Source organism: Anabaena sp. CCY 0017 (assembly GCF_963920885.1).
GTDB lineage: Bacteria > Cyanobacteriota > Cyanobacteriia > Cyanobacteriales > Nostocaceae > Nodularia.
In genome coordinates, this window is record NZ_CAWUDG010000017.1 from 1 (window position 1) to 57671 (window position 57671).

The following is a 57671-nucleotide window of genomic DNA, read 5'->3' on the forward strand; positions in this document are numbered from 1 at the left end:
GGGGGGATCGAAACGCTGTTAGGCAACTTGATAAGACTTGTGTGTACACGGTAGCGCTTGCGGGGAGGGGGTTGGGGGTGGGGTTCTTGTATCTTACTTAACTGATAACCGCTACAAGTATTCCAAAAGACTTGATATTATCAACCAATTAAGATAGCTATAGAAATACTCATGATTTACCCTGCAAAAACCTCTTGGCAATCAGTTCGCACTACTTTTAAACAAATTTGGGGTTACGATGATTTTCGTCCGCCACAGGGTGAAATCGTCAGCAGTTTATTGGACAAAAAAGACGCATTGATTATTATGCCTACAGGTGGCGGAAAATCAATTTGCTTTCAACTTCCCGCACTGCTACAAACAGGGTTAACTTTAGTAGTTTCGCCTTTAGTAGCACTAATGGAAAACCAAGTGCAGGAATTAGTTGAACGTCAACAAAAAGCAGCACTTTTGCATAGTGAATTGCCCTCATCCCAACGTCGTTCCATACTCCAAGCTTTAGAAAGACAACAACTTAGATTACTGTATTTATCCCCAGAGACTTTATTGAGTGCGCCAGTCTGGGAAAAATTGTGTAATCCCAACTTACAAATTAATGCTTTGATATTAGATGAAGCCCATTGTTTAGTACAGTGGGGAGATACATTCCGCCCAGCTTACCGGAGATTAGGCGCAGTCAGACCTGCATTACTGAAAACAAAACCACCGGGAACAAAAATCAGTATTGCTGCTTTTACAGCTACGGCTGACCCCGCAGCCCAAAAAACTATTGAAACAGTTTTACAATTACAACAACCAGAAATTTTTCGATTGAATCCTTACCGCCCAAATTTACATCCCACTGTTCGCATAGCTTGGACACCACGCAGTCGGAAACAGCAATTATTAAAGTTTATTCAAAATCGACCCAAACAATCAGGTTTAATTTATGTTCGGACTAGAAAAGATAGCGAAAATTTAGCTGCATGGTTAGCAGAGATGGGTTACAATACCGCTAGTTATCATGCAGGATTGGGTGCAAAAGAACGCCGTGCTGTAGAAGCTGAATGGTTAAGTGGTAAGATTCCTTTTGTAGTCTGTACTTGTGCTTTTGGGATGGGGATAAATAAATCAGATGTACGTTGGGTAATCCACTTTCAAGCCCCACACCTAATATCTGAATATGTGCAAGAAATTGGTCGCGCTGGACGAGATGGAAAACCAGCAGAAGCATTAACTTTAATTAGTGAACCTACCGGATTGTTAGATCCAGAGGATAAACAAAGACAAAACTTCTTTGATGAACAAATGCGATCGCAACAACGTACAGCGCAGCAATTGGTGAAAAAACTACCCAAGCAGGGAGAAGTGAATGCAGTCACCCGTAAATTTAGGGATGCTTCTACAGCTTTGGCTTTACTCCATAGCAATGGTCAATTAAATTGGGTTGACCCTTTTCATTACACGATTGAGTCAGGGGTGAAAAACCAGCCGATGACACAATCACAAGCTGCTAAACAAATGCAGCAATATTTGCATACTAAAAAATGTCGTTGGCAATTTTTATTAAATGCCTTTGGTTTTGACAAAGAAGCTGCCAACTGGCGTTGTGGACATTGTGATAATTGTCAGAAGAGTCATTCATGACTGTACGTTCGCTTATTTTTGAAGGGTGAAAAGAATTACAGCACATTTCATTTTGATGAGGTACACAAGGGAGGGCAAGATGCCCACACCACAAGAGTTTCACTATTGCTTTTGTACCTCATATACCTGCAACCTGCTGTAATATTTAATAATTATAAAAATGTGATTTTATGTGATAGATAATTTTGCTCATTCCAACTAGCCAACTGGCTGACAGAGCGGAAAGTATACTTCTGTTAACGTCTCAAAAAGGATGCTTTTATCGAATTATAATTAGAAGTTTAATACACAGTATCAACTCGACAAGTAAATGAGTTAAATAAACATAACAAAATTGTATAAATAACAAGTATAAAAATGTATGGTTCTATATTAAATAGGGCTTACGCATTGACAATAAATACCAAATATGTGTAACACTAAAAAACACATATTGCGTAGGGGTTTAGCAATGCTAAACCCCTACAACACGGGTATATTTACTATCAACATAATCATTTTTCAAAGCCGGAAATTGGCTATTTTGGTAACTGCATACCATGATGAATTTGTACAGTGCGTAAGTCCTATTAAAGTTAAGAGGGTGTTTGAAAAGTCTAATTTATTACTCGCCTTGGCGACTGTAAGTCGCGGCTACACAGACAAAACCCAGCGACCTGGGTTAAAAACTTTAATTTTGTGTTAGCCCACCTTTGCGGACTTTGCTTGTGTAGTAGCGTATCGCTAACGCGAAGCGTAGCCATATTATATTCGCCCAAAACTTTTAAAACATCCTCTAAGATTTTAACCAATCTTTTATTTCATTTATCAACCAATGACGTTCTACGGTTGCTAAAGGAGTAGTAGTAATTCTTTTATTTTTCATTAATTCAATAGTTACACCTATAGGTGCTGAAGCTGCTATTTTATGATCTTGATGAATCTCTTGAATAAACTTAGTTTTACCACTTTTTCGCCAATAAGAAAGTCCCAATAATTTCCATTTTACTTCAAAATTCTCTCGATTAAAATATAACTCTGTATGCCCAAAAAATGATAATAAGACAACTAAAATCCCCAAAATTAGCGATAAGGAAATAATAAATTGAAAATACCACAAATTATAAGTATTGATTGTAATATTTATAATTTGTGGTAAAAAAGCTACAAGAAAGCTAGCTAAATATACAAAACGTAATGTTTTACTTCCACGTCTCGGAATTTTAATTTTAAGATAGCTAGCTGTTTTTTGAAGCTGGATTTTACTACCTGCTGGTTTGTGCTTAGTAATAGCAGGACTTAAAGTATATTTATTCTCAAGAGCAGCAATTGCATCGCTTGCTGTGTTAATTCTATCTGCTATATTGGGTTCAGTCAGTTTACCAATCCAGTTAATCAATCCCAAATCAATACTAACGAGATTGGCAAATTCGATTCGGGAATTGCGATGTGGTAAATCAGCAGGACTAGTTCCTGTTATTAAATGAATTAATGTTGCACCTAGTGCATATAAATCAGATGCTGGTTCTGCACGCCCAGCAAATTGTTCCATTGCTACATAACCATACGTTCCTACTACAGTAAAAGTAGCACCTTCTGCCACTGCTTTATCTTGTACTGCACCAAAATCCACTAAATAAACCCGTTCATCGTTTCCCAAAATTAAATTACTCGGTTTAATATCACGATGTAATACAGATGGTTCTAATGAATGCAAGTAAACTAAAATACTTAATATTTCAATAGCAATTTTTTCGACTTGCGATTCGGAAAATCGCTGTCCTTGGTTGAGTAATTCTTGCAAAGAGATACCAGAAATATAACTTTGTACTAAAATAAACCAAGGAAATTGTGAGCCTGGTAAATTGTCAACAATAAAATAATCTTGATACTTGGGAATGTAGGGATGGTTGAGGGTTTTTAAAACTTGAGCTTCTCTTTCAAATAATTTATGTTCTTGCCATTGAATTTGGAGATTTAAAGTTAATAGTTTTAAAACTACTTGTTTGGACGATACTAATGATAGTGCTAACCAAGTTTGACGACTACTATTTTGCCCTATTTTTTTTTGTAATTGATAGCGGCTATCGATTACTTGTCCAGGTTCAAGCATTTTTTATTACCATTTAATTGTTAACCTTGAATTCCTAACCAATTCCTAATTTCCGAAGCAATATATTGGCTTTCTTCTTTTGTTAAACCTTTCTTTAACCGACCAAATGAATATTCATCAATACCGACAGATAAAATTATTTCACAAACTCTATTTCGACCTATACCCCCAGTTTTAGAAATATTAATTTTCTCAATCTTTAATACATTTCCACGCTTTCTCATGAAAGTCACACCAAATAATTTCCACTTGATTTCAAATTTTTTATTATTGAAACAAATATTATTTTCTACGAACCCAGGTAATGTCAACCAAGCGATGATTGAAGCTCCAAATATAAAAAATAGCCAGCCTAACCAAATAGCTGTACCACCGGACGTGAGAATAAAAAGTATCCATAGAAGTAATGCACTTCCTCCAAAGAATAATTCAATCATATTTTGATTCGTGGGAATATCGATCTCTAATTTATCTAATGATTTACGTATAAATACAGGAGTGTGGGGAAGCTCTTTGTTTGTATTATTTATTGCCAGTTCGTTTGTTTCAAGTGCTTTGAGTGCCTCTGCTGCTCTGCCAAAGCGAAATTCTAGATTAGGTTCGGTCATTTGCTGTAACCACCTCATAAAACCTGGGTTGAGTTTTGTAAGATGAGCAAACTGCATCCTTGAATCAAACTGTGGCAAATCTGCTGGTGGAATACCTGTGGCTAAATTTATCAAAGTCGCTCCCAATGCATAGATATCAGATGCAGGTGTCGCCCGTCCACCAAACTGCTCTAGTGGGGTATATCCATAAGTACCAACGACTGTAAATGTTGCACCTTCTGCTGCTGCACGGTCTTGAACAGCACCAAAGTCAACTAAGTAAACTTGATTTTTATTTTTGGAAGAGTCTAGTAGTAAGTTGCTGGGTTTGATATCGCGGTGCAAAACAGGGGGACTGAGTTTATGAAGATAAATTAGAATTTTTAAAACATCTCGAGCTATTTGCCTGACCTCAATTTCACTAAAAGTTTTTCCAGAAGCAAGCAAATCTTTGATGGATTTTGCATTTATATATTCTTGCACTAAAGTAAAATATGTAATTTCGCGCTCAAGAACAAAATCATCACAGTATTGAGGAATGCAAGGATGATCTAATTGTCGTAAAACTTTCGCTTCGCGCTCAAAAAGGCGCAAATTCTCCCTCTGTAATTGGTCGCTAGCCATCAGCAGTTTAACAACTACTTGCTCTTGATCTATCAAATCCCGTGCTAACCAGGTTTGACGAATCCCACTCTTACCCAGCACTCTTTGAAGTTGATACCGTTCTACTAATATTTCCTGCGCTTGTAACATCGTACTCCATTTGCTAAGGGGTGTATTATCCTATTGTTTTTTATATCTCTGATAGAAGAAAAGGTCACCTAAAGTCTTTTTCGGGTGACCTTTAAAATTTGTCATTACGAAAGAAGTAGAATTCTCCGGCAAGGTTTCAGAGTCCGTAGTTATTTTTCATTTAACCCCGACAGCATTTGAGTTCTCATTGACTTTGTAGTGAGATTAAATGTTCCCACTGGTTTTTTAACGGAGATATCTATTAACAGTTATTAAAACTGTTGCAAAAATCTTAAATCGCTAGCGTACAAGCGGCGGATATCATCGATTTGGTGTAACACCATTGCAAAACGTTCTACACCAAAACCAGCAGCAAACCCAGTGTAAACTTCTGGGTCATAACCTACAGACTTCATGACATTGGGATCAACCATTCCGCAACCCATTACTTCTAACCAGCGCCCATTCCACTGTAAATCTACTTCAGCAGAAGGTTCTGTAAAGGGGAAATAACTAGCACGGAAACGAATGGGTAAATCACCAAATATGGCTTGCAAAAACAGCTTGACAGTACCTTTGAGGTCTGTAAAAGTCAAACCTTCATCGATCGCTAAAAGTTCTATTTGATGGAAAACAGCCGAGTGAGTAGCATCAACATTATCTCGCCGATAAACTCGCCCTGGGGCTACAACCCGGATGGGTGGTTCCTCTTTTTCCATGTAACGAATTTGTACAGATGAGGTATGAGTCCGGAGAAGATTCCCATCTGGGAGATAGAAGGTATCCTGCATATCACGAGCGGGGTGATCAGGTGGGGTATTTAATGCTTCAAAATTATAATAATCTGTTTCCATCTCCGGCCCTTCAGCTACCGTGTAGCCCATGCCCACAAAAATATCCAGCGCCCGGTCAATAATACCATTGAGTGGATGAATCCGACCTTGGGGGCTGTAAATTCCCGGCATAGTCACATCCAAAGTTTCCGCCTCTAGCTGTGCTTGAATTTTGGCAGATTCTAAAGCGGTGCGTTGTTGGTCTAGACTATTTTGTATGGACTCTTTGACTGTATTGGCGATCGCACCAATTTTTGGTCTTTCCTCTGCACTCATTTGCCCCATACTTCGCAGTAACGCCCCCAGTTGCCCTTTTTTACCCAAATAGCTAATTCTGAGTTCTTCTAGACGTTCTAGGGTATCTGCGGCTGCGATCGCTTGTTCTCCTTCTTGCCGCAGTGCTAAAAGTTGAGCCTCTAAATTGGTAGTCATTATTTGTTAGTCATTGGTCATGAGTCATTGCTTATTAGTCTACGACTTTGGACTGGTCAAAACTCAACCTCTATTTACTAGTTTTCAGGTAATTTGGTGTGTGAGAGTGCTTTTTTAGCTCATACTGGAGATATGCAATATTGACAAATTACTCACAAAAAATCACAAATAACTCATGACCAACAAGAAATAACGATTGATCCATGAAATTACTCATTAGTAATGATGACGGAGTTTCAGCCTTGGGTATTCGTACCCTAGCTGACTGTTTGGCAGAAGCAGGTCATGATGTCACTGTAGTTTGCCCTGATCGGGAACGTTCAGCAACTGGACATGGACTCACCATGCACCAACCCATTCGCGCTGAAGTGATCGAATCAGTTTTTCATCCTGCTATCAATGCTTGGGCTTGTGATGGGACTCCCTCAGACTGCGTAAAATTGGCATTGTGGGCTTTGCTCGATTCTCCCCCTGATTTGGTGCTATCTGGCATTAATCAAGGCGCAAATTTGGGAACGGAAATCCTCTATTCCGGTACTGTTTCGGCGGCTATGGAAGGTATAATCGAAGGCATCCCCAGCATAGCCTTCAGTCTGAACAGCCACACATCCAAAGACTTTCTACCTGCGGCTAAGTTTGCCCGAATTCTAGTGGAAAAACTAGCGCTACAACCCCTACCAGAATTAATGTTGCTGAATGTCAACGTTCCGGCTGTTAATTGGGAACAAATTAACGGAGTGACTTTTACCCGTCAAGGAGTACGGCGCTACGTTGATGTTTTTGATAAGCGAGTTGATCCTCGTGGTAGAGTCTACTACTGGTTAACCGGAGAAGTTCTCGAAGAGGTGGAACCACCGTCAGGTTTAAATTTATCTGACAACGTACCGATTGATGTGGATATAGTCCGCAACAACTACATCAGCATTACTCCATTACAATATAATCTTACTTATGCCACAGGACTAGATAGCTTGTCTAAGTGGGAATTCCAGTTTCCGTGAATTTTTGGTGTGACTTAGAGTATGGGATTACACCAATTGCGCGACCATAACCTAAAAGTTGTCACAGCAAAAAAACTGCTTACCCATTGTCTATTCTCTAAACTCACCAAATAATTTTGGGCTTGTAGATGATATCCATGTGTTGAATGTAAACCCTGTTGCTGCAAAGCTTTAAGCTCTCAAAAATGTCTTAAGCGCCAAGGCGGTTGCTATACTATAAGTAAATTGGCGAACATAGTTAAATGCATTACAGCAAAATTTAAGCTATAAAGTAGGAACAGTCTTGATATTAAAGATACATACACAAAAATAAACACTGGGGTGACTGCTTTGTAATATATAGTCAAGGTTTACACAAGCAATATGATCGCGGCGGTTATAACCGCTTGAGTCGTTTCCCTCTCAGGTCTAAAGACACTGAGTTTTACACATACCAGCAAGTTTATGCTGTCTTCATAAACTGAATAAAACCAGTAACATTTGTATTATTGATCGCCCGCTCAATCCAGCAACCAACACTCATGTCCAGGATAGAGAACCAATTTACCGTAAAATTTTGGGGCGTTCGCGGGAGCATCCCTAGTCCAGGTCTACACACTGTTCGTTATGGTGGTAATACCCCTTGCGTCGAGATGCAAGTTGGCGGTAGACGCTTAATTTTTGATTGTGGGACAGGAATACACGTTTTAGGGCAATCTTTATTGTCCAAAATGCCGACAGAAGGTCATATCTTTTTCACCCACTCCCACTGGGATCATATTCAAGGATTTCCGTTTTTTGTCCCTGGGTTTGTCGAAGGAAATAAATTTCATATTTATGGCGCGATCGCTCCTGATGGTTCCACAATAGAACAGCGTCTCAATGACCAGATGCTGCACCCAAATTTTCCTGTACCCTTACAAATCATGCAGGCAAATCTGGAATTCCACGACGTTAAACCAGGACAACCATTACATATCAACGATATTACCGTAGAAACAGCACCGCTTAATCATCCCGGCGAGTCGGTGGGATACAGAGTTAACTGGCGTGGTGGTGCGGCTGTTTACTTAACTGACACTGAACATTATCCTAACAAGCTGGATGAAAATGTCCTGTGGCTATCACGGGATGCGGACATCTTAATTTATGATTCCACTTATACCGATGAGGAATACCATTCACCAAAATCACCGAAAATTGGCTGGGGACATTCTACTTGGCAAGAAGCGGTGAAAGTAGCCAAAGCCGCTAATGTCAAAAATCTGCTGATTTACCACCATGATCCTGCCCACAACGATGATTTTTTGGATCGTGTAGGCAAAGAAGCATCGGAGGCCTTTCCCAGTGCAATCATGGCACGAGAAGGAATGGTGCTTGAGGTTCCCACCTCCATGCCCTTATCAGAATCTTTTCCTGTGAGCAAGTTCTCTGCGTGAAGGTTGCAGTCGAAGCAATTCCAGATTTTAGATTAGATTGGTGATCAAGAGCTATTAGCGCGATCGCGTACCTTACGAGTACACAGCGTCCTAATAGAGGATAAGCTATGGGGTTTCTTAGCCAAACACAGACCCTTGTAAACCCCTTCTCTAGCGGCTAGACACTAGCCAAATGCACTCATTAGAGTCTACTACTTACAAAAGTAGGCTAAAGGGGCAGAGGTGAGGATTAAAGGAATTAAATTTTCTTTTACTTCTGAAGCTCTTGTTTGTGGAGCGATCTGGACTCAGCAACTAGCGTAGATATCACAAAATACCCTATTTGTCAAATATTATAGGGTATTTTTGGCTAATAGCGGCAAAGCTTGTCCTCTAGGCGGCTGAACGTCAGGTAGCTTGTAGCTGATGGCTAAATAAACCTAAAATCCCAGAATCCGGATGCTCAATTTGTCTAAAAATGGACGTTCTATGTGGGTTACTTCCTCAATGGAACAGATGCTCAAGCCAACTGCTGTGGCCCTTGGCAAATTTGATGGAGTACATCTTGGTCATCACAGAGTTATTCAACCAATTTTGTCCCCAATCAAGGATGAGCCAAGACGAGGAAATGGGGAGAACTTATCAAACTACTCTCCCGCCTCACCCGTTCCACCACCAGAACAGACATACTCGACAGTTGTCACCTTTGATCCTCATCCATTGGAATTTTTTACAGGTCAACCCAGGCCTTTATTAACACCACTGGATGAAAAAGTCCAACAATTGCGATCGCTAGGAGTAGAACAACTTGTACTGCTACCCTTTGACAAAGAATTATCTGCATTATCTCCCCAAGAGTTTGTCGAGCAGATTTTAGTCAAACAACTCCAATGTCGGCGAATTAGTGTTGGGCAAGATTTTTGTTTTGGCAAACAGCGACGTGGTACTGCCAAAGACTTGCAATTACTAGCCGCCAAACACCACATCCCCGTTACCATCGTTTCCTTACAAACTTATACAGACAAAGCTCCCACCCAGGAGGCTCCCATTAGCACTTCACTGATCCGTCACTACTTAGAAAGTGGTGACATTAAAAACGCCAACCTCCTACTGGGAAGACCTTACAGCCTGATTGGTACTGTGATCCCAGGGCAACAAATGGGGCGAACCATTGGTTTTCCTACCGCCAACCTGCAATTACCAAAGGAAAAATTTGTCCCCCGCCAAGGTGTTTATGCTGTCCGCGCTGCTATTTTGAATCAGACACCAGATGCAACTACTGCATATCAGAACTTGGGTGTGATGAACATCGGGAACCGTCCCACAGTCAATGGTAGTAACTTATCAGTGGAAGTGCATCTGTTCGATTGGTCAAGTGATTTATATGGCAAACAATTGGCTGTACAGCTAGTAGAATTTTTGCGTCCCGAACAGAAATTTCCTTCTCTAGAAGACCTAAAAACACAAATTAAGCTTGACTGTACTTTAGCTAGAGAACTTTTGAGCGCTGAATGCTGATTTTTCATCACTAAATGGGAATACTCTAGATTAGGGAATGGAGAATCTAGGATGTGTTATTCTCCATTCCCATTCTTTGCCCAATTACCAACCTTTTATTCTGTGGTGCATGAGAGAAAAAATTGACACCCTCACCAAAAATCTTGCTCGTACCATTGTGGGCAAAAACGAAGCCATCCGCTTAGTCTTAGTCGCCCTGTTAGGTGGTGGTCATGCACTGCTAGAAGATGTCCCTGGAGTGGGTAAAACGCTCCTTGCTAAATCCCTAGCCCGTTCACTGGATGGCAGGTTTCAACGGCTACAATGTACCCCCGACTTACTCCCAACTGACATTACTGGTACGAATATTTGGAACCCCAAAAGCGGCGAATTTACCTTTCTCCCAGGGCCAGTCTTTGCCAATATCCTCCTAGCCGACGAAATCAACCGCGCCACACCCCGCACCCAGTCGGCTTTACTGGAAGTAATGGAAGAGCATCAAGTCACAGTTGATGGTGTATCTCGTGTAGTTCCTCAGCCGTTCTTTGTCATCGCTACCCAGAACCCCATTGAATATCAAGGCACTTTTCCCTTACCAGAAGCCCAGATGGATCGGTTCATGTTGTCCTTAAGTTTGGGTTATCCTGGGGCTACAGAAGAACTAGAAATGCTACAAAACCTGCAACAAGGTCAGAGTTTTACTGATTTGCAGCCTTGCCTAACCTTGGCAGAAGTAGCCGAATTGCGTCAAGTCTGTTCACAGGTAAGAGTAGAAACTTCTCTGCAACAATACATTCTTGAATTAGTCCGCGCCACAAGACAAGATGAAGAAATTACCTTGGGTGTAAGTCCCCGTGGTACTGTGGCATTACAAAAAGCTACCCAAGCGCTGGCTTTTCTGTTAGGGCGTGATTATGCTATTCCCGATGATGTAAAATTTCTCGTCCCTCACGTCCTCTGTCATCGCCTCATTCCCAGGGGAGGACGCAATCCTAGAACTGTAGTTGAGCGATTATTAAGGTCAGTTCCGATTCCTTAATGTCCTTGTCCTGCTGAGATTTGGGCGTGTTAGGATCTTCTGCAAAACAAGTAGATAAAACATGAAAGCTATCGAAGTTACTGGCAAGATTGACGCTGAGGGCAATTTAGTTCTAGATCAGCCGATTCAGGGAACAACTTATCCTCATCAGGTGCGGGTAATTGTGTTAGTTCCAGAACAGGTAGAAATAGAAGCAGTTGACCCTGATGATACACCCGTTGAAGAAATTAAAGCCAGTTTGAAGAGAGCTTTACAACAAGCCAAAGCAGGACAACGCTTACCATTATCCCAGATGTGGGAGGGAATCGATGCCGAATGAACAGCCAATGGTATTAATCGATTTAACTCCTGAATATAAACAAAACTTACGTGACCTTTCCAAAAGATTTCGCAATATTCGTTCTGACTTACAAGGGATTATTGAACAATTACAACAAGGTAGTGTTCTGGGAGATAGAATTGGCGGTCTTGGTAAGGAATATGTTGTATATAAGGCGAGAGTTCGCAACAGTAATATCCAAAAAGGTAAAAGTGCTGGATACCGCTTAATTTATCAAGTTGAATCACCTACAAGTATTTTGCTACTAACAATTTATTCCAAGTCTGACCGAGAAGATATTGGTGTCAATGAAATTCGAGATATTGTGACTGAATTTTCTAGTTAAAACTAAATATGCTTGATTAATATATTAGGTCTGTATAATCTATGATTGGTTAAAAGTGCCACATCTAAGTATTTGGGGAATGTGAGGAATGTCAAATCTTGTTAAACGTAAATTCCGAAAACGTCAACTCAAACGCCGTCCCTTGGGCTTAATTGTGGTAATTTTAGCCTGGAGTCTGGCTATGGGCTGGCTGCTTTCCCTGGCCACTAGCGCTCACAGTGCTACTCCCACATCAGAAATTGGTACAGTTGACGTAATACCTGCACAGTATCAGTTAGGGAAACAGCTATATCTAGATAACTGCTCCACCTGTCACATAGCTATCCCCCCAGAAGTTTTACCTTCCCAAACCTGGAGAAATCTTTTACAAGACTCACAGCACTACGGCGCACAACTTACACCTTTAATCGACCCGCCCCGAATACTCGTTTGGAGGTATCTTTCTAATTTTTCTCGTATACAGCGACAAGACGAAGCCACACCCTATCGCGTTAATTCTTCACGTTATTTTAAGGCTTTGCATCCCCAAGTCGATTTACCCCGTCCTGTTGAACTCAGCAGTTGTGTGAGTTGTCATCCCAGCGCGAGGGATTTTAATTTTCGCCGCCTGACTGCGGAATGGGAAGACAAAGGCCAGTAGGGGCGGGTTAACAGATATGATTCAACATCAGCGAGGATATGAATAAACCCGCCCATATTACCCCGTCCCTAGTCCCCAGAGTTATCTGACTCAGTTGAGGGCAAAATGATACTATTAGATTAGTTGCAAATTTAAACTGAAAAATAACACCAATCGGTTTAATAAATGATTGGATCTACTTTTTGCTGTTTTTGAGTTAATTCTGACTTTCTACCCATCTAAAACCTAAATGGCTAGACTGGGTTAAATTCTTATAATCAATACAAAAACTTTATTCACCGTAACCCTCGACTTAGTTCCATAATCTGCCATGCTAAAACTTTTGTTGGGCGATCCCAACGCTCGTAAGCTTAAAAAATACCAACCTTACATTAGTGAAATTAACCTCTTAGAGGAAGACATTGCAGCCCTTTCCGATGAGGAGTTAAAAGGCAAAACCAGAGAATTTCAAGAGCGACTTGCCAAAGGCGAAACGCTAGATGATATTCTGCCGGAAGCCTTTGCTGTGGTCAGAGAAGCCGGACGGCGAGTCTTGGGATTGCGACATTTTGATGTCCAGATGTTGGGCGGTGTCATCCTCCACTCTGGGCAAATTGCGGAAATGAAAACCGGGGAAGGTAAAACTCTGGTTGCTACTTTGCCAAGTTATTTAAATGCTCTGAGTGGTAAAGGCGTACACGTAATTACAGTCAACGATTACTTGGCTCGTCGGGATGCTGAATGGATGGGACAGGTACATCGGTTTCTGGGATTGAGTGTGGGACTAATTCAGTCGAGCATGATTCCCAGTGAACGCCAGAAAAACTATGCGTGCGATATCACTTATGTCACCAACAGTGAGATCGGTTTTGACTACCTGCGGGACAATATGGCCACATCGATGGCTGATGTGGTACAACGCCCGTTTAATTATTGTGTAATTGATGAAGTAGACTCGATTTTAGTTGATGAGGCGCGGACACCGCTAATTATTTCTGGGCAGGTAGAAAGACCTACTGAAAAATACCTACAAGCTGCGGAAATTGCTTCCAGACTGCAAGTAGATGAGCATTACGAGGTCGATGAAAAAGCTCGTAACGTGCTGTTAACTGATGAAGGGTTCGCGGAATCAGAAAATCTTTTGGGAGTTACAGATTTATTTGACCCTGAAGATCCTTGGGCGCATTTCATGTTCAATGCTATTAAAGCTAAGGAACTTTTCCTCAAGGATAAGCACTACATCGTTGGTAACAAGGAAGTAGTAATTGTTGATGAATTTACCGGACGGGTGTTACCTGGAAGGCGTTGGAGTGATGGTTTACACCAAGCAATTGAAGCTAAAGAACACGTAGATATTCAACCGGAAACTCAAACTCTGGCGACAATTACTTATCAAAATTTGTTCTTGCTTTATCCCAAACTCGGTGGGATGACAGGAACGGCAAAAACTGAAGAGCCAGAATTTGAAAAAATCTATAAATTACAAGTTGCGGTAATCCCCACCAATAGAATCAGAAGACGGCAGGACTGGCCGGATATGGTGTTTAAAACTGAACCGGGGAAATGGCGGGCGATCGCCGGAGAATGTGCCGAAATGCACGAACTGGGCAGACCAGTCTTAGTAGGAACAACTAGTGTAGAAAAATCGGAATATCTCAGTCAGTTACTGAAGCAGATGGAAATTCCCCACGAACTGCTCAATGCTAGACCAGAAAACGTGGAACGGGAAGCAGAAATTGTCGCCCAAGCTGGACGCAGAGGGGCTGTAACTATCGCTACAAACATGGCTGGTAGAGGTACAGACATCATCCTGGGTGGTAACTCCGAATACATGGCACGTCTGAAGCTGCGGGAATACTTTATGCCGCGAATTGTCATGCCAGAAGATGAAGATGTATTTGGTGTGCAAAGAGCTGCTGGCTTGCCCACAGGACACGGTGGTGGTCAAGGTTTTGTTCCTGGGAAGAAAGTCAAAACTTGGCGAGCTTCACCGGAGATTTTCCCCACTGAACTGACAAAGGAAACTGAACAGTTATTAAAAGATGCTGTGGAAGTGGCTGTGCGGGAGTATGGCGATCGCAGTTTACCGGAACTGGAAGCTGAAGAGAAGGTAGCTGTAGCCGCCGAAAAAGCTCCCATCGATGACGCTGTAATTCTGAGGTTGCGGGAAGCTTACAACCGTGTGAAGCAGGAGTACGAACAATTCACCGAGACAGAACACAATGAAGTGATTGAATTAGGTGGTTTGCACGTCATTGGTACAGAACGCCACGAATCACGGCGGATTGATAACCAATTGCGGGGACGGGCGGGACGACAAGGAGACCCCGGTTCGACACGATTTTTCCTCAGTTTAGAGGATAACTTACTGCGGATTTTTGGAGGCGATCGCGTCGCTGGATTAATGAATGCTTTCCAAGTAGAGGAAGATATGCCCATTGAATCCGGGATGCTGACTCGCAGTTTGGAAGGCGCACAGAAAAAAGTTGAAACCTATTACTACGACATCCGTAAACAGGTGTTTGAGTACGACGAGGTAATGAATAACCAACGTCGCGCTATTTACGCTGAACGTCGTCGGGTGTTGGAAGGTCAAGACTTAAAAGAACAGGTAATCAAGTACGCTGAAAAAACGATGGATGAAATCGTTGATTTCTACATCAACCCAGACTTACCCTCCGAAGAGTGGGAGTTACAAAAGTTGGTGGAGAAAGTGAAGGAATTTGTCTATCTGCTAGCCGACATGGAAGCAAGTCAGTTAGAGGATATGAGCGTGAGCGAGATTAAGGCTTTTCTCCACGAACAAGTGCGAATTGCTTATGACCTCAAAGAAGCCCAAATTGACCAAATTCAACCGGGACTGATGCGACAGGCTGAAAGGTTCTTTATTTTGCAGCGCATTGATACTCTGTGGCGGGAACACCTGCAACAAATGGATGCTTTACGCGAATCTGTAGGTTTGCGTGGTTATGGGCAGAAAGACCCGTTGATTGAGTATAAGAGCGAGGGTTATGAACTGTTCTTGGATATGATGGTCAACATCCGCCGAGATGTGGTTTACTCGTTGTTTATGTTCCAGCCTCAGCAGTCGGCTCCTGTGGCACAGCCATCATCTGAGATGGTTTAATTAGGAAGATTTTTCACGCACCAGACGCAACAGGCGCAGAGAGGGTTTTCTGCGTCTTTGTTTTATGCTGAATGAGGTTAACTTATTCTGCAAACATTTGGGCTAAGATGTCAAGAACTGTTTTTTGTTCTTCTGCGCTAATTTGGCCAAGCAATTTGACTAATCGAGTTTTATCTACTGTACGAATTTGGTCAAGTACAATTTGTCCATTTTGTCCTTGAAATTGACAAGTTACCCTTGTAGGATATGTTTGTCCTTTTGTGGTCATTGGTGCAACAATGACGGTGGCAATATGGTGGTTGATCTCGTTTGGTGAAATTACTAAACAGGGGCGTGTTTTTTGAATTTCTCTCCCAATGGTAGGATCAAGGTTAACTAGGAAAACATCAAATCGGTTGACTACCATTCCCATTCAAGCTGATCCCATTCTGTTGTATTGGTATCATCTAATAGGACATCATCATGTTTTTGTGCCATTGCTGCAAATGCTTTGTCCCAATTCGCCCTTGCTTGTTCAACTGGGCGAATAATCAGATGATTTCCATGAACTTCAATTTCTACTTCTAAGTTAATACCGCTTTGTTCTAATAGGTTTTTGGGTATACGAAGTCCTTGGGAATTGCCGATTTTTACTATTCGGGTTTTAATAGCTTTACCCATTTTATTTTATAGAGAATAGGCTGGTATCTACATTGTAATTACATAAATAGAAATAGTCAAGTCGAAAGCCTCAAGCAACGGTGCAAACTTCTGAGATTCACGCAGAGGCTTAGAGAAGTACTTTCTTTTAAACCAAAAGAAGTCGAGTTGGAAATAGAACTTTATAACGTTATCCTAGAAGAGTTTTTAACTAAATTCGTCGAACCTGCTGTACAAGGTTTAGAGATCAGAGTTTTAACTTCTTTAGCTGAAAGAACTATTGATAATTCAATGAATCCAGAACTTGCAGAAAAACTTAGACGCTTTTCAAATTGTGCGAATAAGTCAACTGGAGGTCCACATCCTCGCGATGAACAGAGTTTTGTTGAGTTGATCATTCAGGGACATCAGGAAAATTCTTTGTTGGATGAATCAACTTTAGAGAAACTTTTGATAGATGAGGGTTGGTCTAAGAAGTACGCTAATGAGCTTTCTAATAGATATCGCTTTGGGAGACAATTATTAAAATTTTACAGTTCCTAAAATAATGTAAGCCCGATTATTGAACAGGATTTTGGGCAAGTTGATACTAATGATTGGGCATAGCACGGGAATGGTAATATACAAATCGATGATGGATTTATTATAATCTGCGGTTTTTACTGTAGAATTTTAATCGAACTTATATCAGTATGTTGTAAGCGATCGCATCGCAGTTACAGCCCAAATGCTATACCGGGTAATTCCAGCTATATTTAGATCATATTTGTGATATTTTAGACAAGCAGTTGTCTTAATGCCATTAACAGTGTCATAAAGAGAAGGTAAAGGATTCAGCCTGGGTATTATTTATATCAAAAATCCTTGCGTTCCCAGCTTCCAGGATAGGCACATCACACTTATGACTGAAATCACGTTACGCATACAACAGGGAGAAACGGAAAGAACGTTGACAGTGAATCAAGACCTATTCACAATTGGGCGGTTGCCCGAATGTGACTTGTACTTACCTTTTGGCGGAGTTTCCCGGAGACACGCCCGACTGGTAAAAACTGTTAATGGTGTATGGACTATTGAGGATTTAGGCAGCAAAAACGGGACGCAGGTGAATCAAAATCTGATTAGTAATACCCAAGAGTTGCATCATGGTGATATGATTTGGCTGGGAAATGCGAGTTTGGAAGTGCTGTTTACTAATACTGTTACACATTGTACAAATCAGGAAACTATCGCAGAATACGCTTCTAAGCCCAGAACAATTTTTCACAACGTCAAGCAACTGCAACAGCAATGGATAGAAGCTGATAGCCCAGAGGGGGAAACCAGCAATAAAGACCAAACCATTGCCCGCCTCAAAGACTTAGTAGATATAGCCAAAAATCTCTGTGCAGCAGCATCCATAGAAGAGATTTTCTCTCAAGTGCAACAAGTTGTCTTTCGTTATCTCGATAGCATAGACCGCTTGGCATTATTGATTGATGTCAATGGGCGCGGTCAATTGAAATTAATGAATGCTGCTACTAGAGACATTTCCCAACAGAAATATCTAGCAGGTGAAGGTGACTGGATTAGTCGCAGTATCTGTCAAAAAGTATTTGAGGAAAAAATTGCCATTCAAACTGCTGATGCCCAAGAGGATGAACGTTTTTCGGGAGAACACAGCATTTTGGTGAAAGGCATCCGTAGCGCTATGGCAGTACCTTTGTGGGATGAAAATAAAGTTGTCGGTGTTCTTTATGCTGATGCTCATCTTTCTTCTTCCCATTGGGCAAATGAAGGGGAGGAAGAACTCAGCTTTTTTTCAGCTTTAGCAAATCTTGTCGCTTCTAGTGTGCAGCGTTGGCTGTTGGCAGAGAAATTAAAAACTGAAGAGGTAATTCGTCATCGATTAGAGCGTTATCATTCTCCAGCCGTTGTACAGCATTTAATCTCTGTAGGCGGTTTACCTGATGGTCGTTTACCACCCGCAGAAAGTGAAATCAGTGTTGTATTTGCAGATTTAGTTGGGTTTACGGCAATTTCAGAACGGTTAAAACCAACTGCGGTCGCGGAATTATTGAATAATTTATTTGAAGAGATGTTGCAAGAAGTGTTTACCTATGGTGGCACTTTGGATAAATACATTGGTGATTGTATTATGGCATTTTTTGGCGCACCAGAACCCCAACTAGATCATGCTAATCGCGCCACTGCTGCTGCTAAGGGAATGCTAGCTCGTTTAGAACGTCTCAATGCTAGTGGTTTTTGGCAAGAACCTCTACAGCTACGTATTGCTATTAACAGTGGTAAAGCTGTGGTAGGGGATGTTGGCAGTTCTCAAAGGGTAGATTACACAGCATTAGGAGCAGCGATTAATCTTGCAGCTCGGATGGAAGCAGTATGTCCGCCCAGTGAATGCGTCATCACTGAAGCCACTTATTTCATGCTTTCAGAATCCTCAGACTTTAAAGAAATGGGGCATTATCGTTTTAAAGGTATTGATAGATTAGTCAAAATTTATCAGACCAAAACCGTAACTCAAAAGGTTTAATTTTTACAGCACTTTGCCATACACTATAGGAATCATATTTGATTTATGAAAAAAATAAGTATTGTAGTGGCGTGGCAAGCTTAAAATGATGCAAAAAATTGTAGGTTGGGTTGACTTCAGGAAACCCAACATCATTGGCAGCGTTGGGTTGTGCTGTGCTTAACCCAACCTACTTCTAATGCAATTGTTTTAGGCTTGTCAATCCAGTAGGGTGCATTAGGATGAAATCCGTAACGCACCATCACTATTAAAATTTTCGGAAATCAACAATGTCCTAACCTCCTTGGCGGTTGCTATAAATAGAATGCTGATGCTGTCGGAATTACGAATTACGAATTATAAATTACAAACCCTGAGATTTGCGAAACTCGCGCACCACAGTTTTAATATCCTGTAATTCACCTTCAACTAAATTATTTAACTGTCGCATTTCATCACTTGTAATTTTTCCAGTAAGTTGATTTATAGCCTCTCTTAATTGTGGATATTTATCTAAAGTTTCTTTACGGACAATAGGCGTAGCTTCATAAGGGGGAAAATATTTTTGATCATCTTCAAGTACGACCAATCCCAGTCGGGAGATTTGCCCATCTGTAGAATTACCTGCTACCATATCCACTTGTTTTTGAATTAAAGCCCGATATATTAAACCCAAGTCCATAATTTGGGGAGGTTTAGCAAAACTTAGACCGTAGGTTTTCGCTAACCCTGGAAAACCATCTTCCCGTTCCAAAAATTCATAGCCAAACCCACCGCGCCATTGAGGTGTATATTTCGCAGCTTGTGAGAGAGTTTGAATTTTGTAGCGTTGAGCATCTTCACCCCGAATAATTATGGCAAAAGTATTTTCAAACCCTAAACTAGGCATTACTTCTAAATTAAACTGTTCTGCATAAGCCTGTTTTAACTGCTCATGGACTACTCGTGGATCATTAATTGCTTCTTTCTTTAAAATGCCAGTAAAAGCTGTGCCTGTGTACTCAATATAGGCATCAATTTGTCCGGCGAGAATAGCATTATGGCAAACAAAAGAACCACCTAAACGAGGACGGCGAGTTACTTTTAAATCAGTAGTATCTTCAATTTGTTGTGCTAACAGTTCTCCTAATATATCTTGTTCAGTAAAATCTTTAGAAGCAACAACAATATCACCAGCACCGCCAGTGGTAGCATTGAAATTACAACTAGATATTGCTATCACTAAGACAAAGCTTAATAGACACAAACTCAATAACTTTTTCATGATTTCCTACGAATTAAAACTCTCGTATTTATGTAATGATTTACCAGAGTTTTAATTTTAAATTTTTACTTTTAATTTCGTTTCTAGCCAACCAATACCCAAATCAGCGAGTAATGCAATCATCGCCGCCGGCACAGCACCCGCTAAAATTAACTGATTATTGACTACGGCAATTCCCCGAAAAATAAACACGCCCAAACCACCAGCACCAATGGCTGCGGCAATTGTAGCAATCCCGATAGAAATGACTGTTGCTACGCGCACACCTGCCAAAATAACCCCCATTGCTAAGGGTATCTCTACTTGTAACAACAATTGTCGATCTGTCATTCCCATACCTCTCCCAGCCTCCCGAATCGCTGGATCTACCCCAGTTATACCAGTATAAGTATTGCGGATTATGGGCAGAAAGGAATATAAAGTCAGGGCAAAAATTGCTGGTACAACCCCAATCCCACCAATTACGGGGACTGGAATCAGTAAACCAAATAATGCCAAGCTGGGGATCGTTTGCAGAATATTGGCAATACCGAGAATAGGTTGGCGCAGGTGAGTTTTACGGGTGATTAAAATACCTAAAGGAATACCAATGAGTGTAGCAGTGGCGATCGCAATACTCACCATAAATAAGTGTTCTAGGGTATGTCGCAGGATTTCCGGCGCATACTTGATCAAGAAAAAGTCTTTCATAAAGTTTCTTGTAGTGATTGCAGACATTGCAGAAAAGCTAGGCTTTCTGGGTGTTGCGATCGCTTAAATTCTTCCTTTGTCCCTAATACTACCAATTCTCCCCCACACATTAGCCCAATTCGTGAAGCTAAAACAAAGGCTTCTTGAATATCATGGGTGACAAACACCACTGTCTTGTTCAATTCCCGTTGTAAGCGGCGAAACTCTTGTTGCAGTTCTAAACGGGTAATGGGATCGAGTGCGCCGAAAGGTTCATCCATCAATAATACTGGTGGATCGGCTGCTAATGCCCTAGCTACACCCACTCGTTGCTTTTGTCCTCCAGAAAGTTCATGAGGATAACGCGCTGCAAATTGTGCAGGATCTAAACCTACCATCTGCAACAATTCATAAACCCGTGTTTTAATTTGTTTAGATTGCCAACCGAGTAAATTAGGGACTAAACCCACATTACGTTCTACCGTGAAATGGGGAAATAACCCAGTTTCTTGAATGACATAACCAATATTGCGCCGCAATTTAATTTCATCCCATTGATTTGTCGGAATGCCATTAAATAATACTTCACCTTGCGTAGGTGTGAAGAGGCGATTGATTAACTTCATAGTAGTAGTTTTGCCGCTACCACTACGTCCGAGTAATACTAAAGCTTCTCCCTGGCTAATAGAGAAATTAAGATGAGATACTAAAGGGCGATGGTTGCGGCTAAAGGTGACATCCCGAAATTCCACCGCAATTGGTTTTTGTTGTTGCATAGTAATTCATTTTTTGGTGTTCCCTGATAAGAGGAACTAACCGCATAAAGCCTTCGGCATAGCTAGAGCCTCCGGCACGCTAACGCGAACGCTTACCGCGCAGCGTATGCCCCCAGGGCTTTAGTACGCAAAGTACACAAAGGAAGAAGGGAAACTGCGAGAGGCTCAGATCCCCGACTTCTTGAAGAAGTCGGGGATCTTTCTATTGTATTTGAGGCGACATCACCTCAGATTAATTCTGACCATTCGGACGCTGAATAATGGTTTCTACTACTCGCCGTTTAGCTTTCGGATCAATTCCTACCAAGCGCACGTACTCACCCTCGTATTCAGCTAAACAGGATTCTAACGCTGATATTGCATCCCATTCAGCATTGATCTGAGTTGTACCGCAACTTTGCCAAGAACCCATGCGGAAGCGACGTTCATCTACGTGTTCAAAGTTAATTCTGTGACCTTGAGCTAAAATTTGCCGGATTTGTTCTTGTGTCTCTAGGCTTAAATGGGTATTTGACCCTTTTGGGGTCTGAAATCCATTCCCGTTTTTAGGTTGCTGAAAAGTATCACTAGGTGTCACAGGCGCAGGTGGTGCAGGTTGATAATTTTTACTCCCGCGATTCAGTCGATTGTATTCATCAACTAATTGGGAATTGTCCACCCGTTGTTGTTCACCCACCATGAAGTTACCAGCCTCTACCAGGTTAGACAAGCTGAAATCCGGTTTTTTAAACTCTGGGGGCTTCTCAGCGCTGTTGACCACACGCAAAGATACACGCTCAAAACCGACTTTATGGATAAATTCACGTACTTGTTCATCATAAATACGCGATCGCAAAGCACTATAAAAGTCAATAGATTGATGAGAAAAAGTATCAACTAGCTGTTCAACTTCCCGCCGAGAAAGTCCATCTTCTGCAAAAATTCCGCTAACAATTCCCACCTTGTCGTCTCTATCTGGTTCCCAGTAAAATTTCTCCATCCGTCCATCCCGAATTAATGGCGCGTAGAGAGTGGAAAAATCATTCCCTGTGACAATAATCGGGACACGATGTAACGGTGTAGAATCGTAACTTCCAGGTAACTGCACATCTGTAGGATTATCAGCAATATTCATCAGTGTGGCATTTACCAACTGAGTATTTACAGTATATTGAGTACCTTCGTCAAAGCGTCCCGCACCCGCATCTAAATCATTAATCATCAGCACGCACATTTTGCCACGCACTTTAATTAATTCTGCGGTTTCCCGATAACGCAAACGAATCAACCGCGCCGGGTCGCCAGCATCGGGACTCTCCAATTCTCCACCTGAGATGTTAGTCACTTCGATACCCATTTTCTCGAAGACTAACTGACACTGAAATGTCTTTCCTTCGCCTTTGCGTCCATGAATCCCTAGAATCACGGGAACTCGCACCCCAGGTAGATTCAAGAAATTTTTGGTAATGTGAACGCCAAGTTTGTCTAGAAAGCGGGGAGCAATGTAGTAACTCATAAAATTATTGATTAGGACTTATTGAACAATGCTAAGTTTTTTTGGTGCATCTTGTTAATTTATCTTTTGGTATAAATTCAGTGCTACCTACCACAAACGCTGAATTGGATACGCATCAAAAATCTGATCAGCACTGAGTATCGGTATATTTTCCACTATGGACTGGGCAATTAACAATCTGTCAAACGGGTCACGATGATGTAACGGTAGTGATGAGATAACAGCAATATGGTCTATTCTGATTGGTAATAATTCAATTCCATTCATAATTATTTGCTGTTCGATAAACTCGTTAAAGGTAGGCTGGAAGTTGAGTTTACCGATACTATGCTTAATTGCCATTTCCCAAACACTGGCAATACTTACGAGATTATCATTATTTTCAATCTGCGATCGCATACTAGCGCTAATTCTTGGATCACCAGACACAAACCAAATCAAAATATGAGTGTCCAGGATTTGTCTCATTCCATATATTCCTTAAAATCTTCTAGTGGTTCATCAAAGTCATCAGATATTGTCACCAATCCCTTGGCGCTACCAAATGTGGGACGGCGTTTGACTGGAATTACAGGAATTAACTTAACAACTGGTTGATTTTCTTTAATAATGATAATCTCCTCACCAGAAAGCGCTGCTTCAATCAATTCTGGTAAATTTTGAGATGCTTCAGATACAGTAATTTGAGTCATGATTTTGACCTCGATATAGCTTAATTAGATATTTTTGATAATCTTTGTAAAAATTCTTGATGTTCTTGCGAGTTTAAACCTTGCTGTAGCACTGCTAAAACTTGTGTCATTTCCCCTGATAATAATGCGGCTACATCCAACCATAAACCAGGATAAACGCGACTTTTAATAATACCGTTAGCATCGGGTTCTAATGATATATATTCACCGTTTTCTAAAAAAAACCAATCGAATTTATGATCGAAAATTTGCCAAACCAGATATTCTTTTACACCAGTACGGCGATATACCCGTTTTTTATCATATAAATCATTAGCAGCACTACTAGCCGCAACTTCTGCGACTAATTCCGGTGCGCCTTCTACGTAGTCATCATCGCTAATATGTGCTTGTCCACCCAGTTGTTCATCAACTATCAGGACAACATCCGGTTGTGGTTCATTATCTAAATCCAGACGGACTGTAACATTATCACCTAACTCTACCCCAGGAGTAGCAACTTTATAAGTTCCCAACCAAATAATCAAATCTCCGTGAGGCTTTCCATGACTTCTAAAACGCAAAGGTGAGGCCACGTATACAATTCCTTCTATAAGTTCAGCTTTCTTCAGATTCGGCATTGCTGTGTATCGCCGTTCAAATTCGTGACGAGTCAGGCGATCGCCACTTTCTAAAGGTGGAATTTGGAGATTTTTACTCAAGCTTGGTTCTACCGATGCTTTCATAACAAATTCCTCAAAAACTTATATCTACATCTAGTATAGGCAATTCTTATTTAAACCAATTTAACCAAGCATCCCAATTATCTACAATTTGGGCAAATTCTGCGTAACCTGCGCTTCTAGGATGAGCGCCATCATAATTTTTTGCCTCATGTATCCAAATATTTGATTTTTCTAATATGGGAAATACATTTAAATAAGGCACATTTAATTCATCACAAACTAAAGAAAATCCTTGAGATAAATTCACGATTCTTTGATTTCTCCCCTCTTGTTCCTGATCAAAACATGGTGGTGGACTAACCATCAACACAGGATATAACTGTTTAGCCTCATTTAAAATATGATGAATATTTTCCAGTGATTCTGTGATTGAAACACGGGTTTTACCATTTTCTATAGTTGTATCATTAACACCAAAAGAAAATACAACTCTGCCGTCATATTCTTTTGGTAAGCGAGAAGAAACTTCCTTTAACCAACGGTTTCTGAGTTCAGTACTCGTTTCTCGGCGCACGCCTAAATTATAGTAGGTAATATCATGACCTTTTTTATTAGCATTCACACATATTCGACCTGTCCAACCCAGACATTCAGGATCACCCGCACCGTTAACAAAAGATTCACCCAAAAAACAAATTCTAATTTGCTTGGGATGCTCAAAGCTCATCAAAACTCTTCCTCTATTAAGTTGGCGTAATATTTCCACCTACTGGCGTGGCAAGCCTAAAATAGTGCATTAGACGTAGGTTGGGTTAAGCGTAGCGCAACCCAACGTTGCCAATGATGTTGGGTTTCCCAAAACCTCAACCCAACCTACAATTTTTTGCAACATTTTAAGCTTGTCACGCCACTACTTTAATTAATAAATAAGAGAGGCAGAAAACTCTACCTCTCTAACGGGGGAAAAATTAATTCAACTTCCCCCAAATCAATTCAAAAATCCAATTCTTAGTATCTGCTGGTGCTGGGCTTGTGAACAATAAAGCTAAGAACTTGACACTGCTTGATGTTGTCAAAACCAACAACACGGATAAAGCAGTTGCTGTACTGAGAACGGCAAGATTGAACTTCGCTCAATACTTCTTGAGTGGACTTAGCGCCGAACAAAGGCAATTTCCACATTGTCCAGAACATTTCTGTTGGTTCAGAAACTTCGTTGAACTCAATAGCTGGAATGTAACCTTGAGTCAAGATGTACTGAACCTGCTTGGCAATTTGAGCATCAGACAGGGGTGGAAGGTAAGAAAGGGTTTCGTAACGACGCTCTTTTGGTAAAGTTTGCATAGCTTTTGATAATGGGTTGCGATTGATATGACTTATTAGTAAACAGTTATCAGTTAAAAACTATCACTGTTCACTATTGAAATCTGAACTTGTCTGCTGTTCCGAGTTTGGACTGGGGTGAGATGTATCTATTCGTGTCATGCGTTCGAGATGCTGGCGACGTTGTTCCATGTTGGCTTGCTGAAAGCCAGTGCGAACCATTTCGGGAAGAAAATCGGCGACTTCCTCCGCGATGTGTTCTCTGACAGTCATAATCCGTAAAGCCAAATCTGGCTTTTCCAGAAACAGTTGCTGAATATACGCTTCTCCATCCTGGATTTTGCCAGAGGAAAAGTTATGTAGCCAAAGTTCCAACGGTGGATTTGTTTCGCCTAGCTGTGCCAATACTGTTTTCAGCGCCTGATAAGTCAGGTAGCTTTGCAATGTCTTGGCTGTATCCTTGGCAATTTGCTTAAGATTCATGTTTGTCCCCAGCCCATAAAAAGTAAAAAGCTAAAGTAAAAAGTAAAAAGAAAGAATATTATTTTCTTTTACTCTTTAACTTTTTACTAGTTACTTGAGGATCAGACAGTATCCATGGCCTCGAACTCGAACTTGATTTCTTTCCAAAGTTCGCAAGCCACAGCCAATTCAGGACTCCACTTAGCAGCTTCGCGGATCACGTCGTTACCTTCACGAGCCAAGTTGCGGCCTTCGTTACGAGCTTGGATACAAGCTTCCAAAGCTACGCGGTTAGCGGTTGCACCAGGTGCGTTACCCCAGGGGTGACCAAGTGTACCACCACCAAATTGTAGTACGGAGTCATCACCGAAGATTTCTACAAGTGCGGGCATATGCCATACGTGGATACCACCGGAAGCAACTGCCATTACGCCACCCATAGAAGCCCAGTCTTGGGTAAAGTAGATACCGCGAGACAAGTCTCTTTCAACGTAGTTTTCACGCAATAGGTCAACGAAGCCCATTGTGATACCACGTTCGCCTTCCAATTTACCAACCACTGTACCGGTGTGAATGTGATCACCACCAGACATCCGTAGGGTTTTAGCCAATACGCGGAAGTGAATACCGTGGTTCTTTTGACGGTCGATAACGGCGTGCATAGCACGGTGAATGTGCAGTAATACACCGTTAGCGCGACACCAATGAGACAATGTGGTGTTAGCTGTGAAACCTGCGGTCAGGTAGTCATGCATAATGATGGGCATTTTGAGTTCTTTAGCGAACTCAGCCCGTTGCAACATTTGTTCGCAGGTGGGGGCGGTAACGTTCAGGTAGTGACCTTTGATTTCGCCGGTTTCTGCTTGTGCTTTGTGAATAGCATCTGCTACAAACAAGAAGCGATCGCGCCATCTTTGGAATGGTGCAGAGTTGATGTTTTCGTCATCTTTGGTGAAGTCCAAACCACCGCGCAAGCATTCGTATACAGCACGTCCGTAGTTTTTAGCGGACAAACCTAATTTAGGCTTAATGGTACAACCCAACAAAGGACGACCATATTTGTTTAATTTGTCACGTTCTACTTGAATACCGTGAGGAGGTCCTTGGAAAGTCTTCAGGTATGCAACGGGAATCCGCAAGTCTTCCAAACGTAGCGCCCGCAGAGCTTTAAAACCAAATACGTTACCTACAATTGAGGTCAACATATTGGTGACGGAGCCTTCCTCGAACAAGTCTAGAGGATAAGCAACGTAGCAGATGTATTGGTTATCTTCACCAGCAACTGGTTCGATGTCGTAGCAACGACCTTTGTAGCGGTCGAGGTCGGTGAGCAAGTCTGTCCATACAGTTGTCCAAGTACCGGTGGAGGACTCAGCCGCCACAGCAGCACCTGCTTCTTCGGGAGGCACTCCAGGTTGGGGAGTCATCCGGAATGCTGCAAGAATATCTGTATCTTTAGGTGTGTAGTCTGGGGTGTAATAAGTTAGTCTGTAATCTTTAACACCGGCTTGGTACCCTGATTTGCTCTGGGTCTTAGTTTGAGCGTAAGACATAAATTCCCTTCCAAGAAGTCACTCTTTAATTACTTCATCAAATCACGTTCTGTGCAACTTTCTTTCACTCCCGCTTTTTCCCCTCACTAATTGAGGGGAAAATCAGGAAAAATTTTTTGTTAGAGGTTGGCTTTGGCGGGTAGATTTTCTAGCAACGAACATTTAGTAACATTTATTCACAAATGTTCTCCCCAATTTGGGGTGCGTGAACTTACACTTGGTGCTTTTTCCTCATCCCGTGAATAAAAATTTTCTTTTATCTCTTTCTCTTACCCCGCTAAATTTTTCTATTTCCAGCAAAAACTCCGGTTTTGCGGGAAGTATTAAATTATTTCCCCTACATATCGGGGTTTTTAAGGCAGTGGGCTGGTTGATACCCATTCCCGGCGACGCACTCCTAATATGTCCCCTAATAATGGTAAACATACTCAGAGAGAATTTGCTTGACAGAAACTCAGCAGAGTGATAAGCGAAATAAAAAGAAATTGCACACCACGTAATTTGTAGCTTGTCTCACAATATATCAATAATTTGATAAGTTATTCTTTGAAAATTTTTAACTTATATATTTAATTTTGTTATTACATAAATATTTAAACCTTTTATTAAGTTTTATGTAGAAAAGTAAAGTCTGACTGTACGGGAGTAGCGAATGGAGAGTACGAAGCGAGGACTGTGTGAGAAACTAATGACTAAATAACTAATTTATTTACAAAAAATTGCTACTGAAGTTTAAAACACCCTGACTGGGGGAACACTGGAATTAACTGCTAGCTAGTTTAGGTAATGGCTGTGGGTACTGTCTTCAAAGGAAATGTCATGGTCGCATCACTTCGCAAACGTCATAAATTATTGCTTACTTCTGTATTTTTGGGGTTGATAGCTCTGCCTAGCATTGGTCTTATAACGATGACAAATGTGGCCAGGGCAGACAAAATTGATTCTAATGCGCCGCCACAAAAAACTCCTGACGTTGATTCATCTGAGCTAACTCCTGCTTATCCGGCTACTCCACCACCTCCGAGAGTAGACCTTTTACCTGATGAACGAGGAATCCAAGAGCGATCGCTCGAAACAGATTATCGTGTTAGTAACCTACTAGGAGATTTTACAGGTAATCTCTGGGTGGGTTCATGGCGAGGATTATCGCGCATTGACCCCAATACAGGTAGAATTTTATCGCGTGTGAGTTTACCGAATGTAGCAATTGGGGCATTAGCACAAGATAAAGTGGGTCGTTTATGGGTCGGGACTTATGAAGGACTACAGCGAGTAGACCCCCGCACGAGCGAAATTACCGCCCAGAATTTATTTTTGCCTTCCAAACGGGTTTTATCTTTGTTGGTTGACAAACGGGGCTATTTGTGGACTGGAACCGATAATGGGTTGGCATTAGTTAGCCCAGACCAAGGCTTAATTATGACAACATTAAAAAATTTGCCTGGTGTCAGCGCCAACGCTATGACTTTAGATGCTGAAGGTCAGCTATGGATTGGGACTTTAGATGGACTGGTGCGGGTAAATACTGCCAGTGCTTTAATTATGAAGCGGATTAACCAGTTACCTGGGTCGAACGTGCAAACCCTAGCTATTAGTCCATCCGGTTTAATTTGGGCGGGAATGCCAAATAATTTGCTAGTTATTAATCCCAAAACAGGTGTAGTTTTACGGTCTGTAACTCCACTCCGGGGGCGAAATGTCACAGCAGTGCGCTTTGCCCAAGATGGGAGTGTGTGGGTAGGAACTCGCAATGGTTTGTTACGATTAAATCCACAGACAGGGGCTGTATTAGACGAAGTTGCGGGACTTCCTTCTAGTCGAGTTCTTACCCTTGCGCCCGATGTCGGGAATAAATTATGGATTGGGACTAGTGAAGGTCTAGGTTGGTTAATGCCCACGAGGGACAGTGCAAAACCTCATCTGGCTTTTAGTCGGGCGGTTGAATGAGGCAGGGGGAGAAGAGGCAGGGGGGCAGGGGGCAGGGGGGAATGAATTAGAATATCCTCATCCTCATCCTGATGATTTATCCCTACTCCCTGTTCCCTACTTAAAAATATGGCAATTACTACTGGGCAATTAATTCAATTCAAACAACAGGGGCGGTCAATTGTTGCGTTGACTGCCTGGGATTATGCGATCGCTCAAATTCTGGACGCGGCTGGGGTAGACTTAATCCTAGTAGGTGACTCAATGGCGGCTGTTTTAGGATATAAAACTACGCTACCAATTACCCTAGAGGAAATGCTGCACCATGCTAAAGCTGTGCGTCGTGGTGTGAAACAGGCTTTAGTTGTGGTTGATTTGCCATTTTTGACTTACCAAGAAAGCATTTCTCAAGCGATGCACTCGGCTGGATTGGTACTTAAGGAAACAGGCGCTCAAGCTGTTAAGTTAGAAGGTGGTTATCCGGCGATGGTGGAAACTATTGCCCGGTTGGTACAAGCCGGAATCCCGGTGATGGGTCATGTAGGTTTAACACCCCAATCAGTTCATCAACTGGGACTGCGACAACAGGGGAAAACTCAAGAAGCTGGGGAAAGAATTTTTAACGAAGCGATCGCACTCGAACAAGCCGGTGTATTCTCTGTATTGTTAGAGCATATTCCCGCAGATTTGGCAATGCAGATTACACAAAAATTAAATATTCCCACCATTGGTATTGGTGCGGGAGTTCATTGTGATGGACAGGTGTTAGTTACCTCAGATGTCCTTGGTCTATCAGAGAAGCAGCCACCTTTTGCCAAAGTGTACACAAATCTGCGCGAGACAATTACCAAAGCTGTCCAAGATTATGCCTCAGAAGTGCGCGCTCGCCAGTTTCCCTAACTGAATATACTGAATACTAGGAGTAGTCTTATGGTTCTACAAATTCACCCTACTCAAAAAACTCAAAAAGAATTAAATATTACTTGGGAAGCACTTCCCGCCGATTTCATTTTACCTGATGATCCCGTGGAAAATATACAGCAACCTGCTTTAGCATCAGCGCTGACAGCTGCTTTAGGCTCTACACAACGCATCCAACCCCAGATGCTGATTGGCTCTAATTTTGGGCTGGTAGCCACAGTCAAGAAAAAAATTGTTGTTAAAGCACCTGATTGGTTCTATGTGCCTCAAGTGCAGCCTGTAGCTTCAGGTGTAATTCGTCGTAGTTATACCCCCAATTTAGAAGGCGCGGCTGTGGCTGTAGTCATGGAATTTTTGTCAGACACCGAAAATGGCGAATTATCAATCCGTTCCACGCCACCTTACGGTAAACTGTATTTTTACGAACATATTCTCAAAGTTCCCACTTACATCACCTATGATCCTTACGAAGTAATTTTAGAAGTCAGATATTTACAAAATGGACAGTATAGTTTAGTGTCAGCAGATGCCAATGGACGTTACTGGATTCCTGAGTTAGAATTATTTCTCGGAATTTGGCAAGGTGAAAGATTATGCCAAACTATGAATTGGCTACGGTGGTGGGATCAAGAAGGCAATTTGCTGTTGTGGAGTAGCGAACAAGTCGAACAAGAACGCCAACGTGCTGAACAAGAACACCAACGTGCCGAACAAGAACATCAACGTGCGGAAATGTTAGCAGCAAAGTTACGTGAGTTAGGTGTTGACCCTGAAGCGATCGCATAAAATAAAATATGCATATATTTGATATTTTAACGGGAAAAGACCAGCATCCAGCCTTGTTAACACCCGACCAACTAACTCTAACATATCAGCAACTACGGACAAATGTAGTTGATTTAGTTACCCAGTTGCACAGCTTCGGCTTAGGTAAAGGCGATCGCATTGCCATTGCTATGGCTAACGGTTCCTCAATGGCGTGTATATTTCTTGCAGCTAGCCTATGTGGAACTGCTGCCCCCCTGAATCCCAAATACAAACAAGAAGAATTTGCCTTTTACTACGAAGACCTCCAAGCCAAAGCATTAATTACCTTACCGGGGACACCAAAGGCGGCCATAACTGCTATTAATCCCGATATGCTACTCATCCAGGCCATAACTAACCCTGACGGGACATTGAGTTTGGAATTAAATCAGGAAGTCACTCAGCCACAAAGAGAAACTTCTACTCCTGATCTTCCTCAAGCTGATGATGTAGCGATGATTCTGCATACCAGTGGAACAACTAGCCGTCCCAAGCGGGTTCCCATTCGACACCGTAATCTCATCGCCTCAGCCCACAATATCATCGGTGTCTATAGCCTGACTGCTAACGACATTAATTTATGTCTGATGCCACTATTTCACATTCACGGATTAGTGGGGTGTTTACTGTCCACCTTGGCATCAGGAGGGACATTTATTTGTCCCACAGGGTTTAATGCCTTAGAATTTTGGCAACTGGTTGAGCGTTACAAACCAACTTGGTATTCTGCCGCACCGACCATACATCAAATGATCTTAGCGCGAGCCAGTCGCAACGAAGATATTGTTAAATCCCATAGCTTCCGGTTTATTCGTTCTAGTAGCGCACCACTACCGCCAGTGATTATTGAACAAATGGAAGCAGTTCTGAATGTGCCGGTGGTAGAGTCATACAGCATGACAGAAGCTGCACATCAGATGACATCCAACCCCTTACCGCCGAAAATCCGCAAACCGGGAAGCGTCGGCTATGGACACGGTGTCGAAGTGGGAATTATGGATGAAAATGGTAATTTGCTTTCCCAAGGTAGCCTCGGCGAAGTAGTAGTAAAAGGAGCCAACGTCATTGATGGTTACGAGAATAATCCCCAAGCCAACGCCACCGCTTTTGTTAACGGCTGGTTTCGGACAGGTGATCAAGGTAAACTCGACCCAGACGGCTATCTTTACCTGACTGGTAGAATCAAGGAATTAATTAACAGAGGTGGAGAAAAAATTTCGCCCTTGGAAATAGATGATTTATTGCTGCGTCATCCTGCGGTAGCGGAAGCCTTAGCTTTTGCAGTTGCTCACAAAAGTCTGGGTGAAGAAATTCATGCTGCTGTTGTACTCAAGAGTGATACCAGTGAACAGGAATTAAAATCTCATTGTTCCCAATACTTAGCAGCATTCAAAATACCTAAACAAATACACATTCTCGAAGCCTTACCCCGTGGCGCAACCGGCAAACTGCAACGGTTGAATATGTCTAAGTTCCTGAATTTAGTCTAGTCCCTTACAAGAAACAAGATCCCCGACTTCTTGAAGAAGTCGGGGATCTGAACCTTTCAAAAATCCCTTAATATAGGCACAGACGCTATAAATCGGCTCTAGGGAATAGCGAAAAAATTTATGAAAATCTGTATTGTAGGTGCGGGTGCTATCGGCGGGTATTTAGGAGCGAAACTAGCTCTAGCAGGGGAAGAAGTCACCTTTATTGCACGTGGACAGCATCTAGAAGCAATTCAAAACCAGGGACTTGAGGTAATCATGGCGGATGGGTCAACTCATGTAGTACATCCATCTCTAGCCACCAGTGAGATAAATGACGCAGGAACTCAAGATGTAGTCATCCTGGCTGTAAAAGCTCAAAGTTTACCCGCAATCGCCCCAGCTCTATCATCCCTCTACAATCCTGATACCATCGTAGTCACTGCCCAAAATGGGATTCCTTGGTGGTACTTCCAGAAGCATGGAGGTGAATATGAAGGGCAAAAAATCCACGCCGTTGATCCAGAAGGGATCATTGCTGCCAATACTGATATAGATCGGGTAATTGGTTGTGTAGTTTATCCAGCCGTAGAAATACAGTCACCTGGAATAATTCGTCACATTGAAGGCGATCGCTTGAGTCTAGGAGAAATCGACAACACCAAAACCGAACGCATTCAAAAACTAGCCCAAAGCTTCAAAAAAGCAGGTTTCAAAGCTCCAGTCCGGTCGAAAATTCGCACAGAAATCTGGCTGAAATTATTGGGGAACTTGGCGTTTAATCCCATCAGTGCCTTAACTCGTGCTACTTTAGAGCAAATTGCCCAATACACCTTGACTCGTGAACTGGCAAGGCAGATGATGATGGAAGCCCAAAGCATCGGCGAAAAACTTGGGATTGAATTTGGTATCAGTTTAGAACAGCGCATCAATGGGGCGGAAAAAGTCGGCGCTCATAAAACTTCTATGCTCCAAGATATCGAAGCAAATCGGATTACAGAGGTGGAAGCCATCTTGGGAGCAGTGATTGAACTCGGCAAACTCACCCAGATTCCTACACCCTACATGGATACGGTGTATGCTAATGTCAAATTACTAGAACAAACTCTTATTTCTAGTCGTGAAAGAGTTTTATAAAAATATTAGGTTTTTAGCGAATAAAACCCTAGTCATGGTTTATATTACCGAAAGGGTGGCACAAATAACCTACTATCTCTGCAATTGATTACATTCACCATCAAAGGTGAGTGAGGACGAGGTTGATATTAAAATGCTTAACTTTTGCTGAATTGCCACAGATAAAGACTAAACTAAAAAGTCTTGTGCAGCAAAACCTGTAACTTTAAAGTAATGAAGTAATCATGTCCAAGGTTCTCGTCTCCGATCCCATTGACCAAGCTGGAATTGACATTCTCACCCAAGTTGCTACTGTAGATGTCAAAACAGGTCTAAAACCAGCAGAACTGATCGAAATTATTGGTGAATATGACGCGCTGATGATTCGCTCTGGTACGCGCGTTACACAAGAAATTATTGAAGCTGGAACTCAGTTAAAAATCATCGGTCGTGCCGGTGTGGGTGTGGATAATGTCGATGTTCCCGCAGCTACCCGCCGAGGAATTGTGGTTGTCAATTCCCCAGAAGGTAACACAATCGCTGCCGCAGAACACGCCCTGGCAATGATGTTATCCTTATCTCGCCACATTCCTGATGCTAACTCTTCCGTTAAAAGCGGTGAGTGGGATCGCAAAACCTTCGTAGGCGCGGAAGTTTATAAAAAAACTCTCGGCGTTGTCGGCTTAGGTAAAATTGGTTCCCATGTGGCGACTGTAGCCAGAGCGATGGGAATGAAACTGCTAGCTTACGATCCCTTTATCTCTACAGAACGCGCCGAACAACTTGGCTGTCAGTTGGTGGAAATGGATTTACTGATGCAGCAAGCAGATTATATTACGCTGCACATCCCCAAAACCCCAGAAACCACTCACTTAATTAACGCCCAAACTCTGGCGAAAATGAAACCCACAGCCAGAATTATCAACTGCGCTCGTGGTGGTATCATTGACGAAGCTGCTTTAGCCGTAGCGATTAAAGAAGGTCAAATTAAAGGTGCGGCTTTGGATGTGTTCGAGTCAGAACCACTGGGTGAATCTGATTTGCGATCGCTTGGTAAAGAAGTCATCCTTACCCCCCATTTAGGAGCCTCCACAACGGAAGCTCAAGTGAATGTCGCCATTGATGTCGCCGAACAAATTCGCGATGTTCTCCTAGGACTACCAGCACGTTCAGCAGTCAATATCCCCGGATTTGGCCCCGATGTGCTAGAAGAACTCAAGCCTTATATGCAACTAGCCGAAACCCTGGGTAACTTGGTGGGACAGCTAGCTGGTGGACGGGTGGAATCCCTGACTGTTCGACTCCAAGGTGAACTAGCCAGCAACAAAAGTCAGCCTTTGGTTGTCGCCTCCCTCAAAGGACTACTTTACCAAGCTCTGCGGGAACGGGTAAACTATGTCAACGCCAGTATAGAAGCTAAAGAGCGAGGGATTAGGGTAATTGAAACCCGTGATGCTTCAGCTCGCGACTACGCCGGCTCACTGCACCTGGAAGCTACAGGTACTTTAGGGACTCATTCTGTTACAGGCGCTTTATTAGGCGACAAAGAAATACACCTCACTGATGTTGATGGTTTCCCCATTAATGTCCCCCCCACCAAATATATGCTGTTTACCTTGCACCGTGATATGCCAGGAATTATCGGCAAACTCGGTTCCCTACTGGGCAGTTTTAATGTCAATATTGCCAGTATGCAGGTAGGTCGTAAAATTGTCCGTGGTGATGCTGTCATGGCTCTCAGCATAGATGATCCTTTACCCGATGGCATTTTGGCGGAAATCGTCAAAGTCGCGGGAATTAGGGACGCATACACAGTAACTTTATAAGGTACTTCCTTCCTGAGTAAAAGGTGCTGCGTGAAGAAAAATGTTTTGAGTAACTGATAGCTCTTAACTGTTTTAGACTCAGGAAGGAAGCACTCTCTTGTACAGACGCGATAAATCGCGTCTCAGCACTAAAAAATGGCAAACACTTGGTGGGAACTACAGATTTCATGTGATCCAGCGCTAGAAGAGTCAGTCTTGTGGCGACTGGAAGATTTTAGCAGCCGTGGTACAGCCAGTGAAAGTCAAGGTAATACCTGTCTAGTCAAAGCTTACCTACCGAGATTTCAAGCACAGTTACTCGATTTGGCGGCGCTGTCTCTGTGGTTGCGTCAAGATGCTCTTTGTGTCGGCTTGTCTGTTCCTAGCCTGAATTGGGAGTTAATTGATGAGGAAGATTGGGCTACTAGTTGGAAACAGTACTGGAAACCGGAAGAAATAGGCGATCGCTTTCTAATTAATCCAGCATGGCTAGCTCTACCAGAAACAACAGAACGCTTAGTAATTCGTCTTGATCCTGGGGTCGCATTTGGTACTGGTAATCATGCCACAACCCAATTATGTTTGGAATCCCTAGAAATGCGTTTAAGTCAAATACCTGGGGCTTTTGTGGATAAAAGTGATCAACACAAACCGTTGGTAATTGCGGATATCGGCTGTGGTTCTGGTATACTTTCTATTGGAGCATTGCTATTGGGTGCGGAAAAAGTCTATGCAGTAGATACTGACCCTTTAGCGATCCAATCAACCTTCAGCAATCGCGCCCTGAACGACATTAACCCAGAACGCTTGGTATCAGCAGAAGGTAGTGTGGACACAATGATCAAACTGCTGGATCAACCAGTTGATGGGATTGTCTGTAATATTTTGGCTGATGTGATTATTCAGTTGGTTCCAGAAATGAGTGCGATCGCTAAACCCAGTACTTGGGCAATTTTTAGCGGGATTTTACTAGAACAATCTAAAGCTGTTGCTGATGCGTTAGAACAAAACGGTTGGATTGTTGCTACCCTATGGAAAAAGAAAGAATGGTGTTGCTTAAATGTGCGGCGTTCTTAGGCTAATGATTTGAAATGTGATGAATCCAATGGAGTCAGAAATAACACAGACTAATTTGAATGAACTTTCTCAAACAGAGGCACAAGACGTAAATTTAGATTGTTCATTGGCAGGGTATAATTACATATTACCAAACGAACTTATTGCCCAAAATCCCGTATTTCCTAGAGATAGTTCGCGTTTATTAGTGGTCAATTCTCCCACAACAGGCACAGAATCTGCACCGCTACATCATATTTTTCGAGATTTACCAGAGCTATTACGTGCTGGTGATTTATTGATAGTTAATAATACTAAAGTTATTCCAGCCCGGCTATATGGTCGTAAATCTACTGGCGCAGAAATCGAGGTTTTACTATTAGAAGAAAGACAATATAACTGTTGGTTAGCCTTAGTTAAACCAGGAAAACGCTTCAAACTAGGATCACAGATTATTTTTGAACCTAGGGGATTAAAAAATAGAGATCAAAAAGATTCTCACCCACTCTCCACTCAACTCACTGCGACAGTTCTAGAAACAGACGCAGCCACGGGAGGGCGTTTATTGCGTTTTGATGTGCCTGATGGAAAACCTTTGGTAGACGTGTTAGATCAATTCGGTGAGATACCCCTACCGCCTTATATTACGGCATCCACTGCTGCTGATGAACAATATCAAACAGTTTACGCCCAACAGCCAGGAGCGATCGCAGCACCTACGGCTGGATTGCATTTTACCCCAGAGTTGCTAGAAAAGTTACGCGATCGCGGCATTAATCAAGCTTTCATCACCTTACACGTTGGCATAGGCACATTTCGCCCCGTAGAAATAGAAGACGTAACTAGCCACCAGATGCACGAAGAATGGATTTCAGTTCCTCCCGCCACAGTTGAACAAATCCGCGCCACGAAAGCTGCTGGGGGTCGAATTATTGCCGTGGGGACAACAGCAGTCCGCGCCTTAGAAGGGGCAGCAAAATCTGGGGATTTACAACCATTTTGTGGCAAAACAGACTTATTTATCTATCCCGGTTATGAATGGCGGGTAGTAGATGCACTAATTACTAATTTTCATCTACCACGCTCTAGTTTGTTGATGTTGGTAAGTGCATTAATTGGTAGGAAACGTTTATTAAAGATATACCAAGAAGCGATCGCCGAGAAATATCGCTTTTATTCTTTTGGTGATGCCATGCTGATTCTGCGGTGAAGTGAAGAAGACGCGATTAATCGCGTCTCTACAAGTTTTTAATTATTAATTTTTCATGCTTAATTTTGGCGCTCGTGGTGGGTACTCTAAGTTATAGGGTTCAAAAAGAGTACAGAGTTGCTACTTATGTATAAACAGCATAAAATTCGTCAGTGGTTGGGCTGGTTTGACTCGGTGATCTATTGGCGGAAACCACATCTAGGACTTCTCTGTGCTGCATCTACCTTTTTGGTGTTGGCTGCACCGACAATGATGGAATTGCCAGGAAGCAAGCTGCTAGCGCAAAAATCAGTTTCTCAGGATTTGACAACAGCTAGCCTTTACCAGCAAGGAGTCACACGCTATAACCGTAACGATTTACAGGGTGCTGAATCTGCCTTTCGTCTAGCCTTAGAGCGAGATCCTAACCTCGGTATGGCACGGAAGTATCTGGGTAATATTTTGCTGATGCAAAATCGTCTGGATCTAGCAGTGCAAGAATATGGAGAAGCTGTCAGAATTAATCCTAATCTAGGTGAAGCCTACTATAACCTGGGGTTAGCATTGCACCGACAAGGACAAAAAGAAGCAGCAATTACTGCTTATAGACAAGCTTTGGTAATCGATCCTACACAGTCAGCTACTCAATATAATTTGGGTTTGGCTTTGTATGAATTAGGACAAACAGAGGAAGCGATCGCTGCTTATGAAGAAGCGATTAATTTAGATAGCAGTAATGCCAAAGCTTATTTTAACTTAGCGATCGCCCAGCAAGGAGAAGGACAAATAGAGTCGGCGATCGCCACCTATCAGCAAGCCGTAGAGCTTGATCCTCACAATGCCAGAGCTTACAACAACATAGGCAGTCTGAAGGCAATTCAAGGTCAAACCTCAGAAGCTATTTCTGTTTATCGGCAAGGTATTCGCCTTAATCGTCAGAATCCTGATGCTTACTATAACTTGGGAGTTGTTTTATACAATCAGGGTGAACTCCGTAAAGCCAACAGGTTATTGAAACGCGCTCAAACAGCATATCAGGAGCAAGGCAACCGTGAGGAATCCCAGAAAGTCGAGCAATTAATGCAGCAAATTGCCCAAGTGATAGAACAACAACGTCCAGCCACTCAAACAGCTACTACCACCGAAAATGCAAATACTTCAGGTAATATACTAATTCAGAGACTGCCTCCTGGTTACGTACCAGTTTATATTGATGAATGGCCTACCTCCACAACTCCCGAACAGTAGTCCAGTAGTCCAGTAGGGTGTGTTGTCGCCCAGCGCAACGCACCATCCTCATCTAGTAAAGTTATACAATTTCCTCTAACTGAGGAATGTGTTCAGTTTCATAGTTTTCAATTAAGACCCCGATGACTTCCATGAGAGACGCAAGAGGATGACTCTCATCTTCACCAACTTGATCGATTAGACAATCAAGCATTTCAACCAAGCGTTCATATTCCTCTTCCTTGTGAGGAACAAAAACATTTTCAGCAATGGATGACCAAGCCGTGACGGTTTGATTAAGGTTGAAACTTTGCATTATTCTTTCCACTTTCCCTCATCAATTTGACGCAGTTCCGCAAATGAGCCAAACTGATTTACTTTTGAGCCAAAGCTTTATTTGTATCTGGATGGAGTCTGACAAATTCATTCAGCCGTTTCCTAGTAATTATATGTATTGGAAAACTATATATATTTCATGCATCCAAGGCACATCAGTTTATTTTTGTGTATCCTGATTAAATGGCAAATCTTGATTAATCGCTGCCATTTCCTGCTGTTCTAATTGATTAACTTCCCGAATATAAGGGCGAATAATTTGGTCTAAACGACTATTATAAAAGCGGTGCAAACTGTAATTAGGCATAGCCGGAAAACCACGGCGTTTTTTGTGTCGTCCGCCAGCACCGGGATCGAAGCTTTGGATATTGTGAGCGATCGCCCACTCAATTGGTGTATAGTAACAAGCATCAAAATGTAAGCAATCTATTTCTTGAAAACTACCCCAGTAGCGTCCATATAAGCGATCGCCTTTAAATAAACAAAAGGACATCCCCACAGGTTGACTCTGGTTTTCCTCATGATACGCCGGGAAAAACACCACACGATGGCGATAATTGGTGTGTAGCTGCTCAAAAAACTGCTTTGTCAGGTATTTACTACCCCACCAGCCGAACTTATCACAAGTATCAGCATATAAATCGTACATCAAAGGAAATAAAGACTGAGGAATGGCATCACCTGTGACTGCTTGTAGTCGTAAACCCACCTTTTCTACAGCTTTGCGTTCTCGCTTAATATTGCGGCGCTGATTGGCATTAAATAATTTTAAATAATCATCAAAATTTTTAAACTCCACATTTTCCCAAATGTAGCTATGGTGTAACCAAGTTGCAAAACCTTGCCGTTCTAGCACCGCCCGCCATTGGGGATCGACATAGAGAAAATGACAACCAGAAATCTTATTCTTCGTGCAGAAAGAATCGATTTCATGCACCATCAGGGCTGTAATTTCATCCTCATCTTCCCCAGGCGCAATTAAGAACCTATAACCTTCCGCCGGGGTAAATGGAGTCATTCCCAGCAATTTTGGATAATACCGTACTCCCAGGCGATCGGCTAATTCTGCCCATTGGTGATCAAAGACAAATTCGCCATAACTATGACCTTTGAGGTAAAGTGGCGCAACAGCAATCAACGTTCTATCTCGCCACAGTGTGAGATGATTTGGCAACCACCCAGTTTTAGCTGTAGCACTCTGGGAAATTTCTAAATTATTCAGCCAATCCCATTCTAAAAACGGCGTTTTCAGTGGCATTGCTAAAGCATCCCAGGCATCTTGGGGTACTTCTGCGATTTTGTTAATCCAACGACTAGAGTAACGAGGCTTGATTTTTTCCACCATTGTGGGGCTATTTTAGGGAGTAAGGGACGGGGAAAGAGGCAGGGGAGCAGGGAGCAGGGGAGAAAATTGTGATTTCCCAATGACCAATGACTAATAGCGTAATCTAATTTGCTGATCGTTGCAGGCGATAGTGCAGAAAGACTTCTTGCTCAACTTGATCAACTTCTAAAAGTTCTAGTTTGGGAGCTAATTGAGATAAAAATCCTACACCTTCTACTGGTGTTGGCGCAGATGCACCTCCTAAAATTAATGGACAGACTGTTAGCCAGAGTTCATCGATTAAATCTGATTGCAACAGAGAAGCTACTAATTCACCTCCTCCTAATACCGCTAACCGTGTTATATGTAGAGATGTCAGGTGTTGCAAAGCCGCAGACGTGTCAACCTTTCCCGTTGGTGTGTCAAAAATCATAATCTGATCAAACTTGGGAGTACGCTCTTGTGCGGAATATAGTGTCTGTTCTCGTCTTTGCCAAAAATCTGCTCCTCTTGTTGTGGTCAGCAACCAGCGTTCAATCGGCTGTTGAAAAAACTTAATCTCCGGATTGAGATCAGCAGATTGTGAAAGGACTATATGAACCGGTTGGGGGGGCTTACCCCGTTTTATTCGATGTTGCAGCAGAATTGGTTGTGATACGGTAAGCGTTGTTCCGTAAGCACGAAGAGTACCAGCACCTAGTAAAACGGCATCAGAGGCAGCAATTTGTTTTTCCAGGTGTGTTTTATCAGCCCCTGAGCCAAACCGAGCAGGCGATCGCTTAAAATCTGCTATCTTACCATCTGCACTCATTGCCAAAACTACTGTGGTATGAGGACGAAGTTGCATCATAGGGTGGGTTTGATAGTCTGGAAGTTTTGCTTGTTAGCGGATTGAATTTAAAAAAAAATCTTCGCCCGCAAGCTAATTTTTAGCAATTTTATAACGGTATCTATATGCAATACCAGCCACGTTCACATCTTCCCTATATAATAGGTCTTACTATGGCTGATTCCTGGTTATACCTTCAAGATTCGCCGTTTTTGATGGTTGGCAGAAAACTATTATAAATTAACAGCATATCTCCTTGAGCTGTTCTAATTGCACATCGTTACTTTTTGGGTTTACAGATGCGAAGTGAGATACTTAATGGCTAAACTTCGTCAATCCTCCTTTCGACGTATTTTAGTAACAAAAATTTTGCTGCTGTTTGTCCCCGTTTTATTGCTGGGGGAAATTGCAGCTTTGAATAAAGCCAAATCGAGCTTATTGAGAACTGCTAGTCAAAATCTCACAGAGAGCGCTATCTCTAAAGGTGAGAAAATGGCTAATGCGATCGCGACCCTCAAAACTCACTTGTTGACTGTCAGTCAAACAACTATTATTCAGTCTGGGTCGTCCAAGGAAGTAGAACAATATCTCACTCAGTTAGCAAAACAATTGCCTACGCACATTGAGTGCCTGCAATTAACTAATCTACAAAGCAGTAAAATCATTGCTAGTAGCTGTGGTAATCAAGAAATTGCCGAATGGAAATTATCTTTTCCTGACGAAGGAGAAATAATTAATATCACAAAAATATTACCGCCAAAGGTAGGAACTACAGGTAAAAAAAGTCTCCATCATCAACTGCAATTACTGCTATCTATCCCAGTGTACAGCCGCAATGGCGAAGTGCGCTATGCCTTAAGTATTCGATCTGCACTATACAAACAAACTACAAATCCGCCGGGTTCTTTAACTGGTTCCACCCTAGTAATTGCTGAAAACGGGATGATTCTAGCACACCCATCGGCAGAACTAGTTGGCAGAAATATTCGAGAATACCCAGATATTTCCCAACTACAAAACATTGTTAAAAATGGCATCGCTGGAGAAAGTAATTCCATACATTTGCCTTCTCAAGAGGGCAAAGAATTAATAGTTGGTTACACGGCTATTGATAACCCCATTACAAAAGAGCAAGGTCAAAAATGGATAGTCCTAGCTGTCACCACTGTTGATAATGCCCTACTAGGTTTAGAAGAAATCAAACTAATTTTGATAGTTTTAACAGTTGGTTTGATTGGTGCAAGTTTATTAGCATCTTTATATCTAGCCCCTTACCTAGCCAATCCTTTAGAAGAATTGCGAGACTATGCCCTGAATCTTCACAGCCACCATGCGGCGCAACCAGTCCCACGCAACTTCAAAATCCGCGAATTCAACCAACTAGCGCAAGCAATGGATCAAATGGTGGAGAGACTCAAAGCCTGGGCTGAAGAACTAGAAATTGCTTGGAAAGAGTCAAAAAGCGCCAACCAAATCAAGAGTCAGTTTTTGGCTACCACTTCCCATGAATTGAGAAATCCCCTGAATGTAATTATTAACTGTGTGCGCGTAGTTCACGAGGGCTTGTGTGATAGCCGGGAAGAAGAAATAGAGTTTCTTAAACGTGCCGATGAAACAGCTATTCACTTGCTGGGTATTATTAATGAACTACTCGATATCTCCAAAATTGAAGCAGGTAAGCTTTCTGTCGTGACAGCACCAATTGACCTCCGACAAGTACTGCTGGAAGTGATTAATTTACAATCAATAAATGTGCAAAAAAAAGGTTTACAGTTAAAAACTAGTTTAGGTACTGGTTTAATTGCCGTAGAAGCAGATGCAGCGAAGTTAAAGCAGGTACTAATTAATATCATTGGTAATGCTACTAAGTTTACCGACCAGGGAAGCATCACAATTATTACAGAAATTCACCAAGAATCTCAGGTAATTGTCAGGATCACAGATACAGGTTTAGGCATCGAACCTGCCCAGCAGCACAAACTATTTCGCCCCTTCGTCATGTTAGATGGAGGGTCAACACGCAAGGTTGAAGGAACAGGTCTAGGACTAGCGATTTCCCGCAACTTAATTGAACTGATGGGAGGTAGCATTACTTTAGAAAGTGCAGGTATAAATCAAGGCACGACGGTAAAGATTACATTGCCAATTATTGATAGCACTCTATTAACTGCTTCTGAAAATCAAGGGGTAAATACAGTAACGGAATTGAACTCATGTTCTATTCATCAAGATTCTCACGGAATGAGTGAATCTCAAACACCAGCGTTAGGTGCTGAAAGTTGTGAACTACCACTTCTAGAGGATAGTTACAAAGTTTTACAATTGGGAGAGATCAGAAACCGTTGATGTTTAAAACAACTGGTTGTCCACCTTGATTGAGAGATGCTGTCAAACCAGAGAGAATCTGTACTAAGGTAGTGCCTACCCAACCAGATGAGATGTCTGGGGTAGTATTCTGGCTCATACTGACAATAAAGCGATCGCACACTCGCTGCAATGGTTCACCTGTTTTTAATTCCAGCACCTCTGATTTTTGATTCACCGGTAAAAACTGATTTCCCTGACGTTCAAACTCACCATGTAACAGAGTTAAAGGTGATGCAGTGGACATTTCATCAAAAATCAAGCAACCACGGCTACCCACAACTGTCAGCCGTCGCTGTTTATCAGGATTTCCCCAGCACAGGTGAATATATACCTGAAAGCCATCCGGGTATGTCAGCGTTACCCAAACTAAATCTGCTAACCCTGATACAGATTGGTTCAATTCTCCATTCTCTACTCCCTGTAACCACACCGTACCCGTAGCCTGTACTTTCACAGGTATCTGACCCAGCCAGTTGTTAAAAATGGCAATATCATGAATAGCCAAGTCCCACAAAGCGTCCACATCTTGGCGGACTGGCCCTAAGTGAGTCCGTGTAGCATACCCGTAGCGTAAAGTACCGAATGTACCTGCCTTAACAACAGTTTGCCCTTTCTCAACAGCTGGATGAAATAAATAAGTATGGTCAACCATCAGGATTAAATGCTGTTTTTCTGCCAACTGGCAAAGTTCCAGACATTCTACGGGGTCTAGAGTTAAAGGTTTTTCAGCTAAAACATGGTATCCCAGATTGAGGGCATCTTTAATTAAAACATAATGGGTAGTAGCTGGAGTGGCGATCGCAACTGCTGTCAGATCAGCTATTTGCTGTAAATCTGACCACTGAGTAGTCAAGAATATATTGTCATCCAAGTTAAACTGTTGCTTTACTGCTGCCAATCTTTCTGCATGGGGGTCTACTACCGCCACCACACTCACTTGAGGATGTGCTAAAAAATTCCGTAGTAAATGTACTCCCCAACGTCCCACACCAATCACAGCTATTTTCATCTTTTTGCCACAAGAAAAAGCTAAGTGTGGAGTAGATTATCACAAAATCAGTCCTATTAAATCTTAAGTTTCCGGATTTTCCGGTTGAGGAATTGCTAAAAAAGCTACTTTAGCAGCTGCTTGTTCAGCAGCTTTGATTGAGCGTCCTTTACCTTCACCTAGTTTGTTGTCATGTAGCCAAACTTCAGCAGCAAAACGTTCTTGATTTTGGTTAGCTTGATTAACTTCCGTAACTCGATACTCAGGCAAAACTTTAAATTCTGCCTGTGTCCATTCTTGCAGGGCGGCTTTGTAATTAAGTCTAGCGGGATCGAGGCGGATTTCCGTTGCTAGCTTTTTCAAATGAAAATCGAGCCAAGGACGAATTAATTCCAGATTGTTTGTACTGAGGTAAAGCGCACCTAGAACAGCTTCAAAAGCATCTGCCAAGCGTGATTCTTGACCTATTTTATCACTTGTAGCACTACCAGCGACAAGTAAGTATAATTCAAAACCATATTCTCGTGCCAATTGAGCGAGGATGCGATCGCTGACCAAAACTGAACGAATGGCCGCAAAATCCCCCACTGGACAATCAGGATATGTTTCCCAAAGCACTATTGCCGCCGCTAGCCGCACCACTGCATCACCGACAAACTCCAATTGCTCATAATTGGCCGAGTCAGAAACAGTCGGATGAGTCAGAGCCAAATCTAACAGTTCCCACTTAATCGGTAAACCTGGTGGTAAACCTAACTTTCTAATTAAACTTTCGAGCTGTCGCTGACGGCGTGGATAAACAAGTGTCATCAAGGGGGCAGGGTGTAGGGGGCAGGGTGTAGGGTGTAGGGTGTATGGGACTAGGGAAACTTGTTCAGCACTCAGCACTCAGCACTTAAAAAGAGGGGAGAGAGTCGGACATAAGCCGGGTTCTGTTCTCGCCAGTGTTTAAAAACACCATTGAGGGCAGTTATCTATCTGGGACGCTTGTTACCAAACGCCTCTAGCGGCTCTACTTACGGAAACTGGTAAAAGACCAACCGTAGTCTCCATTGCCTTGCTCCCAACCGGGGTTTACCGAGCCACAACCTCTCGGTTGTGCTGGTGCGCTCTTACCGCACCTTTGCACCCTTACCATTATCAATTATCAGTTATCAGGTTTTTACTGTTCACTGTTCACTGAAAATGGCGGTATCTTTCTGTGGCACTATCCTCACGATCGCTCGCACTGGGCGTTATCCAGCAAGTTTGGTCTTTCGGGAGCCCGGACTTTCCTCAAACCAGTCACTTGGACTGATCTGCAACCGCCTGCGCCTACTCCCTCCCTAAGTCCAGTGTAATCTGCGATGGTATGATATGTCCGCTTGGGATTACTTCTTTTTCCAAGGCAGTGCATAAGTCCAGGGTAATTTTCTAATAGTGAAGGGACAATTGATAATGCACATCGGTGGTATATTTACACCGGGAGCTAGACCTACACGGACTTCAGAGATGCGTAGCACCAGCTGTAGTGAAAATTCTAACTCCTTTCTTTCCTGCATAAAGTCGTTATATAATTTTTTTTGCGGTCCTCCACCTTTGCTCAATGCAGTAATATTAATTATGGGTTTTGTAGCCGAGTAAGTTCCAGTATCTTTATTACGCTCAAAAACATCTTCTGCTGTGACTGTTTCCGAAAGTGTTTTTTGAGGAGCAATCAGACTAGGACTTTGGGGAACAGCTAAGTCACGGGTTAAATCTGGTGATTTGCGAATAACTCGGCGCGATTGTTTGCTATGTTCCACAACTAAAGAGCTATTATCCCAGTCAACATATATAGCAATATTCTCAGATTTATTCTCAATACTCAGCGATAAGTCTTTGACATCATCTACAGGATATAAGTCTTTGAATTTAAAAGAAATCCCAATTTTGTCTTGGAGATTTTGTTCTTTGAGTTGTTCATCAACGACTGCTTTTTTAAATTCAAATTTAACTTGATCATCGATAGACTCCACCATACGATTAAAGACGTAGGAAACGCCAATAATATAAAGGGTCAAAACCACTAAATTTTGATCACCATTACTCATAAACCTAAACATTAACTCCTTGTAATAATTTCGTATATTTTATTCATTAGCTATTTCTCATCTGGCTTAATTGTTGAAGAATTATGGAGCCAACCCCGTCGCCAGAAAAAGAATAGTAAACCAAAAGCGATCGCTGCCATTACAGCCAAGCAAATTGGGTAGCCCCAATACCAATTTAATTCCGGCATATTATATGGAGATGTTTCAGTATTGAAATTCATCCCATAGATTCCAGCTACAAAAGTTAAGGGAATAAAAATGGCAGAAACTACCGTGAGCAGCTTCATGATTTCATTCATTTTATTACTCACTGACGACAAATAAACATCCATTAATCCAGATGCCAGTTCCCGGTAATTTTCCACCATGTCCATGACTTGCACGGCATGGTCATAACAATCTCGCAGATAGATTTGCACTTCCGTTCCTATTAGTTCACTGCCATCTCGAATTAAAGAACTAATTGCATTTCTCTGAGGCCAGATAGCACGACGTAGTTGCAGAAGTTCTCGCCTAACTTGATAGATTTGTTGTAGTGTTTTTCGGGTAGGGTTAAGTATTACTTCCTCTTCTAATTCTTCCAGTCGCTCCCCATACAGTTCCAGCACTGGGAAAAAGCCATCAATAATGGCATCTAACAAGGCATAAGCTAAATAATCAGCCCCCTGTTTGCGAATGATCCCTTTACTGCGATCAATTCTTAACCTCACGCCTTCAAAGCAATCATGTTCTGGTTCTTCCTGCACTGTGAGCAGATAATGTTTCCCCAATACAAAACTCACTTGCTCGCTGTAAAACCCACAGTTATTTTCCATTGGAACTACCATTTGGGCAATTATAAGTAATTGGTCTTCATAATCTTCAATTTTGGGACGTTCTCCCATATTGACTACATCTTCTAAAACTAGAGGATGTAATTCAAAAACTTTACCCAATCGTTGTAATATATCTTGATCACCTAATCCTTGTACATCTACCCAAGAGACAGATTCTTGATCTAGATAATTAGTACATTCTTCAGGAACTACTATTTGTGTGCGAATGCAGTTAGTTTGGTTATAGTCAAACAAAAAAATTGTAGGAATTTTAGCATTTTCATCAACGATGATAGTCCCTGGCAGAGTTCCTGGTTGGTGATAGAATTCCTTTTCGTAGAACTTTCTCACTGCTTTGGGTATACGGCGGATTTTTCTTACCATGCAGTTTTAATTAATAGTCATTGGTCATTAGTCATTAGTCATTAATCATTGGTCATTAGTCAAAAAATTGCCCTTTTGGATTTTGGCTCCTTCATGCTAGAAAAGTAGCTGGGTTTATTTAACCTTTTGTCAGAAATTTTACAAGTTTTAATATCAAGATGTCATTGATAGATGACCTAGTTTTGTCAAATATAACATCAGTATGCAAGCGGTTATCATATCACTTCATTGTCTTTGAATCGGCAAGGGTATAAAAAAACAGTTTGCCATCATAAGACAAACTGCTCACAAAATATTTAGATGAAGCAACAGAGATTAGAACATACCCATGCCGCCCATGCCGCCCATGCCGCCCATGCCACCCATGCCACCCATGCCGCCCATGCCGCCCATGTCAGGGGCTGGAGCCGCAGATTTTGGCTCTGGTTTTTCGACTACGATCGCTTCGGTGGTAATCACCATACCAGCAATAGATCCGGCATTTTGTAAAGCTGAACGCACTACTTTCGCAGGATCAATGATGCCAGCAGCAATCAAATCTTCAAATTTTCCAGTAGCGGCGTTGTAACCGATATTGCCAGCACTTTCTTTGACTTGAGAAACAATTACAGAACCTTCGTCACCAGCATTATCTGCTATTTGACGTAAAGGAGCTTCTAATGCTCGTTTAATAATATCTGCACCAATTTTTTCTTCTTCGCTGAGGTGGGCTTTGATTGCGTCTATTTTCGTAATCAAGTTAATCAGGGTTGTACCACCACCGGGAACTATGCCTTCTTCCACAGCAGCTTTAGTGGCGTTGAGCGCGTCCTCAATCCGCAGTTTGCGGTCTTTGAGTTCGGTTTCTGTAGCCGCACCCACTTTAATGACTGCGACACCACCAGCTAGCTTGGCAATGCGTTCTTGGAGTTTTTCTTGATCGTAGTCAGAATCAGTTTCTTCTAATTGTTGACGAATTTGAGCAATTCGGGTTTGTACCTCTGGCTTGGTTTCACCAGCAGCGACAATGGTGGTGCTTTCTTTGTCAATGGTGATTTTGCGGGCTGTTCCCAGCATTTCCAAAGTAGCGGTGTCTAGGCTCAAACCGATTTCTTCAGAAATCATCTGTCCATCGGTCAAAATAGCAATGTCTTGTAACAATGCTTTGCGGCGATCGCCAAATCCTGGTGCTTTAATCGCAGCTACAGCCAGCACACCCCGTGCTTTGTTGACTACCAAAGTTGCTAAAGCGTCTCCTTCTACGTCTTCGGCAATAATCAGCAAAGGTTGACCCAGACGGGCAACTTTTTCCAACACAGGAACTAAATCCTGGATGCTGCTGATTTTTTTGTCGGTAATCAGGATGCGAGGGTTTTCAAACTCTACGATTTGCCGATCATTGTTGGTGATGAAGTAAGGAGAAATATAACCCCGGTCAATCTGCATCCCTTCCACTACTTCTAGTTCTGTAGTTAGAGATTTGGATTCTTCAACAGTGATTACACCGTCTTTGGTGACTCTTTCCATTGCTTCGGCAATCATCGCGCCGACTTCTTCATCGTTACCAGACGAAACAGTGGCAACTTGAGCGATCGCACTGCCTTCGACTGGCTTGGCCATCTGGGCAATTTCTTTGACCAGGGCTTCAATGGTTTTGTCGATTCCCCGCTTCAAGCTAATGGGGTTAGTACCAGCAGCGACGTTCTTCAAACCTTCTCTAATAATCGCCTGTGCTAAGACTGTAGCCGTCGTAGTGCCATCACCAGCGATATCCTTGGTTCTGGATGCCACTTCCTGAATCAGTCTCGCACCAGTGTTTTCTAAAGGGTCTTCTAATTCAACTTCTTGGGCGACAGTGATCCCATCGTTAACGATTTGAGGTGCGCCAAATTTCTTTTCTAAAAGGACGTTGCGACCTCTTGGCCCCAAGGTAATTTTCACGGCATCAGCCAGGGCGTTGACTCCCCGTTCTAGCGATCGCCGTGAATCTTCATCAAAGGAAATAATTTTGGCCATGTTGTTGAATATCTATCTCTAGCGGTTCCATTACACAATTTAGCACTCACAAGAGCAGAGTGCTAATCTCTCAAGCAGTTCAGATTATAAATGCAAATAAAAAAAATTGATTAATATTACAGTTGATACTCATATAGGACACTGGCAGTAATGCTTGAATTGGGGGATGAACTTATACAATTTTCTTGAGTCCCTCGGCATTGCCGACCCTCGCGGCTCCGGCTGGTTGGCAGTAGTATTTACATTTTGTTTGGCTTGGCTGGTAACGTGGCGTTTAATTCCCACAGTCCGCCAATTTGCCCTAAAGGTAGGTTGGGCTGACCAACCAAACGCTCGCCGACTCAACCGTGAACCCTTACCCAATGCCGGGGGTTTAGCTATTTATGCGGGAGTAATTGCCGCAATGGTACTAGCCACCCTCTTACGACCTATTGCCTTGCAAAACGTCTTGGCTCAAGTGCTAACTATTTTACTAGGAGGTTCAATCCTAGTGCTGGTGGGTTTTATTGATGATCAGTTCGGTTTACCGCCCTCTGTGCGCTTGTGGGCGCAAATTGTCACCGCATTGTTGCTGTATGCGAACGGCATCAGTATCGAGGTTGGTTTCAACACGCCCATTGACTCGCTGCTTTCTATATCGGTAACGGTACTTTGGGTAGTGGGGATCACTAACGCCATCAATTTGATGGATGGGATGGATGGATTAGCGGGGGGTGTTAGTTTTATCACCGCTATGAGTTTATTAGGAGTTGCAGCCCAATTTCCCAATCGCGCCGCCGCTATTTTAGTGCTGGCAGCTTTAGGGGGTGGAGCCTTGGGCTTTTTACGTCATAATTTCCACCCTTCAAAGATTATCATGGGTGATGCGGGTGCATACTTTTTTGGTTATGTACTGGCTGCAACTAGTATTTTAGGTAATCTGCAAGAAAGTACCATTTTTGCCCTGGGACCGACTGTGTTATTTCTGCTGTTGCCAGTCATGGATACTACACAAGTATTTATCCGCAGGTTATTGGCAGGAAAAAACCCTCTCAGTACCCCAGGTAAAGACCATCTACACCACCGTTTATTAGCTTTGGGATTCTCTCAGCCCCATGCAGCGTTAACTCTGTGGTCAATTGCTCTAGTTTTTAATTTGCTGGCAATGAGAATAAAAAACATGAGTTGGGGGGTGATAATTTTTACCGCCATTAGTATCATTTTCTTGTTGGGCTTTACTGTCTGGCGCAAAGATAGCCAACCATCTTGAGCTATTTTATGTCTGCTTTAACACTGGCAATAATAGTAATTTCACTTAAGTAAACCACAATGTAGGGGAAAGTTTTTTGCGCCCCTACTCGATTTTGTGGTGAAAATCTGGGCATTATTCAGAATAATAACGTAATGTTTTCATGGAGCTTCAGATCCCCGACTTCTTGAAGAAGTCGGGGATCTTTGTCTTCGTAGCTTATTTAGAAATTATCATCATCCTCTTCTTGGCAAATTTTCTTACTCACCTCAAGAATGGCAATAACTGGTTGTCCCAATGACATCGTTGTTCCCTGTGGAAGCATATTGCTAGCTTCCAAACCCACAGTAGCAGAGAGAAGTAACCCCATAAACACCATTGTCACTGGTTGAAGGTGTTGCTGCCAAGTCTTGACAGCATTTTTGGTTTTGCTTTTTTTGTTAGATGTGGGTTTTTTTTCGTTTGCCATGTTGGACTCCCTAGTAGTGGTTGCTTGTTACTACTATGAAGCCAGAATGTTTTTACACTGCGGATCATCAGTGCCGATGATCGGCAATTTTTAAATGAGTTCTACTTATATATTGTCAACGCAGTTATTGCAAGCTTTTCAGCCTCATGTATATAATACACGAAGGATTTGGCAAGATTTGCGGATCATCGGCATTTTTATTTGGAGTTGGCATTTTGGCTGTGTCAGAGTCTGAGAAAAGGAAGAATGGCAAACGTTGTATATTAACTCAAGATGGTATAGACGAACTAAAAAAACATGACCGTCTGAAATCTAAGGAAAAAATCAACAAAACAATATTAGCTGATATAACAAAATTAAGTGCAGAAACAATTAAAAAAATAACTGACCAATTATATAGAAAAGAAGCAGAAGTAGAAGCAGAAGCTGTAAACCTTGGAAGTCTTGAAAGTTTTTTTGAAAAATTAGATATCAAATTGAAGGAAATTTACTATTGTGAGGCTAAATCTTCACCAAAAAAAACCAAAATCGCAGCAAAATCTTTATCAAAAATGAGCGATTATCAACTTCAATGTCAACGACTTAAAACTACTTTTGAGGAATTAAACTACGAAGCACAAAGAGACTCATTTAAAAATGAAATTAAGCAACCTAAACGAGCAGTTTTCTTTTTAATTCATGGTAAAAAGAATTATGGACAAAAATGGTTAGTTCATTTACTCGTATACAAACATCTACCTTTGCCTACACCAAATGTTTTAAAACATATATGGAAAATTGAACGTAAAGACGCACGTAATATTGATAAGATTTGGCGAACATTAGCGGAATTTTTCCAAGCAAAAGATCCAGTACCAAGTAATCTTGTAGATGCACTGTACCAAAAATTGCAAATCAGCGATGTAATTTTAGTTCTCTATATAGAGTATATTGATGATAGTTGCTTAGAGGATTTTATTAATAATTTTTTGAGAGTTGTGGTTGAGCGAGTAAATGCTGAACCAAACAACAAAAATAGATTGGTGTTCTTTTTAGTTGACCTGCAAAAAGATGAAGCTAGGTTAGAATTGCCAACAGAAACCAACCAGAATAATTATTACAGTCCTATTCCATTAGAAAGGATAGAATATTTCCAATCAGATGATATAAAAAATTGGGCTAGTATTCGATGTAACGAGGAAGTAATATCGAAACTATGGAAGGACAATAACCCCGGTTTTAGCCCCCAGGAAATGGTAGAAATAGGAAGCAGCAATAGTACAAATATTTCATTTTTTGAAGACATTTGTAAACGTTGCGATTTAACCTGGCAGGATATTGAAAAAACACTAGCACTATGAACAAACCACTAGAATATAAATATACAGGCAAAAGGCTGGAAAACCAGTTTTTACCAGATTCCAAGGCAAATATCAGAGGAAAAATACAATATCCTTATTTACCGGATGCAAATTTAGTAAAAGCTGTTAACCTCGCTCTTTATCTCGAACGTCCTTTACTTTTGCAAGGGGAACCGGGTTGTGGTAAAACACTTTTAGCTCGTGCTATTGCTAGAGAATTTAAAGAACATTTTAACATCGAAAAATATCCTTATTTTCCTTGGTATATTAAATCTACTACACAGGCTAAAGAAGGTTTATATATTTATGATGCTATTGGACGTTTACGTGATGCTCAATTAGTAGCCACGGCTTCTAATCAAGAAGAAAAAGCAAAACTATTAGAGCGGTGTGAAGACTCTGAAGCTTATATTACATGGGGTGCTTTGGGTAATGCTTTTCGAGAAGAAACATATCGTCCTATTATCTTAATAGATGAAATCGATAAAGCTGATATCGATTTTCCTAATGATTTGTTGCGTGAACTCGATGAAGGGACATTCACAATTACAGAAACACAAGCGGAAATTACAGCTAAACAACCGCCAATTGTGATTATTACTAGCAATAGTGAAAAAGAATTACCTGATGCTTTTTTGCGGAGGTGCATCTTTTATTATTTAGATTTTCCTGAAAAAGAAAGATTAATTGAGATTGTTCATGCTCATTTTGCTGATTCTGTGGATATGGAATTAGTCACAGCCGCCGCAGTTGAGAAATTTCTGGAATTGCGCGAGACAGGAGCGAGTAGAAGAGATGGTAAAAAAGTTAGTACCAGTGAATTACTCGATTTTATAAAATTGTTGAAGCATTACGCTACACTGGAAATCAAAGCAGGTTCAGCAGTAGAAATTACAAAAAAGGTTTTGGCTATTATTCAAAACTTGGGCGCTCATCTTCCTTTGTTGGGAACATTGCTGAAAACTAAAGATGACCAAGATTATTATAACAAGTAATCAAAGTGATATTGTGTCCACTTAATAATTTATGATAAGTAAGTCGGCGTGAAAAGTTCAATGTATGTCATTGCGAATGGAACGTTCGCGTAGCGTGGCTTTAGCCATAGTGGAATGAAGCAATCTCAAGGGTTTTAAGCTATTTTACATTATGTGATTGCATTAGCGTAGCTTCTCGTAGAGAGTGGAACGCACGAACCGCAATGACTCTGGGATTACTTCACTCCGCTATCGCTATGTTCGTAATGACAAGTATGTAACCAGATATGATATGACTCAGCAAACTCCCCCTTTATTTAATTTATTTATGGTCATGCGAGAGGAAGCTGGTTTACCTCTGACTATTGACCAATATGATTTGCTATTGACGGCTTTGAAAGGAGGATTTGGTGTTGCTAGTCGTGAAGATTTAAAACAAATTTGTCGGTTGTTGTGGGTGAAATCAAAGTCTTTACTCCAAGAAAAACAATTTGAGCAATGTTTTGATGGATATTTTCAAAAATATGATAGGGAAAGCAAAGTTGTAAAAGAAAAACCAGCCCCTACTTCAAAGGATAATGTAAAAAGAGAAGAACCAACGGATACTGTTGAACCAGAAAAAACCGAACCGCCAAACACGCCAGACACAACCGTTAAACCTCCTCCTCAAGTTCCCATTGCTCTAAAAGGAAAGCTGCTTCCTAAAAATCAAAATAATCTTTATAAATTAATTCCAAATGACTTTCCAGTAACGAAACGGCAAATTCAGCAAGGTTGGCGTTATTTTCGTCGTCCTCTGCGGGAGGGTGCGTTAACTGAAATAGATATAGCAGCGACTATTCAAAAAGTTTGCCAAGAGGGGATTTTTCTGGAACCAGTCATGATTCCCCAAAGGATTAATCGAGCAGAAATACTTTTATTGATTGATGTTTCTAATTCGATGATTCCTTTTAATTTGCTGTCTCAGAGGTTGCTTGATAATTTACAAGGTGGGCGTTTGGGTAAAGCTGAAGTTTATTACTTTCTTAACTGTCCGGGAAATCATTTATATTTACATCCCCAGAGTTCGCAAGTAAAGTCTATTGAGGATTTATTACCGAAATTGCATAGTAAGCGGACTGTGGTGTTAATTGTTAGTGATGGGGGGGCGGCTCGTGGAGGCGTAAGTCCTAGTAGAATTGAATTTACGGAGGAGTTTATTCAAAAGTTTGCCCGTTGTGTACGTCATATTGCTTGGCTTAATCCTATACCGGAGGAACGTTGGGAATATACTACTGCTGAGGATATTCTGCAATTTGTGCAGATGTTTGAACTCAATTCTTCTGGTTTTAAGGCTGCTATCCGTTCAGGTAAAGGTTAAAATAATTATCAGGTAATCGTGAACGCAAAAAAGAAAAAGATCCCCGACTTCTTTGAGAAGTCGGGGATCTGAACCTCGCCAGAGTATTCAAAAAGTTTTTATATTTATCAGGATTATGATTGAGTCTGAAAATCTGTACGAATTTAAAGATAAGCGGCTGGAATATTTTGCAAATCGCTTTGGTGAGACGCATTTAGATTTGGCTTGTTATGGGGCTTTTCCTTTAGCGCTGACACCAGAACTTTTATATTGTTTACGCGAAAACTTTGCACCTGATGCTCCTTTTATCGCTGTTGCTGATATTTTACTGTTTCTCTGTGAAACTGTAGGTTATCAACTTTATGAACTAGAAGGTGAGGTACGCAATGAGTTACTTGTTTATTTAAAAAGCCGTCTATCTGACGAAAAATTATATGAAGAAAAATTACATAAATTGTCTGATTTTATGGTGGCTTATATTCGCCAACAATTAAAGTCTAATGATTATGCTGATGAAGATTTGGGCGCAACTCCACATTGGACTGCTTTGGCTTACATTAAACCTGAAGAAGCGGTTGAGGAGATTGCTAAGGAGTTGCAAAAAGCATTAAAGCAACAGCCTGGAAATTTGCTCAAGTTTTCTTCGATTATAGAGGGCTATGCTGATACTACTCCACTAACTGATCCACTGTTAGAGTTAGGTTTTGAACCTTTGTTAACTTTATCTCGTGGTTGGGATGCGAAAGCACGTGGTGATGAGGAAACAGCAGAGGAAGAGTTTGCTAACTTGCGTCACAAATATGGTAATCAGTTGGAGATTCAAGGGGTAAAGTTTGATATTCCTTCAGATGTAAATGGTGATAGATTAGAGGACTTTACCTTTGATGTGGTGACTGTGAATGCTGAAGGTGAGGAAATTAAACGGGAACTGGGTAAAGCTCAATATTTTGTGGAAAAGCTGCGGGATGGTGTGGCTCTGGATATGGTGGCTATCCCTGGGGGTACATTTACTATGGGCGCTCCTGAAGGTGAGGCGGAAAGTAGGGATAATGAACGCCCTCAACATCCGGTGACGGTTCCGGCTTTCTTTATGGGGAAATACCCTGTAACTCAGGCGCAATGGCGAGTTGTGGCTAAATTTAAACAAGTTGAACGCCCACTTGAGGCAGACCCATCGCTCTTTAAAGGAGATGATTTGCCGGTAGAAAATATTTCTTGGGATGAAGCGGTGGAGTTTTGTGCTAGACTAAGTAAAGTCACAGGCAAAACCTATCGTCTTCCTAGTGAAGCTGAGTGGGAGTATGCTTGCCGAGCAGGTACGACAACACCGTTCCACTTTGGTGAGACAATTACACCAGAGTTAGGGAATTTTGACGGCAACTACACTTATGCTTCTGCACCAAAGGGAGAATACCGTGAAAAAACAACACCAGTGGGGAGCTTTAAATTAGCTAACGCTTTTGGTTTGTATGATATGCACGGTAATGTTTATGAATGGTGCGCTGATTTATGGCACGACAACTATAATGGCGCTCCTAATGATGGTGGCGCTTGGTTGAGTAAAAATGATAATGATAATCGACGGTTGCTGCGCGGCGGTTATTGGCTTTACTATCCGAGGTATTGTCGCTCGGCGTTTCGTAATAGGTACGAGCCGGACAGCAGAGACGACGCTATCGGTTTTCGGGTTGTTGTTTCGGCTGCGAGGACTTAATTCTTTACACTTTTGTCCTCTAACACTCTAAACTTTTTCTTTTTCCCTAACCCTCCGCCGAAGGCGGTCGATATTTTTTTTTGAATATAGTCCGACAACTATATTCTATTATCCATAAATAGGTAAGTCTTGTCAAGTGATCTAATTCAGTGAATAATGTGGGTTGTGAGATAGAGATTTTTGAGAGAATGCCAGATTTACCAATTATTCAAAAGACTTACCTCTATAAAATATGGAACCTCACCCCCAACCCCTCTCCTTAGTAAGGAGAGGGGAGTTTTTTGAGG

At 41.8% G+C, this 57671-nt stretch carries 51 protein-coding genes and 1 other RNA gene; 26 read left to right on the forward strand and 26 right to left on the reverse strand.

Going from position 1 to position 57671, the window contains the following annotated elements; genetic code table 11:
- Positions 1–171 precede the first annotated feature (171 nt).
- Entirely contained in the window at positions 172–1626 is a 1455-nt protein-coding gene (locus tag ACM0OW_RS18385; RefSeq protein WP_414551597.1) for a RecQ family ATP-dependent DNA helicase, read from the forward strand.
- A 775-nt stretch (positions 1627–2401) separates the two neighbouring features.
- On the opposite strand, the gene ACM0OW_RS18390 is transcribed toward ACM0OW_RS18385, so the two are convergent.
- The 3 genes from ACM0OW_RS18390 to pheS form a co-directional block, all read right to left on the reverse strand.
- The gene (locus ACM0OW_RS18390) at positions 2402–3718 is read right to left on the reverse strand and encodes a serine/threonine protein kinase (RefSeq protein WP_414551598.1); all 1317 of its coding nucleotides are present in this window, start codon (positions 3716–3718) and stop codon (positions 2402–2404) included.
- 20 nt (positions 3719–3738) lie between these two features.
- Complete coding sequence (locus ACM0OW_RS18395; RefSeq protein ID WP_414551599.1) at positions 3739–5058, reverse strand: serine/threonine protein kinase; 1320 nt, start codon at positions 5056–5058, stop codon at positions 3739–3741.
- Positions 5059–5309: 251 nt separating this feature from the next.
- Entirely contained in the window at positions 5310–6302 is a 993-nt protein-coding gene (gene pheS / locus ACM0OW_RS18400) for a phenylalanine--tRNA ligase subunit alpha (protein WP_414551600.1), read from the reverse strand.
- Positions 6303–6505: 203 nt separating this feature from the next.
- Here pheS and surE point away from each other — a divergent pair, with 203 nt between their 5' ends.
- From surE to secA, 8 genes are all read left to right on the forward strand, one after another.
- On the forward strand, positions 6506–7303 hold the full coding sequence (gene surE, locus ACM0OW_RS18405; protein ID WP_414551601.1) for a 5'/3'-nucleotidase SurE: 798 nt from the start codon (positions 6506–6508) through the stop codon (positions 7301–7303).
- A gap of 521 nt (positions 7304–7824) precedes the next feature.
- Positions 7825–8721, forward strand: coding sequence for an MBL fold metallo-hydrolase (locus tag ACM0OW_RS18410; protein WP_414551602.1), 897 nt, complete (start codon positions 7825–7827; stop codon positions 8719–8721).
- A 438-nt stretch (positions 8722–9159) separates the two neighbouring features.
- Positions 9160–10218: a bifunctional riboflavin kinase/FAD synthetase gene (locus ACM0OW_RS18415; protein ID WP_414551603.1), complete on the forward strand. Its 1059-nt coding sequence runs from the start codon at positions 9160–9162 to the stop codon at positions 10216–10218.
- A 109-nt stretch (positions 10219–10327) separates the two neighbouring features.
- Positions 10328–11236 (forward strand): AAA family ATPase, encoded by a 909-nt coding sequence (locus ACM0OW_RS18420; protein WP_414551604.1) that lies wholly within the window; start codon positions 10328–10330, stop codon positions 11234–11236.
- 61 nt (positions 11237–11297) lie between these two features.
- Positions 11298–11555 carry a hypothetical protein gene (locus ACM0OW_RS18425; protein ID WP_006196813.1) on the forward strand — a complete coding sequence of 86 codons (258 nt, stop codon included), beginning with the start codon at positions 11298–11300 and terminating at the stop codon, positions 11553–11555.
- Complete coding sequence (locus ACM0OW_RS18430; protein ID WP_414551605.1) at positions 11545–11901, forward strand: type II toxin-antitoxin system RelE/ParE family toxin; 357 nt, start codon at positions 11545–11547, stop codon at positions 11899–11901. Before ACM0OW_RS18425 ends, ACM0OW_RS18430 begins: the two co-directional genes overlap by 11 nt.
- 88 nt (positions 11902–11989) lie before the next feature.
- Complete coding sequence (locus ACM0OW_RS18435; RefSeq protein ID WP_414551606.1) at positions 11990–12541, forward strand: diheme cytochrome c; 552 nt, start codon at positions 11990–11992, stop codon at positions 12539–12541.
- 310 nt (positions 12542–12851) lie between these two features.
- Entirely contained in the window at positions 12852–15647 is a 2796-nt protein-coding gene (gene secA, locus ACM0OW_RS18440) for a preprotein translocase subunit SecA (RefSeq protein WP_414551607.1), read from the forward strand.
- Positions 15648–15729: 82 nt separating this feature from the next.
- Here secA and ACM0OW_RS18445 read toward each other — a convergent pair whose 3' ends face one another.
- Together ACM0OW_RS18445 and ACM0OW_RS18450 are read right to left on the reverse strand one after the other, a co-directional pair.
- Positions 15730–16053, reverse strand: a complete 324-nt coding sequence (locus ACM0OW_RS18445; RefSeq protein ID WP_414551608.1) for a type II toxin-antitoxin system PemK/MazF family toxin — start codon at positions 16051–16053, stop codon at positions 15730–15732.
- Positions 16047–16307: an AbrB/MazE/SpoVT family DNA-binding domain-containing protein gene (locus tag ACM0OW_RS18450; protein WP_414551609.1), complete on the reverse strand. Its 261-nt coding sequence runs from the start codon at positions 16305–16307 to the stop codon at positions 16047–16049. The genes ACM0OW_RS18445 and ACM0OW_RS18450 overlap by 7 nt, the downstream gene beginning before the upstream one ends.
- Before the next feature lie 147 nt (positions 16308–16454).
- Between ACM0OW_RS18450 and ACM0OW_RS18455 the strand changes: the two genes are divergently transcribed.
- Together ACM0OW_RS18455 and ACM0OW_RS18460 are read left to right on the forward strand one after the other, a co-directional pair.
- A complete protein-coding gene (locus ACM0OW_RS18455) occupies positions 16455–16829 on the forward strand; it encodes a hypothetical protein (RefSeq protein WP_414551610.1) in 375 nt (124 codons plus the stop codon).
- Positions 16830–17187: 358 nt separating this feature from the next.
- Complete coding sequence (locus ACM0OW_RS18460; protein ID WP_414551611.1) at positions 17188–18816, forward strand: adenylate/guanylate cyclase domain-containing protein; 1629 nt, start codon at positions 17188–17190, stop codon at positions 18814–18816.
- Between the two features lie 343 nt (positions 18817–19159).
- Here the strand turns inward: ACM0OW_RS18460 and ACM0OW_RS18465 are convergent, their stop codons facing one another.
- The 11 genes from ACM0OW_RS18465 to ACM0OW_RS18515 all read right to left on the reverse strand — a co-directional run bounded on the left by ACM0OW_RS18465 (position 19160) and on the right by ACM0OW_RS18515 (position 27694).
- Positions 19160–20059, reverse strand: a complete 900-nt coding sequence (locus tag ACM0OW_RS18465) for a glycine betaine ABC transporter substrate-binding protein (RefSeq protein WP_414551612.1) — start codon at positions 20057–20059, stop codon at positions 19160–19162.
- A 57-nt stretch (positions 20060–20116) separates the two neighbouring features.
- Positions 20117–20749 (reverse strand): ABC transporter permease, encoded by a 633-nt coding sequence (locus ACM0OW_RS18470; RefSeq protein WP_414551613.1) that lies wholly within the window; start codon positions 20747–20749, stop codon positions 20117–20119.
- Positions 20746–21504 (reverse strand): ATP-binding cassette domain-containing protein, encoded by a 759-nt coding sequence (locus ACM0OW_RS18475; protein WP_414551614.1) that lies wholly within the window; start codon positions 21502–21504, stop codon positions 20746–20748. Before ACM0OW_RS18475 ends, ACM0OW_RS18470 begins: the two co-directional genes overlap by 4 nt.
- A gap of 232 nt (positions 21505–21736) precedes the next feature.
- Positions 21737–22999: a ribulose bisphosphate carboxylase small subunit gene (locus tag ACM0OW_RS18480; protein WP_414551615.1), complete on the reverse strand. Its 1263-nt coding sequence runs from the start codon at positions 22997–22999 to the stop codon at positions 21737–21739.
- 87 nt (positions 23000–23086) lie between these two features.
- Positions 23087–23467, reverse strand: coding sequence for a type II toxin-antitoxin system VapC family toxin (locus ACM0OW_RS18485; protein ID WP_414551616.1), 381 nt, complete (start codon positions 23465–23467; stop codon positions 23087–23089).
- Complete coding sequence (locus ACM0OW_RS18490; protein ID WP_414551617.1) at positions 23464–23691, reverse strand: type II toxin-antitoxin system Phd/YefM family antitoxin; 228 nt, start codon at positions 23689–23691, stop codon at positions 23464–23466. Before ACM0OW_RS18490 ends, ACM0OW_RS18485 begins: the two co-directional genes overlap by 4 nt.
- Before the next feature lie 20 nt (positions 23692–23711).
- Positions 23712–24416 carry a Uma2 family endonuclease gene (locus ACM0OW_RS18495; protein WP_414551618.1) on the reverse strand — a complete coding sequence of 235 codons (705 nt, stop codon included), beginning with the start codon at positions 24414–24416 and terminating at the stop codon, positions 23712–23714.
- Positions 24417–24462: 46 nt separating this feature from the next.
- Positions 24463–25083, reverse strand: coding sequence for a GDSL-type esterase/lipase family protein (locus ACM0OW_RS18500; RefSeq protein ID WP_414551619.1), 621 nt, complete (start codon positions 25081–25083; stop codon positions 24463–24465).
- A gap of 281 nt (positions 25084–25364) precedes the next feature.
- Complete coding sequence (locus ACM0OW_RS18505) at positions 25365–25700, reverse strand: ribulose bisphosphate carboxylase small subunit (RefSeq protein ID WP_414551620.1); 336 nt, start codon at positions 25698–25700, stop codon at positions 25365–25367.
- Positions 25701–25763: 63 nt separating this feature from the next.
- A complete protein-coding gene (rcbX, locus tag ACM0OW_RS18510) occupies positions 25764–26162 on the reverse strand; it encodes a RuBisCO chaperone RbcX (RefSeq protein ID WP_414551621.1) in 399 nt (132 codons plus the stop codon).
- Between the two features lie 101 nt (positions 26163–26263).
- Positions 26264–27694, reverse strand: a complete 1431-nt coding sequence (locus ACM0OW_RS18515) for a form I ribulose bisphosphate carboxylase large subunit (RefSeq protein WP_089089999.1) — start codon at positions 27692–27694, stop codon at positions 26264–26266.
- Between the two features lie 786 nt (positions 27695–28480).
- Between ACM0OW_RS18515 and ACM0OW_RS18520 the strand changes: the two genes are divergently transcribed.
- From ACM0OW_RS18520 to ACM0OW_RS18560, 9 genes are all read left to right on the forward strand, one after another.
- Entirely contained in the window at positions 28481–29641 is a 1161-nt protein-coding gene (locus ACM0OW_RS18520; protein ID WP_414551622.1) for a two-component regulator propeller domain-containing protein, read from the forward strand.
- A gap of 108 nt (positions 29642–29749) precedes the next feature.
- Entirely contained in the window at positions 29750–30520 is a 771-nt protein-coding gene (panB, locus tag ACM0OW_RS18525) for a 3-methyl-2-oxobutanoate hydroxymethyltransferase (protein WP_414551623.1), read from the forward strand.
- 30 nt (positions 30521–30550) lie between these two features.
- Positions 30551–31327: a Uma2 family endonuclease gene (locus tag ACM0OW_RS18530; protein WP_414551624.1), complete on the forward strand. Its 777-nt coding sequence runs from the start codon at positions 30551–30553 to the stop codon at positions 31325–31327.
- A gap of 8 nt (positions 31328–31335) precedes the next feature.
- Positions 31336–32838: an acyl--CoA ligase gene (locus ACM0OW_RS18535; RefSeq protein ID WP_414551625.1), complete on the forward strand. Its 1503-nt coding sequence runs from the start codon at positions 31336–31338 to the stop codon at positions 32836–32838.
- Positions 32839–32958: 120 nt separating this feature from the next.
- Positions 32959–33954 (forward strand): 2-dehydropantoate 2-reductase, encoded by a 996-nt coding sequence (locus ACM0OW_RS18540; protein WP_414551626.1) that lies wholly within the window; start codon positions 32959–32961, stop codon positions 33952–33954.
- A 224-nt stretch (positions 33955–34178) separates the two neighbouring features.
- Positions 34179–35759 (forward strand): phosphoglycerate dehydrogenase, encoded by a 1581-nt coding sequence (serA, locus tag ACM0OW_RS18545; RefSeq protein ID WP_414551627.1) that lies wholly within the window; start codon positions 34179–34181, stop codon positions 35757–35759.
- 135 nt (positions 35760–35894) lie between these two features.
- Positions 35895–36815 (forward strand): 50S ribosomal protein L11 methyltransferase, encoded by a 921-nt coding sequence (gene prmA, locus ACM0OW_RS18550; RefSeq protein ID WP_414551628.1) that lies wholly within the window; start codon positions 35895–35897, stop codon positions 36813–36815.
- A 28-nt stretch (positions 36816–36843) separates the two neighbouring features.
- Complete coding sequence (gene queA / locus ACM0OW_RS18555) at positions 36844–38004, forward strand: tRNA preQ1(34) S-adenosylmethionine ribosyltransferase-isomerase QueA (protein ID WP_414551629.1); 1161 nt, start codon at positions 36844–36846, stop codon at positions 38002–38004.
- A gap of 126 nt (positions 38005–38130) precedes the next feature.
- Positions 38131–39231, forward strand: a complete 1101-nt coding sequence (locus ACM0OW_RS18560; protein ID WP_414551630.1) for a tetratricopeptide repeat protein — start codon at positions 38131–38133, stop codon at positions 39229–39231.
- 61 nt (positions 39232–39292) lie between these two features.
- Here ACM0OW_RS18560 and ACM0OW_RS18565 read toward each other — a convergent pair whose 3' ends face one another.
- The 3 genes from ACM0OW_RS18565 to ACM0OW_RS18575 all read right to left on the reverse strand — a co-directional run bounded on the left by ACM0OW_RS18565 (position 39293) and on the right by ACM0OW_RS18575 (position 41720).
- Entirely contained in the window at positions 39293–39526 is a 234-nt protein-coding gene (locus tag ACM0OW_RS18565; protein ID WP_323211352.1) for a hypothetical protein, read from the reverse strand.
- Between the two features lie 180 nt (positions 39527–39706).
- Positions 39707–40891, reverse strand: coding sequence for a GNAT family N-acetyltransferase (locus ACM0OW_RS18570; protein ID WP_414551631.1), 1185 nt, complete (start codon positions 40889–40891; stop codon positions 39707–39709).
- Positions 40892–40994: 103 nt separating this feature from the next.
- Positions 40995–41720: a RibD family protein gene (locus ACM0OW_RS18575; RefSeq protein WP_414551632.1), complete on the reverse strand. Its 726-nt coding sequence runs from the start codon at positions 41718–41720 to the stop codon at positions 40995–40997.
- A gap of 297 nt (positions 41721–42017) precedes the next feature.
- Between ACM0OW_RS18575 and ACM0OW_RS18580 the strand changes: the two genes are divergently transcribed.
- A complete protein-coding gene (locus ACM0OW_RS18580; protein ID WP_414551633.1) occupies positions 42018–44045 on the forward strand; it encodes an ATP-binding protein in 2028 nt (675 codons plus the stop codon).
- Here ACM0OW_RS18580 and ACM0OW_RS18585 read toward each other — a convergent pair.
- The 6 genes from ACM0OW_RS18585 to groL form a co-directional block, all read right to left on the reverse strand.
- On the reverse strand, positions 44032–45075 hold the full coding sequence (locus ACM0OW_RS18585; protein WP_414551634.1) for a Gfo/Idh/MocA family protein: 1044 nt from the start codon (positions 45073–45075) through the stop codon (positions 44032–44034). The two genes, ACM0OW_RS18580 and ACM0OW_RS18585, sit on opposite strands and share 14 nt — an antisense overlap.
- A gap of 63 nt (positions 45076–45138) precedes the next feature.
- Positions 45139–45864: a ribonuclease III gene (gene rnc / locus ACM0OW_RS18590; protein ID WP_414551635.1), complete on the reverse strand. Its 726-nt coding sequence runs from the start codon at positions 45862–45864 to the stop codon at positions 45139–45141.
- Positions 45865–45960: 96 nt separating this feature from the next.
- Positions 45961–46375, reverse strand: an RNA gene (gene rnpB, locus ACM0OW_RS18595) — RNase P RNA component class A.
- Positions 46376–46424: 49 nt separating this feature from the next.
- Positions 46425–47126 (reverse strand): hypothetical protein, encoded by a 702-nt coding sequence (locus ACM0OW_RS18600; RefSeq protein WP_414551636.1) that lies wholly within the window; start codon positions 47124–47126, stop codon positions 46425–46427.
- Positions 47127–47176: 50 nt separating this feature from the next.
- A complete protein-coding gene (gene corA, locus ACM0OW_RS18605) occupies positions 47177–48325 on the reverse strand; it encodes a magnesium/cobalt transporter CorA (RefSeq protein WP_414551637.1) in 1149 nt (382 codons plus the stop codon).
- Positions 48326–48640: 315 nt separating this feature from the next.
- Positions 48641–50320: a chaperonin GroEL gene (groL, locus tag ACM0OW_RS18610; protein WP_414551638.1), complete on the reverse strand. Its 1680-nt coding sequence runs from the start codon at positions 50318–50320 to the stop codon at positions 48641–48643.
- A 166-nt stretch (positions 50321–50486) separates the two neighbouring features.
- Here groL and ACM0OW_RS18615 point away from each other — a divergent pair, with 166 nt between their 5' ends.
- Entirely contained in the window at positions 50487–51569 is a 1083-nt protein-coding gene (locus ACM0OW_RS18615) for an MraY family glycosyltransferase (protein WP_414551639.1), read from the forward strand.
- A 202-nt stretch (positions 51570–51771) separates the two neighbouring features.
- Here ACM0OW_RS18615 and ACM0OW_RS18620 read toward each other — a convergent pair whose 3' ends face one another.
- Positions 51772–52017, reverse strand: a complete 246-nt coding sequence (locus ACM0OW_RS18620; protein WP_414551640.1) for a hypothetical protein — start codon at positions 52015–52017, stop codon at positions 51772–51774.
- A 146-nt stretch (positions 52018–52163) separates the two neighbouring features.
- Between ACM0OW_RS18620 and ACM0OW_RS18625 the strand changes: the two genes are divergently transcribed.
- The 4 genes from ACM0OW_RS18625 (at position 52164) to ACM0OW_RS18640 (ending at position 57384) form a co-directional block, all read left to right on the forward strand.
- Positions 52164–53357, forward strand: coding sequence for a hypothetical protein (locus ACM0OW_RS18625; protein ID WP_414551641.1), 1194 nt, complete (start codon positions 52164–52166; stop codon positions 53355–53357).
- A complete protein-coding gene (locus ACM0OW_RS18630) occupies positions 53354–54352 on the forward strand; it encodes an AAA family ATPase (protein ID WP_414551642.1) in 999 nt (332 codons plus the stop codon). Before ACM0OW_RS18625 ends, ACM0OW_RS18630 begins: the two co-directional genes overlap by 4 nt.
- Before the next feature lie 184 nt (positions 54353–54536).
- A complete protein-coding gene (locus ACM0OW_RS18635; RefSeq protein ID WP_414551643.1) occupies positions 54537–55691 on the forward strand; it encodes a hypothetical protein in 1155 nt (384 codons plus the stop codon).
- A gap of 115 nt (positions 55692–55806) precedes the next feature.
- On the forward strand, positions 55807–57384 hold the full coding sequence (locus ACM0OW_RS18640) for a formylglycine-generating enzyme family protein (RefSeq protein ID WP_414551644.1): 1578 nt from the start codon (positions 55807–55809) through the stop codon (positions 57382–57384).
- Positions 57385–57671 lie beyond the last annotated feature (287 nt).

Excerpts from the sequence above, each read along its gene's own strand:
- ACM0OW_RS18395 (WP_414551599.1), bottom strand. The coding sequence starts at position 5,058 with ATGTTACAAGCGCAGGAAATATTAGTAGAACGGTATCAACTTCAAAGA.
- ACM0OW_RS18470 (WP_414551613.1), bottom strand. The coding sequence starts at position 20,749 with ATGAAAGACTTTTTCTTGATCAAGTATGCGCCGGAAATCCTGCGACAT.
- ACM0OW_RS18640 (WP_414551644.1), top strand. The coding sequence starts at position 55,807 with ATGATTGAGTCTGAAAATCTGTACGAATTTAAAGATAAGCGGCTGGAA.
- ACM0OW_RS18415 (WP_414551603.1), top strand. The coding sequence starts at position 9,160 with ATGCTCAATTTGTCTAAAAATGGACGTTCTATGTGGGTTACTTCCTCA.
- corA (WP_414551637.1), bottom strand. The coding sequence starts at position 48,325 with ATGGTAAGAAAAATCCGCCGTATACCCAAAGCAGTGAGAAAGTTCTAC.
- ACM0OW_RS18390 (WP_414551598.1), bottom strand. The coding sequence starts at position 3,718 with ATGCTTGAACCTGGACAAGTAATCGATAGCCGCTATCAATTACAAAAA.
- ACM0OW_RS18600 (WP_414551636.1), bottom strand. The coding sequence starts at position 47,126 with ATGAGTAATGGTGATCAAAATTTAGTGGTTTTGACCCTTTATATTATT.
- ACM0OW_RS18585 (WP_414551634.1), bottom strand. The coding sequence starts at position 45,075 with ATGAAAATAGCTGTGATTGGTGTGGGACGTTGGGGAGTACATTTACTA.
- serA (WP_414551627.1), top strand. The coding sequence starts at position 34,179 with ATGTCCAAGGTTCTCGTCTCCGATCCCATTGACCAAGCTGGAATTGAC.
- ACM0OW_RS18530 (WP_414551624.1), top strand. The coding sequence starts at position 30,551 with ATGGTTCTACAAATTCACCCTACTCAAAAAACTCAAAAAGAATTAAAT.
- ACM0OW_RS18565 (WP_323211352.1), bottom strand. The coding sequence starts at position 39,526 with ATGCAAAGTTTCAACCTTAATCAAACCGTCACGGCTTGGTCATCCATT.
- ACM0OW_RS18445 (WP_414551608.1), bottom strand. The coding sequence starts at position 16,053 with ATGGTAGTCAACCGATTTGATGTTTTCCTAGTTAACCTTGATCCTACC.
- ACM0OW_RS18520 (WP_414551622.1), top strand. The coding sequence starts at position 28,481 with ATGGCTGTGGGTACTGTCTTCAAAGGAAATGTCATGGTCGCATCACTT.
- ACM0OW_RS18500 (WP_414551619.1), bottom strand. The coding sequence starts at position 25,083 with ATGAGCTTTGAGCATCCCAAGCAAATTAGAATTTGTTTTTTGGGTGAA.
- ACM0OW_RS18620 (WP_414551640.1), bottom strand. The coding sequence starts at position 52,017 with ATGGCAAACGAAAAAAAACCCACATCTAACAAAAAAAGCAAAACCAAA.
- rnc (WP_414551635.1), bottom strand. The coding sequence starts at position 45,864 with ATGACACTTGTTTATCCACGCCGTCAGCGACAGCTCGAAAGTTTAATT.
- rcbX (WP_414551621.1), bottom strand. The coding sequence starts at position 26,162 with ATGAATCTTAAGCAAATTGCCAAGGATACAGCCAAGACATTGCAAAGC.
- ACM0OW_RS18630 (WP_414551642.1), top strand. The coding sequence starts at position 53,354 with ATGAACAAACCACTAGAATATAAATATACAGGCAAAAGGCTGGAAAAC.
- ACM0OW_RS18570 (WP_414551631.1), bottom strand. The coding sequence starts at position 40,891 with ATGGTGGAAAAAATCAAGCCTCGTTACTCTAGTCGTTGGATTAACAAA.
- ACM0OW_RS18385 (WP_414551597.1), top strand. The coding sequence starts at position 172 with ATGATTTACCCTGCAAAAACCTCTTGGCAATCAGTTCGCACTACTTTT.
- ACM0OW_RS18580 (WP_414551633.1), top strand. The coding sequence starts at position 42,018 with ATGGCTAAACTTCGTCAATCCTCCTTTCGACGTATTTTAGTAACAAAA.
- ACM0OW_RS18495 (WP_414551618.1), bottom strand. The coding sequence starts at position 24,416 with ATGAAAGCATCGGTAGAACCAAGCTTGAGTAAAAATCTCCAAATTCCA.
- ACM0OW_RS18485 (WP_414551616.1), bottom strand. The coding sequence starts at position 23,467 with ATGAGACAAATCCTGGACACTCATATTTTGATTTGGTTTGTGTCTGGT.
- ACM0OW_RS18625 (WP_414551641.1), top strand. The coding sequence starts at position 52,164 with ATGTATATAATACACGAAGGATTTGGCAAGATTTGCGGATCATCGGCA.
- ACM0OW_RS18475 (WP_414551614.1), bottom strand. The coding sequence starts at position 21,504 with ATGCAACAACAAAAACCAATTGCGGTGGAATTTCGGGATGTCACCTTT.
- surE (WP_414551601.1), top strand. The coding sequence starts at position 6,506 with ATGAAATTACTCATTAGTAATGATGACGGAGTTTCAGCCTTGGGTATT.
- ACM0OW_RS18535 (WP_414551625.1), top strand. The coding sequence starts at position 31,336 with ATGCATATATTTGATATTTTAACGGGAAAAGACCAGCATCCAGCCTTG.
- ACM0OW_RS18615 (WP_414551639.1), top strand. The coding sequence starts at position 50,487 with ATGAACTTATACAATTTTCTTGAGTCCCTCGGCATTGCCGACCCTCGC.
- ACM0OW_RS18540 (WP_414551626.1), top strand. The coding sequence starts at position 32,959 with ATGAAAATCTGTATTGTAGGTGCGGGTGCTATCGGCGGGTATTTAGGA.
- groL (WP_414551638.1), bottom strand. The coding sequence starts at position 50,320 with ATGGCCAAAATTATTTCCTTTGATGAAGATTCACGGCGATCGCTAGAA.
- pheS (WP_414551600.1), bottom strand. The coding sequence starts at position 6,302 with ATGACTACCAATTTAGAGGCTCAACTTTTAGCACTGCGGCAAGAAGGA.
- ACM0OW_RS18560 (WP_414551630.1), top strand. The coding sequence starts at position 38,131 with ATGTATAAACAGCATAAAATTCGTCAGTGGTTGGGCTGGTTTGACTCG.
- ACM0OW_RS18450 (WP_414551609.1), bottom strand. The coding sequence starts at position 16,307 with ATGGGTAAAGCTATTAAAACCCGAATAGTAAAAATCGGCAATTCCCAA.
- ACM0OW_RS18480 (WP_414551615.1), bottom strand. The coding sequence starts at position 22,999 with ATGAGTTACTACATTGCTCCCCGCTTTCTAGACAAACTTGGCGTTCAC.
- ACM0OW_RS18430 (WP_414551605.1), top strand. The coding sequence starts at position 11,545 with ATGCCGAATGAACAGCCAATGGTATTAATCGATTTAACTCCTGAATAT.
- ACM0OW_RS18490 (WP_414551617.1), bottom strand. The coding sequence starts at position 23,691 with ATGACTCAAATTACTGTATCTGAAGCATCTCAAAATTTACCAGAATTG.
- panB (WP_414551623.1), top strand. The coding sequence starts at position 29,750 with ATGGCAATTACTACTGGGCAATTAATTCAATTCAAACAACAGGGGCGG.
- ACM0OW_RS18465 (WP_414551612.1), bottom strand. The coding sequence starts at position 20,059 with ATGAAAAAGTTATTGAGTTTGTGTCTATTAAGCTTTGTCTTAGTGATA.
- secA (WP_414551607.1), top strand. The coding sequence starts at position 12,852 with ATGCTAAAACTTTTGTTGGGCGATCCCAACGCTCGTAAGCTTAAAAAA.
- ACM0OW_RS18515 (WP_089089999.1), bottom strand. The coding sequence starts at position 27,694 with ATGTCTTACGCTCAAACTAAGACCCAGAGCAAATCAGGGTACCAAGCC.
- ACM0OW_RS18410 (WP_414551602.1), top strand. The coding sequence starts at position 7,825 with ATGTCCAGGATAGAGAACCAATTTACCGTAAAATTTTGGGGCGTTCGC.
- ACM0OW_RS18435 (WP_414551606.1), top strand. The coding sequence starts at position 11,990 with ATGTCAAATCTTGTTAAACGTAAATTCCGAAAACGTCAACTCAAACGC.
- ACM0OW_RS18425 (WP_006196813.1), top strand. The coding sequence starts at position 11,298 with ATGAAAGCTATCGAAGTTACTGGCAAGATTGACGCTGAGGGCAATTTA.
- ACM0OW_RS18460 (WP_414551611.1), top strand. The coding sequence starts at position 17,188 with ATGACTGAAATCACGTTACGCATACAACAGGGAGAAACGGAAAGAACG.
- ACM0OW_RS18420 (WP_414551604.1), top strand. The coding sequence starts at position 10,328 with ATGAGAGAAAAAATTGACACCCTCACCAAAAATCTTGCTCGTACCATT.
- prmA (WP_414551628.1), top strand. The coding sequence starts at position 35,895 with ATGGCAAACACTTGGTGGGAACTACAGATTTCATGTGATCCAGCGCTA.
- ACM0OW_RS18505 (WP_414551620.1), bottom strand. The coding sequence starts at position 25,700 with ATGCAAACTTTACCAAAAGAGCGTCGTTACGAAACCCTTTCTTACCTT.
- queA (WP_414551629.1), top strand. The coding sequence starts at position 36,844 with ATGGAGTCAGAAATAACACAGACTAATTTGAATGAACTTTCTCAAACA.
- ACM0OW_RS18575 (WP_414551632.1), bottom strand. The coding sequence starts at position 41,720 with ATGATGCAACTTCGTCCTCATACCACAGTAGTTTTGGCAATGAGTGCA.